Source organism: Helicobacter burdigaliensis, assembly GCF_003670295.1.
Lineage (GTDB): Bacteria > Campylobacterota > Campylobacteria > Campylobacterales > Helicobacteraceae > Helicobacter_D > Helicobacter_D burdigaliensis.
Genome location: NZ_QXJG01000008.1, coordinates 1 through 57,671, shown reverse-complemented (window position 1 = coordinate 57,671; position 57,671 = coordinate 1). Strand labels below are relative to the sequence as shown.

The 57,671-nt window shown below is 33.0% G+C and carries 55 protein-coding genes and 1 pseudogene (1 of these 56 running past the window's edge); 22 read left to right on the top strand and 34 right to left on the bottom strand.

The window, feature by feature from the left end; translation table 11 throughout:
- The 3 genes from ftsA to nusA all read right to left on the bottom strand — a co-directional run.
- Positions 1-1,279, bottom strand: the 5' portion of a protein-coding gene (gene ftsA, locus EBF09_RS04680; RefSeq protein ID WP_232817657.1) for a cell division protein FtsA. The gene continues 119 nt to the left of window position 1, outside the view; 1,279 of the gene's 1,398 nt are visible here — the first part of the coding sequence; its start codon is at positions 1,277-1,279; its stop codon lies beyond the left edge, outside the window.
- A 33-nt stretch (positions 1,280-1,312) separates the two neighbouring features.
- Entirely contained in the window at positions 1,313-2,785 is a 1,473-nt protein-coding gene (locus tag EBF09_RS04675) for a peptidylprolyl isomerase (protein ID WP_121763976.1), read from the bottom strand.
- 69 nt (positions 2,786-2,854) lie between these two features.
- On the bottom strand, positions 2,855-3,988 hold the full coding sequence (gene nusA, locus EBF09_RS04670) for a transcription termination factor NusA (protein WP_121763975.1): 1,134 nt from the start codon (positions 3,986-3,988) through the stop codon (positions 2,855-2,857).
- Positions 3,989-4,170: 182 nt separating this feature from the next.
- Between nusA and EBF09_RS04665 the strand changes: the two genes are divergently transcribed.
- Genes EBF09_RS04665 through EBF09_RS04650 form a run of 4 tightly spaced genes read left to right on the top strand, consistent with a single transcriptional unit; the run spans position 4,171 to position 6,839 of the window.
- Complete coding sequence (locus tag EBF09_RS04665; protein ID WP_121763974.1) at positions 4,171-4,413, top strand: HP0268 family nuclease; 243 nt, start codon at positions 4,171-4,173, stop codon at positions 4,411-4,413.
- A 15-nt stretch (positions 4,414-4,428) separates the two neighbouring features.
- Complete coding sequence (gene miaB, locus EBF09_RS04660; protein ID WP_121763973.1) at positions 4,429-5,751, top strand: tRNA (N6-isopentenyl adenosine(37)-C2)-methylthiotransferase MiaB; 1,323 nt, start codon at positions 4,429-4,431, stop codon at positions 5,749-5,751.
- Complete coding sequence (locus EBF09_RS04655; protein ID WP_121763972.1) at positions 5,748-6,380, top strand: lysophospholipid acyltransferase family protein; 633 nt, start codon at positions 5,748-5,750, stop codon at positions 6,378-6,380. The genes miaB and EBF09_RS04655 overlap by 4 nt, the downstream gene beginning before the upstream one ends.
- A gap of 3 nt (positions 6,381-6,383) precedes the next feature.
- Positions 6,384-6,839 carry a hypothetical protein gene (locus tag EBF09_RS04650; protein ID WP_121763971.1) on the top strand — a complete coding sequence of 152 codons (456 nt, stop codon included), beginning with the start codon at positions 6,384-6,386 and terminating at the stop codon, positions 6,837-6,839.
- Here EBF09_RS04650 and EBF09_RS09340 read toward each other — a convergent pair.
- The 14 genes from EBF09_RS09340 to trxA all read right to left on the bottom strand — a co-directional run bounded on the left by EBF09_RS09340 (position 6,836) and on the right by trxA (position 19,114).
- Positions 6,836-7,369, bottom strand: coding sequence for a hypothetical protein (locus EBF09_RS09340; protein WP_232817656.1), 534 nt, complete (start codon positions 7,367-7,369; stop codon positions 6,836-6,838). The two genes, EBF09_RS04650 and EBF09_RS09340, sit on opposite strands and share 4 nt — an antisense overlap.
- Positions 7,359-8,288: a 16S rRNA (cytosine(1402)-N(4))-methyltransferase RsmH gene (gene rsmH, locus EBF09_RS04640; RefSeq protein ID WP_121763970.1), complete on the bottom strand. Its 930-nt coding sequence runs from the start codon at positions 8,286-8,288 to the stop codon at positions 7,359-7,361. Before rsmH ends, EBF09_RS09340 begins: the two co-directional genes overlap by 11 nt.
- Positions 8,285-9,553, bottom strand: coding sequence for a UDP-N-acetylglucosamine 1-carboxyvinyltransferase (gene murA / locus EBF09_RS04635; RefSeq protein ID WP_121763969.1), 1,269 nt, complete (start codon positions 9,551-9,553; stop codon positions 8,285-8,287). Before murA ends, rsmH begins: the two co-directional genes overlap by 4 nt.
- A gap of 15 nt (positions 9,554-9,568) precedes the next feature.
- Positions 9,569-10,018: a hypothetical protein gene (locus EBF09_RS04630; RefSeq protein ID WP_121763968.1), complete on the bottom strand. Its 450-nt coding sequence runs from the start codon at positions 10,016-10,018 to the stop codon at positions 9,569-9,571.
- Between the two features lie 2 nt (positions 10,019-10,020).
- A complete protein-coding gene (gene galU / locus EBF09_RS04625) occupies positions 10,021-10,866 on the bottom strand; it encodes a UTP--glucose-1-phosphate uridylyltransferase GalU (RefSeq protein ID WP_121763967.1) in 846 nt (281 codons plus the stop codon).
- 9 nt (positions 10,867-10,875) lie between these two features.
- Entirely contained in the window at positions 10,876-11,652 is a 777-nt protein-coding gene (locus EBF09_RS04620) for a DUF815 domain-containing protein (RefSeq protein ID WP_121763966.1), read from the bottom strand.
- On the bottom strand, positions 11,652-13,820 hold the full coding sequence (locus tag EBF09_RS04615; protein ID WP_121763965.1) for an AAA family ATPase: 2,169 nt from the start codon (positions 13,818-13,820) through the stop codon (positions 11,652-11,654). The genes EBF09_RS04620 and EBF09_RS04615 overlap by 1 nt, the downstream gene beginning before the upstream one ends.
- A gap of 3 nt (positions 13,821-13,823) precedes the next feature.
- Complete coding sequence (clpS, locus tag EBF09_RS04610; RefSeq protein ID WP_121763996.1) at positions 13,824-14,126, bottom strand: ATP-dependent Clp protease adapter ClpS; 303 nt, start codon at positions 14,124-14,126, stop codon at positions 13,824-13,826.
- A gap of 68 nt (positions 14,127-14,194) precedes the next feature.
- Entirely contained in the window at positions 14,195-15,148 is a 954-nt protein-coding gene (locus EBF09_RS04605; RefSeq protein WP_198672537.1) for a TIGR01212 family radical SAM protein, read from the bottom strand.
- Between the two features lie 11 nt (positions 15,149-15,159).
- Positions 15,160-16,539, bottom strand: coding sequence for an amidophosphoribosyltransferase (purF, locus tag EBF09_RS04600; protein ID WP_121763963.1), 1,380 nt, complete (start codon positions 16,537-16,539; stop codon positions 15,160-15,162).
- 8 nt (positions 16,540-16,547) lie between these two features.
- Positions 16,548-17,318 (bottom strand): 4-hydroxy-tetrahydrodipicolinate reductase, encoded by a 771-nt coding sequence (gene dapB, locus EBF09_RS04595; protein ID WP_121763962.1) that lies wholly within the window; start codon positions 17,316-17,318, stop codon positions 16,548-16,550.
- 14 nt (positions 17,319-17,332) lie between these two features.
- On the bottom strand, positions 17,333-18,274 hold the full coding sequence (gene trxB / locus EBF09_RS04590; protein WP_121763961.1) for a thioredoxin-disulfide reductase: 942 nt from the start codon (positions 18,272-18,274) through the stop codon (positions 17,333-17,335).
- 21 nt (positions 18,275-18,295) lie between these two features.
- Complete coding sequence (locus EBF09_RS04585) at positions 18,296-18,766, bottom strand: hypothetical protein (RefSeq protein ID WP_121763960.1); 471 nt, start codon at positions 18,764-18,766, stop codon at positions 18,296-18,298.
- Positions 18,767-18,796: 30 nt separating this feature from the next.
- Positions 18,797-19,114, bottom strand: coding sequence for a thioredoxin (gene trxA, locus EBF09_RS04580; RefSeq protein ID WP_121763959.1), 318 nt, complete (start codon positions 19,112-19,114; stop codon positions 18,797-18,799).
- 255 nt (positions 19,115-19,369) lie between these two features.
- On the opposite strand from trxA, the gene EBF09_RS04575 reads away from it, so the two are divergent.
- The 13 genes from EBF09_RS04575 (at position 19,370) to EBF09_RS04515 (ending at position 29,344) form a co-directional block, all read left to right on the top strand.
- Complete coding sequence (locus EBF09_RS04575; RefSeq protein ID WP_121763958.1) at positions 19,370-20,446, top strand: lytic transglycosylase domain-containing protein; 1,077 nt, start codon at positions 19,370-19,372, stop codon at positions 20,444-20,446.
- Positions 20,443-21,255 (top strand): septal ring lytic transglycosylase RlpA family protein, encoded by an 813-nt coding sequence (locus tag EBF09_RS04570; RefSeq protein WP_121763957.1) that lies wholly within the window; start codon positions 20,443-20,445, stop codon positions 21,253-21,255. Before EBF09_RS04575 ends, EBF09_RS04570 begins: the two co-directional genes overlap by 4 nt.
- Positions 21,256-21,264: 9 nt before the next feature.
- Positions 21,265-21,840 carry an imidazoleglycerol-phosphate dehydratase HisB gene (gene hisB / locus EBF09_RS04565; protein WP_121763956.1) on the top strand — a complete coding sequence of 192 codons (576 nt, stop codon included), beginning with the start codon at positions 21,265-21,267 and terminating at the stop codon, positions 21,838-21,840.
- A complete protein-coding gene (locus EBF09_RS04560) occupies positions 21,837-22,328 on the top strand; it encodes a KdsC family phosphatase (RefSeq protein ID WP_121763955.1) in 492 nt (163 codons plus the stop codon). The genes hisB and EBF09_RS04560 overlap by 4 nt, the downstream gene beginning before the upstream one ends.
- 67 nt (positions 22,329-22,395) lie before the next feature.
- Positions 22,396-22,869 carry a hypothetical protein gene (locus tag EBF09_RS04555; protein ID WP_198672535.1) on the top strand — a complete coding sequence of 158 codons (474 nt, stop codon included), beginning with the start codon at positions 22,396-22,398 and terminating at the stop codon, positions 22,867-22,869.
- Positions 22,866-23,330, top strand: a complete 465-nt coding sequence (lptA, locus tag EBF09_RS04550) for a lipopolysaccharide transport periplasmic protein LptA (RefSeq protein ID WP_121763953.1) — start codon at positions 22,866-22,868, stop codon at positions 23,328-23,330. The genes EBF09_RS04555 and lptA overlap by 4 nt, the downstream gene beginning before the upstream one ends.
- A complete protein-coding gene (gene yihA, locus EBF09_RS04545; protein ID WP_121763952.1) occupies positions 23,330-23,941 on the top strand; it encodes a ribosome biogenesis GTP-binding protein YihA/YsxC in 612 nt (203 codons plus the stop codon). Before lptA ends, yihA begins: the two co-directional genes overlap by 1 nt.
- On the top strand, positions 23,938-24,459 hold the full coding sequence (locus EBF09_RS04540; RefSeq protein ID WP_121763951.1) for a GNAT family N-acetyltransferase: 522 nt from the start codon (positions 23,938-23,940) through the stop codon (positions 24,457-24,459). The genes yihA and EBF09_RS04540 overlap by 4 nt, the downstream gene beginning before the upstream one ends.
- Positions 24,426-24,890, top strand: coding sequence for a hypothetical protein (locus EBF09_RS04535; RefSeq protein WP_121763950.1), 465 nt, complete (start codon positions 24,426-24,428; stop codon positions 24,888-24,890). The genes EBF09_RS04540 and EBF09_RS04535 overlap by 34 nt, the downstream gene beginning before the upstream one ends.
- Complete coding sequence (gene mrdA, locus EBF09_RS04530) at positions 24,891-26,717, top strand: penicillin-binding protein 2 (protein ID WP_198672534.1); 1,827 nt, start codon at positions 24,891-24,893, stop codon at positions 26,715-26,717.
- Positions 26,714-27,925, top strand: coding sequence for a bifunctional phosphopantothenoylcysteine decarboxylase/phosphopantothenate--cysteine ligase CoaBC (gene coaBC, locus EBF09_RS04525; protein WP_121763949.1), 1,212 nt, complete (start codon positions 26,714-26,716; stop codon positions 27,923-27,925). Before mrdA ends, coaBC begins: the two co-directional genes overlap by 4 nt.
- On the top strand, positions 27,922-28,677 hold the full coding sequence (locus EBF09_RS04520; RefSeq protein ID WP_121763948.1) for a hypothetical protein: 756 nt from the start codon (positions 27,922-27,924) through the stop codon (positions 28,675-28,677). Before coaBC ends, EBF09_RS04520 begins: the two co-directional genes overlap by 4 nt.
- Position 28,678: 1 nt before the next feature.
- Complete coding sequence (locus EBF09_RS04515; RefSeq protein ID WP_121763947.1) at positions 28,679-29,344, top strand: di-trans,poly-cis-decaprenylcistransferase; 666 nt, start codon at positions 28,679-28,681, stop codon at positions 29,342-29,344.
- Positions 29,345-29,532: 188 nt separating this feature from the next.
- On the opposite strand, the gene EBF09_RS04510 is transcribed toward EBF09_RS04515, so the two are convergent.
- The 8 genes from EBF09_RS04510 to EBF09_RS04480 all read right to left on the bottom strand — a co-directional run bounded on the left by EBF09_RS04510 (position 29,533) and on the right by EBF09_RS04480 (position 36,447).
- Positions 29,533-30,648 (bottom strand): major outer membrane protein, encoded by a 1,116-nt coding sequence (locus EBF09_RS04510; RefSeq protein WP_121763946.1) that lies wholly within the window; start codon positions 30,646-30,648, stop codon positions 29,533-29,535.
- A gap of 47 nt (positions 30,649-30,695) precedes the next feature.
- Complete coding sequence (locus tag EBF09_RS09445) at positions 30,696-30,854, bottom strand: major outer membrane protein (protein WP_121763945.1); 159 nt, start codon at positions 30,852-30,854, stop codon at positions 30,696-30,698.
- 305 nt (positions 30,855-31,159) lie between these two features.
- Positions 31,160-31,312: a hypothetical protein gene (locus tag EBF09_RS09075; protein ID WP_157978164.1), complete on the bottom strand. Its 153-nt coding sequence runs from the start codon at positions 31,310-31,312 to the stop codon at positions 31,160-31,162.
- A gap of 51 nt (positions 31,313-31,363) precedes the next feature.
- Entirely contained in the window at positions 31,364-32,482 is a 1,119-nt protein-coding gene (locus EBF09_RS04500) for an AAA family ATPase (RefSeq protein WP_121763944.1), read from the bottom strand.
- A gap of 65 nt (positions 32,483-32,547) precedes the next feature.
- Positions 32,548-33,564, bottom strand: a complete 1,017-nt coding sequence (galE, locus tag EBF09_RS04495) for a UDP-glucose 4-epimerase GalE (RefSeq protein WP_121763943.1) — start codon at positions 33,562-33,564, stop codon at positions 32,548-32,550.
- A 23-nt stretch (positions 33,565-33,587) separates the two neighbouring features.
- A complete protein-coding gene (locus tag EBF09_RS04490; RefSeq protein WP_121763942.1) occupies positions 33,588-33,941 on the bottom strand; it encodes a hypothetical protein in 354 nt (117 codons plus the stop codon).
- A 5-nt stretch (positions 33,942-33,946) separates the two neighbouring features.
- Positions 33,947-35,317: a cytochrome P450 gene (locus EBF09_RS04485; protein ID WP_121763941.1), complete on the bottom strand. Its 1,371-nt coding sequence runs from the start codon at positions 35,315-35,317 to the stop codon at positions 33,947-33,949.
- A gap of 2 nt (positions 35,318-35,319) precedes the next feature.
- A complete protein-coding gene (locus EBF09_RS04480; RefSeq protein WP_121763940.1) occupies positions 35,320-36,447 on the bottom strand; it encodes a hypothetical protein in 1,128 nt (375 codons plus the stop codon).
- Positions 36,448-36,617: 170 nt separating this feature from the next.
- On the opposite strand from EBF09_RS04480, the gene glmS reads away from it, so the two are divergent.
- Complete coding sequence (gene glmS, locus EBF09_RS04475; RefSeq protein ID WP_121763939.1) at positions 36,618-38,408, top strand: glutamine--fructose-6-phosphate transaminase (isomerizing); 1,791 nt, start codon at positions 36,618-36,620, stop codon at positions 38,406-38,408.
- 15 nt (positions 38,409-38,423) lie between these two features.
- On the opposite strand, the pseudogene EBF09_RS04470 reads toward glmS, so the two are convergent.
- The 9 genes and pseudogenes from EBF09_RS04470 to EBF09_RS04430 all read right to left on the bottom strand — a co-directional run bounded on the left by EBF09_RS04470 (position 38,424) and on the right by EBF09_RS04430 (position 51,947).
- Positions 38,424-41,368: pseudogene (locus EBF09_RS04470) on the bottom strand (type I restriction endonuclease subunit R).
- The gene (locus EBF09_RS04465) at positions 41,361-43,559 is read right to left on the bottom strand and encodes an AAA family ATPase (RefSeq protein WP_121763938.1); all 2,199 of its coding nucleotides are present in this window, start codon (positions 43,557-43,559) and stop codon (positions 41,361-41,363) included. Before EBF09_RS04465 ends, EBF09_RS04470 begins: the two are co-directional and overlap by 8 nt.
- Before the next feature lie 12 nt (positions 43,560-43,571).
- Positions 43,572-44,873: a restriction endonuclease subunit S gene (locus EBF09_RS04460; RefSeq protein ID WP_121763937.1), complete on the bottom strand. Its 1,302-nt coding sequence runs from the start codon at positions 44,871-44,873 to the stop codon at positions 43,572-43,574.
- Positions 44,870-46,780, bottom strand: a complete 1,911-nt coding sequence (locus EBF09_RS04455; protein ID WP_121763936.1) for a type I restriction-modification system subunit M — start codon at positions 46,778-46,780, stop codon at positions 44,870-44,872. The genes EBF09_RS04460 and EBF09_RS04455 overlap by 4 nt, the downstream gene beginning before the upstream one ends.
- Before the next feature lie 143 nt (positions 46,781-46,923).
- Positions 46,924-47,091 carry a YgaP family membrane protein gene (locus tag EBF09_RS04450; RefSeq protein WP_111228975.1) on the bottom strand — a complete coding sequence of 56 codons (168 nt, stop codon included), beginning with the start codon at positions 47,089-47,091 and terminating at the stop codon, positions 46,924-46,926.
- A gap of 21 nt (positions 47,092-47,112) precedes the next feature.
- A complete protein-coding gene (locus tag EBF09_RS04445) occupies positions 47,113-48,474 on the bottom strand; it encodes an FAD-dependent oxidoreductase (RefSeq protein ID WP_121763935.1) in 1,362 nt (453 codons plus the stop codon).
- 173 nt (positions 48,475-48,647) lie between these two features.
- The gene (locus tag EBF09_RS04440; protein ID WP_121763934.1) at positions 48,648-50,063 is read right to left on the bottom strand and encodes a DegQ family serine endoprotease; all 1,416 of its coding nucleotides are present in this window, start codon (positions 50,061-50,063) and stop codon (positions 48,648-48,650) included.
- Between the two features lie 76 nt (positions 50,064-50,139).
- Positions 50,140-51,321, bottom strand: a complete 1,182-nt coding sequence (locus EBF09_RS04435; RefSeq protein WP_121763933.1) for a cation:proton antiporter — start codon at positions 51,319-51,321, stop codon at positions 50,140-50,142.
- A 122-nt stretch (positions 51,322-51,443) separates the two neighbouring features.
- Complete coding sequence (locus tag EBF09_RS04430; RefSeq protein ID WP_121763932.1) at positions 51,444-51,947, bottom strand: hypothetical protein; 504 nt, start codon at positions 51,945-51,947, stop codon at positions 51,444-51,446.
- A 153-nt stretch (positions 51,948-52,100) separates the two neighbouring features.
- On the opposite strand from EBF09_RS04430, the gene EBF09_RS04425 reads away from it, so the two are divergent.
- The 4 genes from EBF09_RS04425 to lpxD all read left to right on the top strand — a co-directional run bounded on the left by EBF09_RS04425 (position 52,101) and on the right by lpxD (position 56,638).
- A complete protein-coding gene (locus EBF09_RS04425) occupies positions 52,101-53,402 on the top strand; it encodes an aminotransferase class V-fold PLP-dependent enzyme (RefSeq protein WP_121763931.1) in 1,302 nt (433 codons plus the stop codon).
- A gap of 67 nt (positions 53,403-53,469) precedes the next feature.
- Positions 53,470-55,161 (top strand): acetolactate synthase large subunit, encoded by a 1,692-nt coding sequence (locus EBF09_RS04420; RefSeq protein ID WP_121763930.1) that lies wholly within the window; start codon positions 53,470-53,472, stop codon positions 55,159-55,161.
- A gap of 2 nt (positions 55,162-55,163) precedes the next feature.
- Positions 55,164-55,634: an acetolactate synthase small subunit gene (gene ilvN, locus EBF09_RS04415; protein ID WP_121763929.1), complete on the top strand. Its 471-nt coding sequence runs from the start codon at positions 55,164-55,166 to the stop codon at positions 55,632-55,634.
- Between the two features lie 8 nt (positions 55,635-55,642).
- Positions 55,643-56,638: a UDP-3-O-(3-hydroxymyristoyl)glucosamine N-acyltransferase gene (gene lpxD, locus EBF09_RS04410; protein ID WP_121763928.1), complete on the top strand. Its 996-nt coding sequence runs from the start codon at positions 55,643-55,645 to the stop codon at positions 56,636-56,638.
- The last annotated feature ends 1,033 nt before the right edge of the window (positions 56,639-57,671 follow it).

The following is a 57,671-nucleotide window of genomic DNA, read 5'->3' as shown; positions in this document are numbered from 1 at the left end:
TGTTAGCAACATTACGCTTCTCTTGCAATGGATTTAAGTTTGGAAGAGGATTTTTAGCAAAATTCACTTGATCTTCTCCCATTTTTCCATTTTTAGTGCGTATTTTCTTTTCAGAATCAATCTCATAATTTGTATATCTACCCGATGCATAAAGCACTAAGCCAATTGCAGTAGCATATTCTGGTTTTTTTAGATTGTCAAATAAACCATCAATTTCACAAGGCTTAGCAATACGCACCGGAATACCAAAAATAGCAGAAGCCAAATCTCTTAAACCCTCTAAATGCGTCATTCCACCCGTTAGCACAATTCCGCCACCAATTTGCTCTTTTAATCCACTATGATCCAAAGATCTTGAAAGTATCATTAAGGTTTCTTCCACTCTTGCATACACCACATCATAGACTAATTCTAAAGATACTTGGTGTTTAGAGCCTTCTTCTCCACCTATCATAGGAATCTCAATCAAACTTTCCATATCTTCTTGCTGTTTATAAAGCTTGCTATATTCTACTTTTACTTTTTCAGCAATCGCATAAGGAGTATGCAATGCCATTGAAAGATCATTAGTAATATTATTAGAACCCACTCCTAAAAAATCATTATAACGCATAGAATTTCCAAGGTGCATCATAAGCTCACAAGTGCTTCCACCCATATCAATACAAGCAACACCTAGTTCTTTTTCATCATCACTTAAAACTGCAATGGAGGAGGCATAGGAAGAAAGAACGATATTTTCTACATCTACCCCTGCAGCTTTGACTGCTTTTCTTAAATTTCCAAGACTAGATTTTTGTGCTGTAACAATTCTCACAAAAACTTCCAATCTATTTCCATTCATACCCATAGGATCATCAATAAAATCCCGCTCATCTAATTTAAAATTATAGGGCAAAATATGCACTACTTCATATTCACTAGGAATAGTTGCATTATATAATGCTGTTTGGATTACTCTATTAATTTCCTTAATTCCAATCTCATTATTAGGGATATTCACAATCCCTGAGCTATTTACACTCTTTGTATAAGAACCTGAAATTGAAATCACTGCCTTATCTATGTTAGTTCCTGCTACTCTTTTTGCATCATTAACTGCATTTCTAATAGCACGACTTGCTTGTTCAATATTTGTAATTGTGCCTTTCTTTAATCCTTGAGATTTATGGATTCCCGTCCCAATAACATGTAGTTCTTCATCCTTGCAACTTGCAATAATTGCACATATTTTGGTAGAACCAATATCAATTCCCAAAATGTTTCGGTTAGTGTCCATTCCTTTGTAATTTACTTCCATATATGAAAAACCCTATTGATACTTTGTGATTTTATAAATTTTTGATAACTCATTTAAAAGCTCTCCTTCAACCAATTGTTGCTTGATTTTTGTCCCGCTTTGAATAAGAAAATCTAAATTTTTGCTAATTATATCAGAATTTTTGCTTCTTTGCTCTTTTATCGCATATAAAATTGCTTTATTTTCTAAAAGAATATAATCTTCTTTTTTAGAAGCCATAAATAATTTAGAAATAAATTCTTGTGTTTCATCCAGGCTTAAACCCGCAATTTCTTTAGAATAATCCCTGCCCACAAAACCAATATCCTTACTTTGGATATTTGCAAAATTTGCTATTTGCTCTTGAGCCATTTTTTCTAACATCTTATTTTTTTGCATTTTTATATAATCCATACTTGCATCTTTTTTGGCTTCTTCATAAGCTTTAGGTACACTTGGAATTATCTTTTTAATCTTAGCACTCACATAACCTTGCGGAGTTAAAGTAGGCTTTAGCGTATCTCCTTCTTTAGCTTGACTTAAAAGATTGATAAGATTATCATATTTTTTATAATCTTCTTCTTTTTCATAGATTTTTACAACCTCCCCCATAGGCTCTTTGGCTTTACGCAATGCAATATATTGTTTTAATGCTTCTTTTTGAGCTTGAGAATCTTGATAAGCTTTTTGCACTTGCTCTTTTGCGTCTTTGAAAGGTATGATTTGTCCTTGTGCATCTAAAAACTGATTTTTAAAATCATTATAATATTTTTCCAACGCTTCTTGTGTATATTTCACATCTTGTGGCATAAGAGTGATAATCTCTAGCTCATAGCCTCTTTGTGTCTGATAAATATCCTTATTTTCTTCCCAATATTTTTTAATCTCTTCTTCTTTGGGGTTAAATTCAATTTGTTTTTCATCTAAAATCTTTATACTTACTCTATCTTCTGTGAAATAAGCATTTCTTAGCATATCAATTTCTAAAGGAGTTAGAGGAATATCCAAAAGCACTCCCAATTTTTGCAAAAGCAAACTCTCATAAATGCTTTCTTCAAAATCTTTTGCTTTAAGATTGTTTTCTTCTAATGTCTTTAAATAAACTTCTTTGCTAAATTTTCCATTCACATAGAAATCTTGCATTTTAGAAAGTTCTTGTATAATCTCTTCTTTTTGCACCAAAAGCCCTAAATCTCTAGCATAATTCAACATAAGGGTTTTATAAATAAGGTTATTAATAGCTTGTTCTTGTATGCCTAATTTTTGTGCTTGTTCTTCATCTAATCCCCCGCCAGTAATTTGGTTATAGAGATTATAAAGCCTAGAATATTCTTGTTGCATTTTTTGAATACTAATTTTTGTATCTCCAACTTTTGCAACCGAATTTGACGCACTTGAAAAACTATACACACCCCACCCAACAACAGATGCTCCAACAAGTGCAATGGTGCTAACCCAAATTGTAATTACCAAATATTTTCTATGCTTCTGCATCCAACCAATCATACATTTTCCTAAAAATTAAAATTTCAAAATTATAAAGACAAAATAATAAAAGAAGGGTAAATTTCTTACCTATCCTTTAAAAAGAGAGGAAAGAATATCAAGATTTGTCTTTTGATTTCCTTCATTTTGCAGATTCTGCCTTTCTTTTTCCTCTTGTTTCTCTCCCTCTATTTCTTTAAGCTCTATCTCATATCCCGTAAGCATCGAAGCTAAGCGTATATTGATTCCACTCCTTCCAATAGCCTTAGGTTTTTGATCTTTTGAGATAGTTACTACTGCTTTTTTATCTTCTTCATTTAACACAACACTCACAACAAGTGCAGGAGAAAGGGCTCTTGCTACATAAAGTTCCATTTGTGGAGAATATTCCACACAATCAATATTTTCATTTTTTAGCTCTTTGGAAACTGCATTAATCCGCACTCCCTTAACCCCAACAGTCGCTCCCACAGGATCAATCTTAGCTAAATCACTTTTTAGGGCAACTTTTGCCCTCTCACCTGGGATTCTAGCACAACTTACTATTTCTACATCGCCATCTTTAATTTCTGGAACCTCTAATCTTAAAAGCTCTTCTAGCATTTTAGGAGTGGTGCGACTAAGTTCAATTTCTATCCCATTTTGTCTATCAATACCCACATGCTTTAAAATAGCTCCTACGACGCTACCTACTGCAAACTCCTCGCCCTTAATACGATTTTTCTTAGGTAAAATTGCACGTATTTCATCAATCTCTACATAAGTATTTCCTAAATCATCTACCCTAACCACACTTCCGCTTACAATCTTTCCAACTTGTGCTTTGTATTTATCAAAAAGCTGTGTTTCTACAAGACGCTGAATCTTATATTCTAACTCTCTAAAAAGTGAATTTACAGCACTTCTACTCATATTTTCTAAGCTAATTTCATAGCGTAACTCATCACCTATCTTAATCTCACTATCATGCTTTCTAGCTTCTTGTAGAGTAATATAATTGCTATTAGCTTTCTTAGCTTCATCATTATTATCGCATACGCTAATCACTTGATAAAGATGTAAAGTTTTATTTTTTTTATCAATTTCTGCAATATAGTTAAAATTAGGATCAAATGTCTCCTTAGCTACCTTTATCACAGCTTCTTTAACAGCTTGCGCTACATTATCTATGGGTATGCCTTTTTCATAAGAGATCCCTTCAATAATATCTAATATCTTCTCCAAAATTTTATCCTTTTTGTTTTAAGTGAGATTTTTTCAATTTAATAATTTGCGGATTCTAACTTAAAAATTCTTTATAAGGGCTTTATTGATTTTATACAACACAAAAACAAAATACAATATTATTTTTTAAGAAAATTTCGTGTATAATCAGCCATTTTTCTATAAAATTTAAGGGCAAGATGATGGATATTAAATTAGCACGCGAACACATTAATGAAAAACCAACAAAGGTTAGCATTAAAAAACTAGAAGAAATGCTACAAGAAAAGAAAGCAAATATTTTTTATTGTGATAAAGAAAACTCACATAAAGATATGATGGCTTTATTAGAGTATTTTGAAAAAAAAGGTAAACACGCTTATTTTAGAGAGGTAAAATATGGTCTTGATGAGGGAGATTATATGTATGAGATGCATATCCTCTAATAAAGGGTTTAAATTTTGAGTAAAAAACTCTATATCCAAACTCTAGGCTGTGCGATGAATGAACGCGATAGCGAGCATATCATCGCAGAACTAGAAGAAAAAGAAAACTACTCTCTTACAGACAACCCAAAAGAAGCTGACCTTATCTTAATCAACACTTGTAGCGTCCGCGAAAAACCAGAAAAAAAGCTTTTTTCAGAAATAGGACAATACTCTAAAATCAAAAAACAAGATGCAAAAATCGGCGTATGTGGATGCACTGCTAGCCATTTAGGAGATAAAATTTTAAAGCGTTCTAAAAATGTGAATTTTGTGCTAGGCGCTAGAAATGTTTCTAAAATCTCGCAAATTATTCACAAAGATAGAGTAGCTTGGGTAGATATTGATTATGATGATAGCTCCTATGTCTTTAGTCAAAAACAAAACTCTAATCTAAAAGGAATGATTAATATCTCTATAGGTTGTGATAAAAAATGCACCTATTGTATTGTCCCCCACACAAGAGGTAATGAGATTTCTATCCCAAGTGAGCTTATTTTAAATGAAGCTAAAAGATTAGTAGATAATGGCACAAAAGAGATTTTGCTTTTAGGGCAAAATGTCAATAATTATGGAAGACGCTTTAGTGGAGATCATAAAAAAATCAATTTCACACAACTTTTGCATGAGATCTCGCAAATCAATGGATTAGAAAGAATCCGCTTCACCTCTCCTCACCCTTTGCATATGGACGATGAGTTTATAGAAGAGTTTGCAACCAATAGAAAAATTTGCAAAGCTATTCATATGCCACTGCAGAGCGGTTCTAGTGCAATTTTACAAAAAATGAAACGCGGATACACTAAAGAATGGTTTTTAAATCGTGTAGAAAAAATGCGCTCTTTAGTGCCTAACTTAAGCATAGGGACAGATATTATTGTAGGCTTTCCCACTGAAAGTGAAGCAGACTTTTTAGACACTTTAGATGTGTTAGAAAAAGTGCGTTTTGATACACTTTATAGCTTCATCTACTCTTCACGCCCTCACACAGAAGCAGCCACTTGGTGTGAAGATGAAAACTTTCAAGGCTTAGTGGATGAAGAAATAGCCAAAGAACGCCTTGCTACTTTAAAAGACAGGCATAAAGCTATTTTACAAGAAGATAATGCAAAACTTCTCCACCAAATTCATTCTGTTTTAATTGAAAGCTATGATGAGGAGAATAAACTACTTGAAGGCAGAAGCGATAATAACAAACTTTTAAGAATCCATTCTCCTAACAATCTTGTAGGTAAAATACTCCCTGTGCGTATTTGTAAAATCAATGGAGCGCAACTTATAGGTGAATTGATCGAATGAATCTAAAACAGCTTAGTAGAAAGATTTTTGCCACTCTTGCTCCTCCCTTTTTATATTGTTTAATAAGGCTATTGCATTTTACCTATCGCCATTCCTATGAGATTCCAAGTAGTTTAAAAGAACACAACCAAAAAGATACTTTTATTATTGCATTTTGGCATGGGGAGCTTTTATTGCAACCCTTTTTATTTAAACATTTTTGTAAAAATAGAACCGCTTATGTTTTAATTTCCAATCATTTTGATGGGGATATTATTAGCAATATTATGAAGTTTTTTGGCATAGAATCTCTGCGTGGTTCTTCTTCTAAAGGAGGGATTAAGGTGCTTTTAAGCGGTATTAAAAAGCTTCAAGAAGGGGAAGTTGTAGTCGTAACTCCTGATGGCCCTAGAGGCCCTTATCATAGTATCGCAAATGGTATCTTAATGCTTTCGCAAAAATCCAATAAGCCCATAGTGGTTTTTCGCACTCTTGCACAAAATTGCTGGAATCTAAAAAGCTGGGACAAATTTCAAATCCCAAAACCATTTAGCAAAATTAAGCATATTGCCTTAGAACCTTTTTATATCAAGGGTTTAAATGAAGAGGAAGCTAAAAAACTCATACTCTCCAAAATGGAAGAATTTTAATCCATGTATTTTAAAGCCTTTATTCTGCTTCTTTTTTGCGGACTTGTTTATTATTTTTTCTTCTCACCCTCTTATAAACTTGCAAATGATGCAAAAGAAGCCTATACAAAGCAAAATTATGAACTTGCTTATACACTTGCAAATGATGCGCTAAAAGAGGATTTATATAATAAAAAAGCTTTTTCTATCTCTAGCCAAGCCAAACAAAGAATACAAATCCAAAAATTTTTAGAATCCTCAGAAAATCTTTATAAAAATGCACTAGCACTCTTAAATCAAACAAGCCTAACCGAGCAAGAATTTTTACAACTTAAATGGATTTGCGAAGAATTTAACGCCAAAAGAGAAGAGCTAACTTTTTTTAACAATCCCACACAAGAAGAAGCAAAAAATATCCAAGCCTATACAAATTGGTTTAAAGATTTAGAAAGCAAACTCCAAAAAACTAAACAACCTTAAAAATCTAGCTCATGCGTGAGATTTTTAAATTTAATATCCTCTAATTGTGATTTTATAAATTTATTTTCTTCACTTAAAGAAGACATTTGTGCTTGCAGTTGAATAATATTTCTACTAGAATAATAGATATTATTGCGGATATAAATCTTTGGCACAAAGATTAAAAACGCTAAGAAAATAGCAATAAGTGCAAAAACCACGAACCCAAAAGATAAATTTTGCTCCTCTGTTTCTTCTAAGATTTCTTCCTTTTCAGCCACACTTAGCGAAGTGCCCTCTTCTTGTTGCTCTAAAGTTTCTTGTTGTTCTTTATAAGTAGGCAATATCAAATCTTCATCAAAAGATTCTATACTCTCTTCTTGATTCTCTTCCCAAACTTCCTTACCATAGCGTTCTTCTAAAAACTCTAAATTTTCCCCTTCTCCTTTAGAATCTTTTCCAAAGATTCGTGCAAAAAAGCCTACCTTTTGTATTCTATCTGCTTCTTTTAGACGCAACTCTTCATAAAAGTTATTCTCTCTATTTTCCAAATTCAAAAGTCCTTAGCTTTGCACTTCTTGCTCTAGGATTTTTCATATTTTCCTCACTTGTAGCAATAAGAGGTTTTTTATATATGCTTTTGCCGAGTGCATGATTGTTTCCACACTCACAACGCATTACATTCATAGGGCAAATACAAGATTTCTCCCACCTTTTAAAATGCTCCTTAACAATTCTATCTTCTAAAGAATGAAAAGAAATAATACTTACTCTAGCGCCCTTCTGTAAAGGATTTTCAAAGATTCCTCGCAATAATCTCTCAAGTTCTCCTAACTCATCATTGACTTCAATCCTTAAAGCCTGAAAAGCTAAAGTAGCAGGGTGAATTTTACTAGCTTTAAAATGCATAGCTATTTTAGAACTTAGCTCTTGTGCACTTATAATCTTTGCTTCTTTTCTCCACTCTACAATTAATCTTGCTAATTTTTTATATTCCCTAATCTCGCCATAATCTCTAAAAATCCTCTCTAGCTCTACAAGAGAATAAGAATTTATAATATCTTTTGCACTCAAAGACTTATTTTTATCCATACGCATATCAAGCGTATTAGATTTAAAACTAAAACCCCTATCTTCTTTATCAAATTGCAAGGAAGACACCCCAATATCCGCCAAAACTCCCACTAACTTTTCTTTTTTTAAAATCTCCAACGCCTTTATACTAAAATCTCCATAAAGTGGAGTAAAGCGATCTTTAAAAGGAGCTAAAAATTCATTGCAAAATTCTAATGCTTCCCTATCCTTATCAATGCCAATAATTTGCAATTTTGGATAAGCTTTTAAAAGCATAGAAGTATGCCCACCAAAACCTAGTGTGCAATCTAGTAAAATTCCTCCTTTATGCACCAAAGGAGTATCAAAACTTTGCAAAACTTCACAAGGCAAAACAGAAATATGAGGACTATTCATTCACTTTCTCGCACGATTTTTGCACCTAGTTTGCTAAGCTTTGTTTCTAATGCTTCATAGCCCCTATCTAAATGATAGATTCTATGAATCTTTGTTTGTCCTTTTGCAACTAATGCTGCTAAAACTAATGCACTAGAAGCACGCAAATCTGTCGCCATTACATCTGCACCATAAAGCTCACTTTCTCCATGAATACTAGCACTATTACCATGCAAGTTAATATTTGCTCCCATTCTTTGAAGCTCACTCACATGCATAAAACGATTTTCAAAAAGCCTTTCTTGAATGATACTTGTCCCCTCGCATTGTGTAGCTAAAGCCATAAATTGTGCTTGCATATCTGTAGGGAATCCTGGATATTCTGCGGTAGAAATCTCAAAAGCACTCCTTTTGTTAGCAGGATAAATGTTAATACTCTCTTCATCTGCTACAATTTTAAAACCAATCTCTTCTAGCTTTGAAATTACTGCACCTAAATGATGAGGATTTACTTTGTGCAATGTAATAGAAGAATTACAAATTGCCCCTACACATAGATAAGTTCCTGCCTCTATTCTATCAGGGATTACATGAATTGTCTTTTTAAAATCCAATCCTTGCATTTGTGTGCCATATACAACCAATTCATCGCTTCCAATTCCGCTAATCTCCACCCCTGCTTCTTGTAATACCTCACAAAGCTGCACTACTTCGGGCTCTTTTGCTGCATTTAAAATCTTTGTCTTGCCCTCTGCCATTGCTGCAGCCATTAAGATATTTTCTGTCCCTGTAACTGTGATTTTATCAAAATTAATCGTTGTACCTTTTAGCCCATGCTTTGCTTCAGCAACAATATATCCCCCTTCAATTCTAATATTTGCTCCCATTTTCTCCAAAGCTTTAATGTGTAAATCCACAGGTCTTGCACCAATCGCACAACCCCCTGGCAAACTCACTTCACAAAGTCCAAACCTGCCCAAAAGAGGTCCCAAAACCAAGATAGAAGCCCTCATCTTACGCACAATATCATAAACTGCTTTGGTGCTATGAAGCTCTAAAGTATGGATTCTTGCTAAATGTTCTCCCTCTTTTTCTACTTTACAACCCAATATCTCTAAAAGCGAAAGAAAAGTTTTTACATCCACAACATTAGGTAAATTATCCAATACAATGCTATCTTTTGCTAACAATCCCATTGCAATTAAAGGCAAAGCGGAATTTTTAGCACCTGAAACATTAATAGAACCTTGCAATCTCTTTCCACCCTCACAACTTAAAAAATCCATACTTCTCCTTTTAATTTATTTCTTCTTTTTTTCATTAGATTCACGATTTTTCAATGCAGAACCAATCGTTGTTTCAATTTCTTTTTTATAGCTTGGATTAAGCTTTACAAGCTCTTCTCTATATCTTACAATGCTATCAATATCCACACTAGCACACCATGCAAGAGCAGAGATAAAATCCATTCTTTCTTGGTATTCTTTACTCTCTTTTTTATAATTTGTAAAAGGATTAAAATAATTTTTAAATGCTTCTAAAACTTCTTGCACTGCATCCTCGCTAGGCGTGCCTTTTAAAACAGAGGTTAAATGCACGATATTTTTTAATAGATTTTCTTTTTTCCTTTGTTCTTCAAGATAAGCTTGAATATTTTGCATTACAATCACAATGCCTACAAGCAACACAAAAGGCATTAATGCAACAATCATCAACACCCAAACAAAAAAATAAAAATCTAAGTTATACAAATTTAGGCCTTATTCTTTTTATATTTTTCATAAAATATATTTGTAGCTTCCACAAACCCTTCTACACTTCCACAATCATAACGCTTACCTTTAAATTTATAGGCTAAAACCATTCCGCTTTGACACTGACTTAAAAGTGCATCAGTGATTTGAATCTCACCATTTTTGCCCGGTTTTGTCTTCTTTAAAATCTCAAAAATATCAGGAGTTAAAATATAGCGTCCAATAATAGCAAGATTGCTTGGTGCTTCTTCAATGCTAGGTTTTTCTATCATATTATCCACCACAAACACATCTTTATCAATCTCTCTACCTGCAATCACACCATATTTACTCACCTCTTTTGCTTCCACTTCTTCCACTGCGACAATAGAGCATTTATATTTTTCATAAATTTTACACATCTGTGCTAATACACCCTCTCCCTCATTATCGCACAAATCATCACTTAAAATTACACAAAAAGGCTCATTTCCTATTAAATTTTCTCCCATCAAAATTGCATGCCCTAAGCCTTTCATTTCCATTTGTCTTGTATAAGAAAAAGTGCAAACTTCTAAAATCCTCCTAATTTCTTGCAAATAGCTTTCTTTACTTGTGCCTTTTATTTGATGTTCTAACTCATAGCTAATATCAAAATGATCTTCTAAAGCTCTCTTTCCACGCCCTGTGATGATAGCCATATTAAAAATCCCTGCCTCAATAGCTTCTTCCACTCCATATTGAATTAAGGGCTTATTTACAATGGGTAACATCTCTTTTGGCATAGACTTCGTAGCAGGTAAAAACCGCGTCCCATAACCCGCTGCTGGAAATAAACATTTTTTAATATTGCTATTTTTATTCATTTTTCCTCCTTAGATAAATTTTAATAAATCACTTTTATAAAGGCTAAGAAAATGCTTTGCGATACGAGGATTCTTAGAGCCTCTTTTGGTAGCATAATTTAGAGCAATCTTAGAAATCTCTTCCCACTTATATCCACCAAAACTACCCTTTTTAAACTCGTCTTGCAAAATCTCTAAATACTCTTTAGCCCCATAAGTATAAAATCCAATGCTTATAGGGAATCTATCGCTTAATGAAAGTTTATCATCATTTCCCATAAAACCAAAAAGATCGTTTTCTTCATTGCTTTCTTTTAAAAGATGTTTTTTATTAGAAGTTGCATAAATCAAAACATTTTTAGGAAAACTTTCAATACTCCCCTCTAATACACTTTTTAAAGCCTTATAGTCTTCCCCTTCTTCAAAGCTTAAATCATCACAAAAAATAATAAATTTTGCCCTCTCTTGACGCAAAAAATCCATAATTTTAGGCAATGCTTTTAAATCTTCTTTAAATACTTGCAAAACCCTCAAGCCCTCTTTAATAAATTTTGTAAAAATCGCTTTTGCTAAAGAAGATTTTCCACAACCTCTAGCACCCCACAAAAGAACATTTACCCCTACTCCTTTTTGTAAAAATGTCCTTGTGTTTTGCTCTAAAATCTCCCTTTCTTTCTCAAGATTTTTTAATTCATTTAAATCTATTTCTTCTAATTCTATCACATAATGAAAATAATCTTCTTTTAATAAAGAATCATAGCGGTAAATTGCAGCATTATACTTTTCTAAATCCCAAACTAATGCCATTATTTTGCACTCTTTTTGGAGATTTTTAGGCTATTTTCTATGCAATCTACAAAAATTTCTGTATCTTTTTTCAAATTCTCAAACAATAAAAAATCACTCAATGGATTTTTAATCTCTTTTTGTATTAACCCATAAAGTGGCCTTGCACCAAGCTCTTCATTAAAGCCATTTTTTGCTAAATATTCCTTTGCACTTTTACTTAAAACCACTTTAATACCTTTTTGGCTAATTTGAGTATTTAAGTCCAAAATATTTTTATCTACGATTTTTAGAATCTCTTTTAAACCCAATGCATTAAAAGGGATAATCGCATCAAGACGATTTCTAAATTCTGGACTAAAACTCTCTTTTATAGCTCTTTCAAATTTTAAAGTGGCATCTTGATTAAATCCAAGAGTAGGTGCTTCTTTAGAACCCACATTAGAAGTCATAATAATAATCACTGATGAAAAATCACTACTTACTCCATTATTGTCTGTTAACTTTGCATAATCCATCACTTGTAAAAACAGATTAAGCACATCAGGATGTGCTTTTTCAATCTCATCTAAAAGCAAAAGTGTATGGGGATTTTTCTTTATCATTTCCGTTAAAATCCCTCCTTTATCATATCCTACATATCCTGCTGGAGCGCCAATTAGCTGTGAAATACTATGCCTTTCCATATATTCACTCATATCTAGCCTAAAAAAACTAATTCCTAAAAGTTTTGCAAGATCCTTTGCAAGCTCCGTTTTACCAACGCCACTAGGCCCACTAAATAAAAATGAGCCAATGGGTTTATTAGGTGCTCCTAAGCCTGCTTTATTACGCTTTAATGCTTTGACAACTTCACAAATTGCTTGATCTTGCCCATAGATTCTTGCTTTTAGCTTACTCTCTAAAGTTTTTAGCAAACTTTTATCATCTTTTGTGGCTTCAATTTGTGGTAATTTTGCCATTTTTGCTACCATTTGTTTGATGCTTTGCAAGCTTACTTTTCCATTTTTTCCTGCTAACTTATAACTTGCACCCACTTCATCCATAATATCAATGGCCTTATCTGGCAAAAAACGCTCATGCAAAAACTGACTAGATAGCTCTACAATTCCCCTAATGACTTCTTTTGGATAGATTACACCATGATGTTTTTCATAATGCTTCTTAAGTCCCATTAAAATCAAAATACTCTCTTCAATACTAGGCTCATCTACTTCTACTTTGGCAAAACGCCTAGAAAAAGCCTTATCTTTTTCTATGAGATTCCTATATTCTACATAAGTGCTAGCACCCATACAACGCATTTTTCCATTGCCCAAAACGGGTTTTAAAAGATTACTAGCATCCATACTTCCGCCATTTGTTGCACCCGCACCCATTAGAGTATGTATTTCATCAATAAACAAAATAATATTTTTTTTCTTTAGAATCTCTTCACTTAATCCCTTTAATCTCTTTTCAAAATCTCCCCTATATTTTGTCCCTGCTACTAATGCACCAAGATTGAGTGCATAAATTTCATTTCCTTTTAAAGGACTATTTTCTAAATTAAGCGCCAAGCCTTCAGCCACTGCTGTTTTTCCAACTCCGGGTTCTCCTATTAAAAGAGGATTGTTTTTCTTGCGTCTTAATAAAATCTCCATACAACGCTTCACCTCTTCATCTCTACCTATTAGAGGATCAATTCTCCCCTCCCTTGCTTCCTTGCTTAAGTTAATACAATATTTTTCTAAAAAGCTTTCTTCTTCTGTATTTGCTTCTTTGGAATTACCTTTATCTGTAATGTATTCCAAAACCGCTAAACGCGTAATCCCAAAAGATTTTAAAACTTGTGTGCTATATGCTTTATCCTCTTCTAAAATAGCCACTAGCAAATCTTCCACGCTCGCTTCTTTTCTTTGCGAACCTCTAACATGGCTTATCATCATTTCAATAATACGCGAGAGCGCTAAAGTTTCAATGGGTTCTGCTTCTTTTGCTACTTGAATATTTTTTACTAAATACTGATAAATTTTTTCTCTAATTTGATGAATATTTCCTCCACAGGTTTCTAAAACTTTTACCATTCTAGCATTAAAAAGTAACTCATAAAAAATATGCTCTGTGGTTAAATACTCATGCTTAAAGGCCTTTGCATTTTTTTGCGCACTCTGCAAAATAAGATTTAATTCTTTGCTAATTTCAATCATTGCTTAGGCTTTTTCTAAAATTACACGCAAAGGATATTGCTTTTCTTTAGACATTCTTCTAACTTGTGCCACTTTTGTTTCTGCAATATCATAAGGATAGATTCCGCATACACCTTTACCATTGTGGTGAATTTGAAGCATTAAATTAAGCGAATCTTCAAAATTTTTGCCAAAAATCTTCTGCAAAACTTCAATCACAAAATCCTGCGTTGTGTAGTCATCGTTTAATAAAATTACCTTGTAGTAGAAAGGCTCTTCTATCTGTGTAGAAACTTGCTCTAGTGTAGAGCTTTCATTTTGTGTCATTTTTGGCAACTTACTTCCTTTTACTGCTTTTTATTGAAAATAAATTTTAACAAAAACCTTAATTTAAATCAATATTCAATCCCAGCTTCCCTCAAAGCATCACGAATAGAACGCATTTGAATATTTTTATCAAAACACCATTTAGGGGCAATGAGAGTATCGTTTCTAACCCCCGCACTCACGCGATGAATCACGACATTTTGCGGTATCATTTTTAAAGACTGCACGATTAAATCAATATAATCCACTAAAGTAATAGGATTATATTCGCCCTTTTGGTGCAATGAAGCCAAAATCGTTTTTTCAATAATGTAAAGCGGGTGTATTTTAATCCCATCACTCCCCCAATCAATTACTTGTTTTAAGGAGTTTAACATCATTTCTTTACTTTCTTTTGGAAGTCCATAGATGATATGAGAGCATACCTTTAAACCTCTTTTTTTAGTTTCATTAATCCAATATTCCATTCCCTCTGTGGTATGTCCGCGATTAATAAATTTTAAAGTTTCATCATAAATAGATTGTATTCCATACTCCACCCAAATTTCTTGTCCTCTCTCTTCTTGCAATCTTGCAAGCAAATCCAAAATCTCCAAACTCACACTATCGGTTCTAGTGCCAATGGACATACCCACAACATTAGGCAACTTCAAAGCTTCTGTATAAAGCGTTTGTAATGTAGCAAAAGGTGCATAGGTATTTGTAAAAGATTGAAAATAAATCATATATTTACCTACACCAAATTTATTTTTATGAAAATCACTTTGCCATTCATATTGTGAGTGTAACTGCTTTAACTGCATAGGCAAAAGCGGATTTTCGCTCATTCTAGGATTAATTTTTAAAGGAGCTTTTGGCTCATGCTCTAAAGTAGGGGAAAAACTTTCATTTTTACAAAAAATACAACCCCCCTTAGCCACACTTCCATCAATATTAGGACAAGTAAAACCAGCAAGTGCAATAGGCACCTTACGCACTCTTTGCCCAAAACGACGCTTACAATAGCGTCCAAAGGTTAGCATTTGTTTCAAATCTATTCCTTTAATTTTACAATGTAATTTCCATCAAAACAGGCTTGACAAAATTTATAATCCTCTGCTCCTATGCTTCTTTTTAATCCCTCTAAAGAGAGAAAAGAAAGTGTATCAGCACCTATAAATTTACACACCTCTTCATCACTCATTCTAGCACTAATTAATTCGCTTGTGCTTGGGGTATCTACTCCATAATAACAAGGAGAAATCGTAGGAGGAGAAGATATTTTCATATGAATCTCTTTTGCCCCACAATCTCTTAAAATTTTCACAATTTGTTTGCTTGTAGTTCCTCTCACAACTGAATCATCAATTACGATTATGCGTTTGTTTTCAATAAGCTCTCTAATAGGATTTAGTTTTAATTTAACTTTTAATTCTCTAATTTGCTGTGTAGGCTCAATAAAAGTCCTTCCCACATAATGGTTTCTAATAATCCCAAGCTCAAAAGGTATTCCACTCTCTTGGGAATAACCCAAAGCTGCAGCCACGCCACTATCTGGCACAGGAATAACTAAATCTGCTTCAATAGGATTTTCTTTAGCAAGTTCCCTTCCCATAGCTTTTCTAATGCTATACACAAGCCTGCCAAAAACATGACTATCAGGACGCGCAAAATATACATACTCAAACACACAAGGATAAGGGTTTTTTGGCATAATATCATAGCTTTGCATTCCCTCTTTAGAAAACACAAGCATTTCACCTGCATTCACATCACGCACATATTTTGCGCCCACTAAATCAAATGCACAAGTTTCACTTGCAACAATATAACCTACACTTCCATCAGGATTTTTAACTTCTCCCAAACTCAAAGGCCTAAAGCCATGTCTATCGCGGATTACAAACATTTTTTTGCGACTTAAAATCACAAAACAAAATGCACCTTCCACGCGCAACACTGCTTCTTTAATCCTATCAATCAAAGCCTCTTTTTTAGATCTTGCAATTAAATGGATAAGATTTTCTGTATCCATATGACTTTGAAAAATAGAACCCTCTGCGATAAGTTCATCGCGTATTTGCTTTGCATTTGTAAGATTTCCATTATGCACAATTGCAATTTCACCTAAATCATATCTAGCAAAAACAGGCTGTGCATCTGCTATGGAATCTTCCCCAGCAGTAGAATAGCGGTTATGTCCTATTGCGCTAAAACCTTTTAGCTTGTTTAAGGTTTCATCACAAAATACACTTGTAACCAATCCATGCTTTTTAATACAGGTTAATCTCTCTCCATTGCTTGCTGCAATCCCGGTAGCCTCTTGCCCTCTGTGTTGCATAGAAAAAAGTGAATAATATGCACTAATAGCTGCATTTTGCACATTATAAACCCCTACAACAGCACATTCCTCATTCCAATCTCTAGTTTCCACAAAACTCCTTATAAATTTAGAGAATCTTCAATACTATAAAGTCCATGGGGTTGATTTTTTAGCCATAAAGCTGCCTTTAATGCACCTTTAGCAAAAGTAGCTCTTGAAGTTGCAGTATGGCAAAACTCCAAATACTCTCCCTCTCCATAAAAGCCCACATTATGAATACCAGCTACATCGCCTCCCCTTAAAGACATCACGCCAATTTCATCTGCTTTGCGTTCGCCTATATTTCCATTTCTACCACTAATTCTAACTTTATCCAAATCAAGCCCTCTTGCATCCGCACAAGTTCTTGCTAGACTTAGAGCCGTCCCACTTGGAGAATCCTTTTTTAAATGATGGTGTGTTTCTACAATCTCAATATCAAAATCCCTCAAAGTAGAAGCCACCATAGAAATTGCCTTATTTAACACAGCCACTCCTAAAGACATATTAGAAGCATATAAAATAGGCATCTTCTTAGAAGCTTCCTTGATTAGATTTTCATGATGTGTTTCTAGCCCTGTTGTCCCAATAACAATCGGTTTAGGATGCCCTGCTATTGCTACTTCCAAAAGATTTTCTGTTCCTTTTGGAGTAGTAAAATCAACCACCACATCACAAGATTGCAATAAGACTTTTAGATCGCTTGTAATCAGCACTCCAGGATCAATAGAGAAATCTAACTCTCTTCTTGCATAAACACTCTCTAATTTAAATTCTTTGCTATCCCTTGCTAAATCTACTACAAGCTTACCTACACGCCCACTAGCACCAAACACACCAATTTTTAACATAAAGTTCCCCTTAATTATTTATGATGTTCTACATATTCAATTGCACTTAAAGCCGCTGTTGCTCCATCTGAAGCTGCACACACTACTTGCTTTGGAGCATCTTTGCGTAAATCTCCAGCCACAAATAATCCAGGAATATTTGTTTCCATTTTTAGATTTACAACAGCTTGTCCATACTCATCTAAAGCACAAATTGAATTACCATTTTCGTCCATTAGCACTTTATTATTAACATTATAGCCAATTAAAACAAAAATTCCATCAATTTTTAAATCCATAGTGCTTTCATCTTCTAAATTTTTAAGTTTTAATCCTGTTACACCCGCTTCAGTGCTTCCGCAAATTTCTTCAATCACATAAGGTGTTAAAAAGTTAATTTTAGGTTCATTTTTGGCACGCTCTAAAGTAATAGGAGAAGCCCTAAATTCATTTCTTCTATGGATGAGTGTAACTTTTGAACAAATTTTTGCTAGATAGATAGATTCTTCTACTGCAGTATCTCCACCCCCTAAAACAACAACTTCTTTATTTTTATAGAAAAATCCATCACAAGTTGCACATGAGCTAACACCTTTACCCCAATAAGTATCTTCTCCCTTAACTCCTGAACGCTTCGGACTTCCGCCTGTTGCTACAATTACCGCTTTAGATTCCACTTCTTTTCCATCGCTTAAAACTAACACAAAATGGCTATCTTTTCTTTTAATATATTTTACTTCTGCCATTTCATGCTTTAATCCAAATCTAAAACACTGCTCTTGCCAAGGCTGCATAAAATCAAATCCACTTTTAACCTCTGCAACACCTGGATAATTTTCCATTTCACTACTTGAAGTGATTTGCCCACCAGGCATTCCCTTTTCAAACATTACCACTTCTTTTAAACCACCTCTAGTAGCATACAAACCAGCACTTAATCCTGCAGGACCTCCACCAATAATAGCTAATTCTAACATTTTAACTCCTTTAGATAGAATTTATTTTTTAAAATTTAACAGCTTATAAATGCCATTTTCTTTTAACTTTTCATAAGAATATGGATTCTCTTTATTTTGCTTTAATGCAAAGCAAAGAGGAACTTGCTTAATCTCAAAACCATTAATAAGATTTAGCAAACCACGACTACTCACTTTTAAATTCACAATTTTATTATCTTGTATATTTCCATTTTGATATAAATCTATTGCTAAAATTTTATTTTGATATTTTTTACTTTGTTGGATTAAAAATTCTTTCCAATTTTCTTGATGAGAACTATAAAAACATAAATGATATTCCAATTCTTTAGGTTCAAAAAACTCTATTTCTTTTTCTTTTTGTATAAAAAATCCATTCTCTTTGAAATTGATTTTCAATACAGATGAAAAAGAATACTGATAATACAAAAAAGCCCCTATTGCAAAAATAACAATAAATGCAATAGGAAAGCTAGGGCAACATTTTTTCAAATTCTGCCCCTTTTTTCATCTAAATTTTTCTTACAATAAACTATCAATTTTATTTCTAAAATCTTGCTCACTTGCAGCACCAATCATTTCATCTACTTTTTGTCCATCTTTATAGAAGAAAATTGTAGGGATTGAGCGGATTCCAAATTTCATTGCCAACTCTTGTTGATCATCTGTATTTACTTTACAAATTTTTGCTTTTCCTGCATATTCTGCTGCAAGCTTATCAATCACTGGGGAAATCATCTTGCATGGATTACACCAAGGTGCCCAAAAATCAACCATTACAACACCATCTTTAATTGTTTCTTCAAAATTTTGCTCTGTTAGTTCAATATAACCAGCCATAACTCTGTCTCCTTGTAAATAATAATTTTTATCCTTACAATTATACTCTTCTTAGCTTAAAAGTTTCAAATCTTATTTAATTTCTTAAAACTTTTTCTAATTTTGTTTAATTTTCAACACAAAAACTCTAGCAATCCTCTTATTTGAAACCTAACCTATTTTTAGATATAATGTTGCGTTTTTTCTCAAAAAACACAAAAGATTCATATTCAATTAAACTATATTCTATACATTATATAAAAAGGATTTTATCTAATGAAAATATTTTTAGCATTATTTTTAAGTTTTACATTTTGTTTTGCAGAATTTGGGCAAATTGCCTATGACAACAGAAGCGAAGAGGTTTTAAATACCTTTGATATTGAACCAAACTTCCTTAATAATCCCTATTTTATAGATGTAAAAAATTCTTTCTTTAAAGAGGGTAAAAAGGATTATATTCTTAATAAATTTGAAAAAGGTTACGAATTTATCCCTACTCTTAAAGAAATGTTTTTAAAAGAAGGGATTCCTCAAGAGTTTTTATATCTTGCAATGGTTGAATCAGAATTCTCCCTTCTTGCAAAATCTAACAAAAAAGCAGTAGGAATGTGGCAGTTTATGCCAAAAACCGCTCAATCTATGGGTTTAGAAATCAATTCTCAAATTGATGAGAGAAGAGATCCTATTAAATCCACACAAGCCGCCATTGCTTATTTAAAATATTTAAAAAATACTTTTGGTAAATGGTATCTTGCTGCTATTGCTTATAATTGTGGTGATGGTAGGCTAAAGCGTGCCATAAAAGAAGCAGGTAGCGATTCTTTAGCGGTGCTTTTAGATCCAGAGGCAAAATATATTCCTTTAGAAAGTAGAATGTATATTAGAAAAATTCTCTCTGTTTCTCTTTTGTTTCACAATATAGATTTATTAAAATCTAGCGATTATGATTACTTTTTAAATCGTGGGGCAAACTCGCTTTTAGCCACTATTGAAGCACATCCTTCCACACCCCTTAGCCTCATTGCCTCACAAGCAAATCTAAGCTTAAAGGAATTAAAACGCTACAATCCACATTTTAAGCAAAATTTCACTCCTAAAAAAGCAAAAATTTATAATGTTTATTTGCCCTATCATTTACTAGCTTCCTACAAAGAAGCTAATATTAAACGAGGAAATAAAATCACAAATTACCTCGTGCATAAAGTAAATAAAGGCGATACAATTTACTCGATTGCAAAACGCTATGGAATCTCATCTAAAAAACTTACAAATTTCAATGCAATTAAAAATTCTAATAGCCTTTCTATTAACCAAGAAATTATTATTCCCCTTGATGGAGGCAATGTATGAAAAAAGCTTTACTCTTTGTTGGCGCACTTTTATTTTTAGGAGGATGTGGCTATAAAAGTAGCTCTTACAATCCTTCTTCTTACGCTTCTTCTAACGCCAAAAATTATGGCTCTATGAATAATAATGAACGCGTGCATAAAGCCACTATGCGTCCCTATCAAATCAATGGAAAATGGTATTACCCTACTTCTGTTGCATTAGGAGAAAGAAGTGATGGGGTTGCAAGCTGGTATGGCCCAAAGTTTCATGGTAAAAAAACAAGCAATGGGGAAACTTATAGCATGTATGCACACACAGCAGCCCACAAAACTTTACCTATGAATACTATCGTGCGTGTAACAAGTAAAGAAAATGGGAAAAGCACCATCGTAAGAATCAACGATAGAGGCCCTTTTATTAGCGGGAGAATCATTGATCTTTCAAATTCTGCTGCAAAAGACATAGATATGATAGGCAAAGGCACTGCAAGAGTTAGCTTAGAAGTTATTGGATTTAATGGACAAATTTCTAATACTATCCCTTTAAATACCACTACACTTGCAAACACAGAATACAAAGTGGCAAATACACAAACAAGTGTGGAAATCTCAGGTTTTATGGTGCAAATTGGAGCTTTTAGAAACAAAGAAGGAGCATATAGATTCCAAAAAATGCACTCAAATTATGGTTATAATGCTTTTGTAAAAGAGTATAGCTTAAATAATGCACCTATTTATCGCGTTATGTTAAGTGGATTTAAAAGTGAAGCAGAAGCTAGAGATGTTATCGCTTCTAAAAAATTAGTAGGCTCATTTATTATCACACAATAAGGAGAAATCATGGCAACACTCACAAGAGAAACTAAAGAAACCCATATCAAAGCAACGCTAGAGATTTATGGCAATGGAGTAAGTAAGATTAATACAGGCATTGGTTTTTTTGATCATATGCTAAGCTCTCTTAGCAAACACGCCTTGTGGGATTTAGAACTAGAATGCAAAGGGGATTTGCATATTGATTCACACCATAGCGTTGAAGATTGTGGGATTGTACTTGGAAAACTATTAAAAGAGATTCTCTATCCTATTTCTTGTGTAGAACGCTTTGGAAATGCTTCTGTTGTAATGGATGAGGCTTGTGTGGAATGTGATTTAGATCTTAGTAATCGTCCTTTTTTGGTTTATGAAATTCCAAACCTAGAAGGAAAACTTGGAGAATTTGATTGTGAATTAGCCGAAGAGTTTTTTAGAGCGCTTATTTTTAATGCAGGTATTTCTGCGCACATTGTCCTAAAAAGAGGTAAAAACCGCCATCATATTATTGAAGCGATCTTTAAAGCATTTGCAGTGGCTTTGCGTAGAGCTTGTGTGAAAAATAGTGCTTTAAGTATTCCTAGCACAAAGGGTGTGTTGTGATAAAGCTAATCGTCTTAGATGTAGATGGAACTCTAACAGATGGCGGGATTACCTACAATGAAAAAGGAGTTGAAAGCAAAACTTTCAATGTAAAAGATGGATTAGGAATTGCAGGCTGGATTAAACTTGGGAAAAAAGTGGCTATTATTACTGGAAGAAAATCTAAAATCTTAGAATTAAGAGCTAAAGAATTAGGCATTACCTACTTAAAACAAGGCATTAGCAACAAAGCACTTGCCCTAAAAGAAATCTTAGAAAAAGAAAATATAAAAACTGATGAATTTGCAGTAATTGGTGATGATTTAAACGATCTTTCCATGCTAAATTTAACAAAATTCTCCTTTGCCCCTAAAGATTGTGCTAAAATTTTACGCAAAAAAGTCTATAAAGTCCTAAAATCAAAAGGCGGAAAAGGAGCAGTTAGAGAAATGATTGATTTTCTTATCAAAAAAGAAAAGCTAGAAGAGGAATTTTATGCTCTCTTTTAAAAAAAATTTCCATAGAGGCTCTCTTGTGATTTATTTTTTTATTTTTTTATGCCTAGCTTGTGTCTTAATGACTTTCACATTAAGTATCCAAAATCGTAAAATTGCAGAAGCTACCCAACAAATTGAAAAATTTGAAATCTCTTCTTTTTTGTATCATAAAATCACTCCACAAGGAGTAGAAGTAATAGCAAAAGGAACTAAGGCAAAACAAAATAAAGATGGACAAGAAGAACTAGAAGATTTTATCATTGATCATTATCTCTTTGAAGAAGGAAAAATAGAAACTTTACAATCTAATTTTGCAATCCATAAAAATGATAATATCTATATGCCAAAGGGTGCAACCTACCAAAAAGAAGCATTAAATTTTTGGAGTGAGATTGTCATCTATGAAACCAAAACCAAAAACTTATTAAGTCAAGGTAATTTCAAAATTATAGAAGAAAGCTATCAATTTAATGGTAAAAATGCAGAATACAAAAAAGGTAAAATTTATGCCAAAGACATTAATGGAATCTTGCAAACAGGAAAAGAATTATGAAAAATTTTATCCTTTTATTTTTTTTATTTTTAACTCCCATCTTAAGTGATGAAATACATGTAAGTGCTCAAGAACTTAGTGCAGATGAAGCTAGCAAACTCACACATTTAAAAGGCGATGTGAAAATCAAACGACTAGATGATAGGCTTTATGCCGATGAAATGTTTATTTATTTTAACAAGCAAAATCGCCCCACAAAAATGGAAGCAAAAAATAATGTAAAATTTTGGCTCACCCTAAAAGATTCCCGTAAAGTTGAAGGTAGTGCAGATACGCTTATCTATCTCCCACAAAAAGAAGAATATCAACTTATAGGCAATGCTTTTGTCAAAGAACCTGCCAAAAAAAATGAAGCAAAAGGAGATAAAATAATCATTGAACAAAAAAGAGGCGCTATTAATGTTTTGGGTGATGCTAAAAAACCTGCTGTATTAATTTTTGAATTAGAAAAAGAGAAATAATGCAAACTTATAAACTCTTAAACTCAAAATTTATTACTTCAGCGCAAAATATCTCACAATGCCCCCCTCCTTTACTGAGTGAAATAGCGTTTTTAGGAAGAAGCAATGTAGGTAAAAGCACGCTTATCAATCTTCTTTGTAACAATAAAAACTTAGCCAAAAGCTCCTCCACACCTGGAAAAACACAACTCATCAATTTCTTTTTAACAGAATGGAGCAATGAAGATGAAAAACTCCAGCTTTATTTTGTAGATTTGCCCGGATTTGGCTATGCAAAAGTTTCTAAAAGCCAAAAAGAACTATGGAATAAAAACTTGGTAGAATTCTTGCAAAAACGCGATAACATTAGGCTTTTTATTCATTTAGTGGATAGCAGGCATCCTAATTTAGAAAATGATGCTAATCTTGTTTCTTTTGTAAGTGGATTTTTAAGAGGCGATCAAAAAATCTTAAGAATCTTCACCAAAATTGACAAGTTAAATTCCTCCCAAAAACAAAAACTAAAAAATGCCTTCCCACAAGCCCTTTTTAGTGGAAATAAAGAAAATATCGATTCTCTTAGACAAAGAATCGTGCAAGAAACTTTAGGAATTTATAAGGAAAATTTATGATTATCATACAACCCACTTTAGATCTTATCCCTAAAATGCAAGAGCTTTTAAAGCCAGAAATTGAAAAAGGTGTAATATTAGAGCGAACTTCAGAAGTTATGGCGAATATGATTCGTTCCTACCATGTAGCCTTTGAATCACAAGAAGTTTTAGAGCAAAATTCTCCCTTACTTTTAGAAAAAAAATCCCTAGATACGCTCAAAAATCCTATTATGCTTGGCTTTTGTGCTTTGCATATCCATTCAAATACACTCGCTGAAATTAGAAGCCTTATTGTTAGCCCAAACTATCAAAGAAAAGGAGTTGCAAAAAATCTCATTCAAGACTGCATTTATGAAGCAAGCATTCTTAAAATTCAAGAAGTTTTAGTTTTAACCTACAAAAGAGAACTTTTCTCTAAACTTGGTTTTGTAGAAATTAGTAAAGAAAAAATCCCCAACCAAAAAATTTGGGCGGATTGTATTTTATGTAAGCACTTTCCCGTATGCGACGAAGTAGCCCTCATAAAAAAAATTTAAGATTTATTTTCTTAATTCTTGGCATTATTATCTACTTGCCTTTAAGCGATATGTCTTATTATATGCCACCTCTTTTAGGTGTGCTTTATGTCCTCTCTCAAGATGCGTATGAAAGGGCAAATTATAATGCTTTTTATATCTTAGTGCCTCTTTTGCTAATTTTTGAAACAACAAAAAATCTTCCCTTAGGAAGCACATTATTATTTTTAGCATTTTCTTTTGCGATTTTATTGCCAAAGGTGCGTAAATTCTTAGGCTTTAGCAAAATTCTCATTCCATTTTTTATCGCTTATAGCTACTTTGGATATTTCCTATTTTTAAAGCTTTTTGGCATAATTTTAGATGAAGAATTTTTGAAATTTAATTGGATATTTGCTTGGTATGTATTGTGTGAAATTTTTCTTATTTGGATTTTCTTGTGGATTTTATAGATGATTAATAGACAATTTTATCTTTTCATTTTTATTTTTATTGTTTTTTGGGGAATTTTATTTTTCCGCATTTTTCATATAGGTATCATTTCTCATAAAGACTATGAAAAACAAGCACTCAACAACACTCTAAGAACTGAACCCATTATCCCTTTTAGAGGGCAAATTTTAGATAGGTTAGGTAGGCCACTTGCTACAAATATGGTAAATTTTAATATAGCGCTTCCCCCTCGTCTTTCTTTGAAAAGCAATTTGCCTATTTTAGAAAAGGAGATAGATACGATTTTAGAGTTTTTTCCAGAATATTCTAAAGAAGAGTTGATTGCAAAATACAAAAAAAACGATTCTCCTTATAGCCATGATTTAATCAATGTTATTGAATCTGTAGAGCATGAGTTTATTTTAAAACACCATACACATATTTCACAAAGCGATAATATAAGAATAGTCCCAACTTCAAAGCGTCTTTATCCCTATAATTCAAGTGCTTCGCATGTGATTGGCTATATTAGTAAAGCCAATCAAAAAGATATAGAAAAAGAACCCATAGCACACTACACAAAAATCATAGGCAAAGAAGGGCTAGAGCGACAATACGATAATTTCTTGCAAGGAGAAGTTGGAAAACGCGTGATTAAAGTAACTGCTTTTAACAAAGAAATAGAAACACTTTCTTACAAAGAAGCAAGCGACAATCAAGATTTAGTTACCACACTAGATATTACAATCCAAAAGGAAATGGATAAAATTTTTAGCGGACACAATGGTGCAGCTATTATTATGGATGCTACAAATGGAGAGATTCTAGCAGCAGGTAGCTATCCTGAATACAATCTTAATCATTTTGTAGGAGGTATCTCTTATGAGAATTGGAATGCCCTCCGTGATAGCCCCTATAAACCGCTTATTAATAAATTTATTAATGGACTTTATCCCCCGGGCTCTGTAATTAAAATGGGAATGGGATTAGCCTTTTTAGAAAATAGCGATATTGATGAGTTTAGCGAGATAAAAACTCCTCCCTTTGTGGAAGTTGGAGGCAGAAAGTTCCGCGATTGGAAAGAGGGAGGGCATGGAAGTGCTGATCTTTTTAAAGCATTAAAACGCAGTGTAGATGTGTATTTTTATCTACTCGCACAAAAAAGCGATTTTGAAAAAATTGCAAATGTGATTAAACGAATGGGCTTTGGACAAAAAAGTGGGGTAGATTTAGCTAATGAATCCATTGGGATTGTCCCCTCCCCCTCTTATAAAAAATCAAAATATAAACAAGATTGGTATATGGGCGATAGCATTGTAAGCTCTATTGGACAAGGTTTGTTTTTGGTTACTCCTATGCAAGTAGCAAACTACACCGCATTAATCGCAAGTGGCAAACTCCCCACCCCTCATTTTGTAAAAGATGTCGGGGGAGAGGCTATTATTAGAGAGAGTAAAGATGTTTTAAACGACTTTCAAAAAAGCAAATTAAAAGTTTTAAGAGAAGGAATGTATCAAGTATGCAGTGAAGTGGGTGGGACTGCATTTTATGCTACAAGAGAATCTAAAGCCTTGCTTGCTTGCAAAACAGGAACCGCACAAGTAGTAGGTATCTCACAAACCGATAAAGAGCGTATTAAAGAATCTGAAATGGATTATTTCCACCGCTCACAAGCATGGATTACTGGATTCTTACCTGCGGATAACCCACGCTATGTAATTACTATCATGGTAGAACATGGCGGAAGTGGTTCAGGGACTGCAGGCCCCATTCTTGCTAAGCTTGCAAATGTGCTTGTAGATCTTGGCTATGTAAAGCCAAAAACTGCCAAAAAGGATAAAAAATGACTAGCTTTCTCCCTCCTCTTTTAAAGAATAAGAAAATCATTTTAGGCGTGAGCGGAAGTGTGTCTATTTATAAATCTTTAGAAGTTTTAAGAGGTTTGCAAAAGCTTGGCGCTAGTGTGCGAGTGGTGATGAGTAATGCAGCACAAAACTTCATACAACCTTTGCTTTTTGAAGCACTAAGCCACCATCAAGTCTTACACACAAACAATCAATCTTGGGGTGAAAACCCTTGCAATCATATTGAACTAGCCACTTTTGGAGATGTTTTTTTAATCACTCCTGCAAGTGCAAATACAATTAACAAACTAGCCTCTGGAATAGCAGATAATCCACTTTTAGAAACCTTTTTAGCTTATAAAGGGATTAGACTTATAGCTCCTAGCGCAAATACTAAAATGCTAGAAAACAAAATCACACAAGATTCTCTAAAAAAGCTCGAATCTCTAGGGATTTGCATTATTCCACCCCTTTGCAAAGAACTTGCTTGCAAAGCCATAGGCAAGGGTGCATTAGCAGAACCTTTAGAAATTATTTTTAGAGTTTTAAAAGAGTGCTTCAAACAAGATTTTTGGCTAGATAAAGAAGTGTGTATTAGTGGCGGAGGAAGCATAGAAGCACTAGATAGCGTGCGTTATCTCTCTAATCATTCTAGTGGTAAAATGGCTCAATTCTTAAGCATTGCTTCTTATCTACTAGGTGCAAAAACTACCTACATAGGCTCTAAATTCCCCCTTACTCTACCCAAAGAAATCACAAGCATTCAAGTCCAAAATACAAAAGATTATCTTAATGCACTTAGCTCTTGGCAAAAAATTGCTAAAAATCGCTTCTTAATTATGGCAGCAGCCATAAGTGATTATATCCCAAAGCACACCCACTCCCATAAGTTAAAAAAGGAAGATTTAGGAGAAACTTGGGAACTAGAACTCATAAAAAATCAAGACATTCTAAGCACAATCAAAAAAGAAAATCAAATCACAATCGGCTTTAAACTAGAAAGCAAAGAAGGAGTGGAATCTGCTAAAAATGCCTTAAAAAATAAAAATCTTAATGCAATCTGCCTTAATATGATTAGTGAAAACTCTAGCCCTTTTAATGCAGATACTAACAATATCACTTTTATTAGCAATAAAATCTGTGAAAATCTAGGAGAAGGACATAAACTAGATTTAGCTTTTCAAATTCTAAACAAGGCAAAAGGCTTATGATTAAACAAATGGCACAAGTGGCAAACCTGCATAACAAAGTGCAAAACTCCACCACCCCCACGCAGTTTAATGCTTCACTGCCCATTAGGCTTGAAGTGCTAGAAAAATATCAAGGTATCCGCTATATGATAAAAGTAGGCAATGTAGCAATGGAAACCAAAAGCATAAAAGAACTTGAAGTAGGCAAAAACTACTGGGCTTTGATGGGAAAATCTAATGGCTCTATCACACTTTCAAACCTCATAAAACAACCTAATCTCCTAAAAGAAACCAACACTCCTTTAAAGTTAAATCCCGAACTTTTAGAAAAGTTTTTACAAGAGGGGGCAAACCCATTTGAAGCTATGAAGCAGTTTGTGGGCGAACGAATGGCAAGCGCTGAATCTAAATGGGAATTTGCCTTTCTTAGCCATATGTTGATGTCCCTAAAACAAAAGGTTTTGACACTGCCTCTCCATTATGATGATGAAAAGAAAGATGGATTTTTACAACTCAAAAAAAGAAAAGTTCAAGAATTAGATGCGTTAGAATTTTATTCTGTGTTTGCAAATCTTGGTGCTACTTGGGGAGTTTTAAGAAATTCTAATGAGGGCGTGAGGCTAGATATTAGCGTGATGTATGAAAGTGTAGCAAGATTGCTTCAACACAATTTAGAAGAGCTTTCCTTTATTCAAAAGGTAAATATTAATGTGGATTCTTCTATTACGCCATTGTATGATTTTAGCGATCAACTTTTAGACTTGGAGGGCTAAAATGTTGCATTTAGCGATTATAATGGATGGCAATGGCAGATGGGCAAATGCACAAAATAAACCCCGCCACTATGGACACAAAGAGGGCGCTAAAAAGATTAAAGAGATTTTACAAGGTTGCCTAGAACTTGGGGTTACACACCTAAGCTTGTATGCCTTTTCTACTGAAAACTGGAAGCGTCCTAAAAGCGAAGTGGATTTTTTAATGAAGCTTTTAGAAAGATACTTAAAAAGCGAAAAAGCAACCTATATAGAAAACAAAATTGCCTTTAAAAGCATAGGGGATTTAAGCATGTTTTCTAACAAACTTCAAAGATTAATTTATGAACTAGAAGAAGAAACCAAAGAAGGAGCAAAGCTTACACAATACCTAGCACTTAATTATGGAGCCAAAGATGAAATTATCCGCACCTTTAACAAGCTAAATGCAAATGCACTTTCCTTTAGCGAGGAGAATATCAAAAGCCATCTTGATAATCCCCAAGATGTGGATATTTTAATAAGAACGGGAGGGGATTATCGGCTATCTAACTTTCTTTTATGGCAATGTGCCTATGCAGAATTGTTTTTCACCAAAACACTTTGGCCTGACTTTAGCAAAGAGGAGTTAGAAAAAATCATTCAAGAATTTCACAATAGAGAAAGGAGATTTGGGGGATTGAATTAGCTATTTTGCTAACCCCCTATTTATAAAAGAGTAAGCAAGTTTATCTAAAAACTATATTTTGCCTCAAGTTGTGCTTTGGTTCTTTTTTGATCAAAGGGGTATCCCCATTTGAGCGGAGGTTCCTCTACTCTAATTTTTTTGGTCGTTAAAAATGCATAATATGCAGTGAGTTTAAGCTGTTTGCTATATTACCAACTTATTATAGGCGTGATTTCTATAAAATTTGTTTTAAAATTTTGAAATTCACTTGGACTTGGATAATCATCATATATTTTAAAAGTAGCATCTTGTCTACCATAGACAAAATCTAGCCCCACATTTAACCTCTCATCTAAAAAGCCATAATTCACATTTGCATAAAATACATCTAAATTAAATCTATTGTTTTTATCATTTACAAAATACAATGGACTCATATCTGCTTCAATCGAATAAGAATTCCACCAGATTTTCCCAGCACGCGCTAAGCCTGTTCCTTCATTTTCTAGTGCTACCAAAGTCCCATCTGCAAAGTTTGTAATGTAGCCCAACTTCATATCCAAAGGAAGAGAATAATCGTTTTTAAAATTAGCTCCTAGCTCTAAAGCCAGTAAATCATTTTTTCTTGTATGACTTCCTCGATTGCCTTTTTCATCTTTATAAATTGCCAAAAACGAATCTTTTGAATTATCGATTAAGTTATAGTGGTATTGCGCTTTAGCTCTAAATAAGCTGCCTTTCCAAGAAAGCTCACTAAAGATTAAAGCATCAGAAAAATCTTTAATGTAAAATCCCCACAATTGTGCTCCAAAATTCCCATAAGCAGTGTCTTTGTTATAAATTCCTGCTAGAGAATAAAGGGGTTTTGTGATTGTAAGCTCTGCTATTTTAGCATAGCGTTGCGTGTTTATAAGTTCTCCAGTATTTGAGCTATTAATCGCCCAAGAATCAAAGGCACTTGCCATCAAGGTTAGCCCATCAATATCATTATTTTGGATAAATATCCCTGTCCCTCTATCTCCTTCATAGGCATTTGTTATAGGACTATCTAGCTCTTGCTTACCAATTTTGATTGTAGTGGCTGTGCTTTGTGGAGTGAAGGTAGCATAGAAGCTTCTTACTCCAAACTCTCCATCAGCACCAGAGCCTAACCCCTCTCCTAAGCCTTGTGAGCCTGGAACCAAAATACCACCTTGAGGTATCTGCGATCCACCAACATAATTAGGCTCATACACTCCATTTCCATGATTTACATTATTAGAATTTTCATACATAATCCCAAAATTTAATGCCACATTTTCACTAAGAGAAGTTTTAAAATCTATAACACTGCGCCATTGATGCCTAGCAGCACTTTCTTCCTTTCCTTCTTCTAAATAAGCATATCATATCTATCATCAATATAGCGATAACGCAAATATCCGCTCACCTCTATATCTTTAATCGCCTCTTCTAAAGGTTGCGAGAACGCTAAAGTAGAAAAACAACTTGCCAAAACACTATATGCTAAACTTTTTTGGAGTAATTTCATCAATGAATCCTAATTTTAGATTTTTGGACATAAAATTATATAAAAAATCATCAAAAATTCATAAATTATTAAATATTTTTTTATACCTTATTTTATAATATTTTTATTTTTGATACACAATTACACAAATATATAAACTTGATATTTTAAAACAATACTTCATCTCTTATCCTTAAAAATCTTCTTTTATCATTATGAGGTTTGCTTAAAATAGGCATTTTCTTACTTTATACAAGATTATTACCCTTAAAAATCAAAGTAATAAAAAATATTTAAAAATGTGATATTAAAGGAGTTTGTTTGATTTACGCCTTTATCTCCTTATCCCCACTCTTTAACACTTCTTTTAAAATGCTATCGCTTTTAGTTTCTACATAGGGATTATTTACTAGATTTAATCCCTTTTTGTTTTGTAATTCTTGATTTTCTTTTTCTAGCTTCTCTCTTTGTTCTAGCATATCAAAAAAGCTTTGTGTGCTATCAAAGATTAGAAGTTAGTTTTTTTGCTTTTATATTCCTAATCCCCTGCATTCTTTTAGCCAATATTCAAACACAGGATCTACTAGATAATAAACCTGCCCCCTTTTATCCAAAATATCTTTTACCTTTAAGCCATTAAGTGCAGTCTGCAAAGAAGAGTTTTTAAGCAGTGCATTATCATAGAGTTTAGCGCCCTTTTGCTCTAGGACGATTTTTAAAGCGATGCGTTGATTTTTAGTAAGATTCTCCCACTCTAGTGCAAAATAGTCATTTTCACGCTCCAAAATAAGCTTTAAAGTTGTTTGAAAACATTTTTCATCTACTGCATTTTGTGTAAAATTCCATAATTCATATGCAAATTGCTGTGTGTAATAAGGAAAACCCTTAGTGATTTTAAAAATCTCTTCAATAAAATGCGTTTCTATTTGCTTACCCTTAGCGCTAAATCGCTTTTGTATAAACTCACTCCAATCTTCTAGGCTAATTGTATCGATGATAAAATGCTTCACGCTTTTATAAAAGGCTCTTTTCTTATCCATAAACATAGAATCTAGCAAGGATTTTTTGCTCCCCATAAAAATATAAGAAACCTCCTTGCCATGCATTTGTAAACAAGAACGAAAAAGCGATTCATAACCAAAATTTTCAATCTCTTGAAACTCATCAAACACCACGACAAATTTTTTGCCCTTTTTTGCAAGTAAAAATGGGAGATTAAGCACATCTTCTAGCGTCTGCCTTACTTCATTTGCACTAAAATTTAAAGAAAAATTAGCCTCTCCATTACTTCCAAAATTCACGCTAATATTTGGCTTTATTTTTAAAATATTTTTGCAAAAATCTATCACTTTCTCCATAGGTTCTTTGAGATTTTTTGCAATTGCATTAAAATATTTATTGATAAAATCTTCTATGCTTAAAATACTCATAAAATCAATAAAGACAAATTTACATTCTAGCTCTTCTAGGGTTTGCAATACAAATGAAGTCTTGCCAAAACGGCGTGGTGCGTAAATTAAAAGATTTAGCCCATTATGAATATCTCTTTTTAGCTCTTGCTTTTCTAAAATACGATTGCAAAAAAATTCATTCCTTACAATTCCACCATAAAAAAAGGGATTGTCTTGCTCTTCTAAGCCTTTATTCATCGAAATTTCCTTTTATTATGTTTTTTACATAATGTTTTTTGCGTAATTATAACATATTCTAAAAATTACTTGCTATTTAGCTGTTTTTCCCATTCATATGCACTCTTACAAATAAGCTCTAAATCATTATATTTTGGCTTCCAATTTGTATGGGTTAGAATCTTTTGATTATCACTCATTAAAGTTGCTGAATCCCCTGCTCTCCTTTTTAACTCTTTAACTATAAAATCCACCCCACTTACTTTTTTAACGCAATTAATTACTTCTTTTACACTAAATCCAACCCCATAGCCCACATTATAAACTTGTGATTGCCCCTCTTTTTCTAAAGTTTTTAAGCTCTCTAAATGCGCACTTGCTAAATCATCTACATGGATATAATCCCTAATGCATGTGCCATCTTTTGTAGGATAATCCACCCCAAAAATCCCCATTTCTTGTCTTTTACCCACCGCAACCTCACAAGCTACTTTGATTAAATGTGTAGCATTAAGCGATCTTTGCCCTAAGTTTTTAGATTCATTTAAAGCACCCGCTACATTAAAATAACGCAAAATCACGCTTTTAAAATCCTTATTTGCCACTTCTAGGCTTTTTAGTATCTTTTCAATCATCAGCTTAGATTCCCCATAAGGATTGATAGGATTAGGTATTGCATTTTCTTTAATAGGTTTTGCATCTTGTACCTCTCCATAAACCGCCGCTGTGGAGCTAAAGAGCATTTTATTTACACCAAATTTTTGCGCTACCTCTAAAAGTGTAATCGTTTTTGCTGTGTTATTATGAAAATATAATAAAGGCTTAATAACTGATTCGCTTACAATCAAACTCCCCGCAAAATGCACAATCGCATCTATTTTAAATGCACTAAAAAGCTTCTCTAAAACCAAAATATCCCCAAAATCCCCGCAAACAAATTCCACTCTTCCTTTAAAGCTTTCTTGCAAAAATGCTAAGTTTTCCTTAAATCCTGTGCTAAGATTATCTAAAATCACAATCTTACAATCGGTATTTTTTAAAAAACAATAAGCTGTATGTGAGCCAATATATCCACAAGCCCCTGTAAATAGATAAGTTTGCATAATTTTCCTTTGTAGAATCTAAATTATAATTGTTTGCCGATAGTTTGATCATTAAGGCGTTTTCTAAGCATTAAATCAATAATGGGTTGCTCTCTTGAATTTGCCCTTTTGCAATGATCTTTTTGAAAATAATTTGTGATTTTTATCACAATTTTTGCCCACCTTTTATCCCGCTCCCTCCAAGCATGTGAAGAAATAGATTCCCAAGCATAGCCATTAAAAAGTGTTGCATTTACAAAATGATCTAGCGCTCTAACCCCTTGTCTTACACGACTAACTTTACCAAAAGTCCCCACAATAACAATAAATAAATATCCTATTATCATTAAAGGCACAAGTGCGCAAAGTAGGATTGTCCCTGCTAGTTTTTCTTTCATCTTTCCTATCTTTTAGTAAATTTAATCCTCATTCCATTTGCAGAACGGATAGTAAGCCTCCCCACCACATCTGGAACAAAACCATCTTGTAATTCTAACTTATAAGTCCTTAAAATATTTGCTAAAATCAACATCGCCTCTTGAATAGCAAACCCTTGCCCTATGCAAATACGCTCTCCCATACCAAAGGGCATATAAGTATCTTTTATAATTCTCTCTTTTTCTTCAAAGCGAGAGGGGTTAAAGCTATGCGGATTACTCCAATAACTCTCATGCCTATGGATAAGCCAAGGTGCTACAACCACACCACTCCCCTCTTTTAGCTCATTTCTTTGAATATTTGTATCTTTTGTAGCAGTTCTTGCAAAAAATCCAACCGGCGGATATAATCTAAGCGATTCTTTAAAAACATTATTTAAATACTTTAAAGCCCTTAAATTCAAAATATCAAAATCTCCACTAGGATTAATAGAAATTATCTCTTTATAAGCTAACTCTTGCTCTTTTTGGTTTAAGCTTAGGAGATAAAGCGCCCATGTAAGCGAGCTTGCTGAAGTTTCATGCCCTGCTAAAAAAAGCATCGCCACTTGATCTAAAATCTCTTCAAAGCCAAATCGCTTCTTTGTATCCACATCTACAACCGCTAAAAGTGAGGAGAGAATATCACTATATGTGCTATCCCCTTCTTTATAGGCTTCATAGCGAGGCTTTATAATATCTGCTAACACCTTTCTAATGGTATTTCCAGCCCTTATTCTTTTATATTCTCCTAAAAGCATAGATACCCATTTTGGCAAACAAAACATCTTATGGATTGCCCTATGCACCGTTTGTTCTTGAAAGGTTACAAACGCATCTAGCACTGCCTTGCCCCTTAATTCATCCAATTTTTCTGACATAATGGTTCTAAAAATCACATCTGCAGTTACAAAAGTCATAATTTCATCTACTTCTAAGATATTATTTTTAGCACTTAAGTTCTCTATTTTTTGCATCATATCAAAAACCGCTTCATGCATAAGCGAAAAAACTTTAGTGATTCTTGCTTGTTCAAATGAAGGGCGTAAAAGCTCCCTTTGCCTCTTCCATACTTCTCCATTTGTGGTAAAAATACTCTCTCCCAAAAGTGGGCTTAAAAGCTCGTGCAAAAGCTGACTTTTAGGAAACTCCTTTACCTCATCTACCATAATCCTTCGCACATCTTTTGGGTGATTTGCGATCACTAAATCAAATCCGGGCATTTTTACCCTACCTGATTTCATTTTATAGCTTCGCTCATACAAACCATCAAGCCATGATCTGCGTTTTAATAAAAAGGTTACAAGCAAACTTGCTTTATTTTTATGAGGGGCTGGGAAAAAGGGACATTCACCCATCTTCACTCCTTAAATTTATTTTCTAAAAAATCTTTAGAACCAATAAGAGAAAAATAATCATATTCGCCCAAAATTTCATTAGCATATAAATACAAAAAATGTGCTAAATAGCGATTCTTTCGTATGTTTTTATAAGTTTCTTTACTAAAAAGTGTAAAAAATCGTGCATTTTTAAAATACGGAAATTTATCTTTTTTAATTCCTGCTATTGTAACAAAATCTAGCAAAGGAAAACAAGCCCCATCAATAGGAGAGGTAATATCAATCCACACCAATTTTGCTTCTATAATACCTCTTAACTGCCCTATAAAAGCCTCATTATCTTTTTGAAAACTTGCAAGTGGAATACACTCTCCTAAGGTTACAAGTTTTAAATTTGCAAGATTTAAATTTCTCTTTTTGGCAAGTTCTATCACTCTAAAAACCACCCCAATGCTTAAAATCGTCCCCACACTATGCGAGATGATAAGCATTTCATAATTTTTATTTTGATGGTTTAGCTCTAAAATCTCCACAATCTCTTGTGCAAATTCACTCTCTTTAGCATTTAAGTCTTTAATTTTACCTTTTGCAAACTTAGCACAAAATACATAAATGTTAGAAAGCCAAAAAACGGCTAATTTTTTACCACAAAAAATCACAAAATCATTCCAAAATTTTAAAAAAATAATTCCAAAAACTACCCCCAAACCCAAAAATAAACTGCCAAAATCTGCTAAAATTATTAAACTTAACAAAACCAAAAAGATTCCAAAAATCTGCATAAAAGTAAAATAAAGCACAGGATAAAGCCCTGCAATAAGCTGCGTTTTAGAAGCTTTGGCAAATTTCATAAAAAGACTAGAAAATACATAAACTTTCAAAAAATACAAAAACTCTTTTAAATACTGCAAACTATTTCTAGCCCAATGCGCCCTTATAATGCTATCCCATTCTAAAAAATAATAATGCGTTTTTGCTTCTTTTTGATAAATTTCACAATAAGGTAATTTGCTTTTTTTTAAAGGAGAAATTTCTAAATTTAATCCATTGATTTTATTTTGCTTTTGTAAATTTTCTTTTAAAAGCGAGTAATAATGTCTGCGTCCTCTAGGATCATAACCGGGGATATAAAAAACATCTCTTTGCAATTCTTTCCTTAAAATTTAATTTTATATCTTTTTTAGATTCTATCCTTATAATTTTTATAGGATAATTTTGCCTAAATTATAAGATAATTATTCAAAAACCCTGCTAATTTACTTTTTATTTATAGAATTTATGCAAGAATACAAAAATTTTAATTCTAGGAGTGTTTGCAATGTGTGGAATTATCGGCTATATCGGCACAAAAGAGAAAAAATCTATTCTTTTAAATGGGTTAAAAGAGTTAGAATATAGAGGTTATGATTCTGCTGGAATCTGTGTGCTAAAAGAGGATAAAATTGATACTTTTAAATCCGTTGGCAAACTAGAAAATTTAGAGAGAAAATGCCAAGATTTTAGCTCTAGCGGTTTTGGAGTGGGTATAGGACACACAAGATGGGCAACGCATGGAAAGCCCACTGAAGTGAATGCACACCCCCATTTTGGACAATTTAGCAATGTCGTGCATAATGGGATTATTGAAAACTATCAAAGTTTAAAAGAAGACTTGCAAAAAAAGGGAATCTCTTTTATCTCACAAACCGATACAGAAGTCATCGTGCATCTTTTTGAAGACTTTTTGCAAAACTCTAAAAACCCTCTAGAAGCATTTAGTAAAACCATTTCTTCTTTAAAAGGTGCATATGCAATCTTACTCATCACTCACCTTGCAAAAGATACGATTTTCTATGCCAAAAATGGCTCTCCACTCATCATAGGAAAAGGCGAAAATGATGAAATCTATTTTGCCTCTTCAGATGCTCCCCTTATAGGACTTGCTAAAGAAGTTTGCTACCTTGAAGATGGGGCATTTGGAGCGATGAATAAAGAAAACTTTGCCACTCTTACTAACCTAAAGGAGTTAAAGGGTGATAAGCTTTCAGCTCAAAAAGATGGCTTTACCTTTTTTATGGAAAAAGAAATTTATGAGCAACACAAAGTTTTATTAGAAACTATGATGGGAAGAGTTAGTGAAACTTCATTTAATTTAGGAGAACTAGAGAACTTAAATTTAGATAACATTAGCTCCATTACTCTTTGTGCTTGTGGGACAAGCTACCATGCTGCCCTTGCTGGAAGCTATCTATTAGAACGCTATGCAAAAATAAAAACCAAAGTAGAAATTGCAAGCGAATTCCGCTACAAAGAGCCTATTTTACATAAAGATGAGCTATTTATCGTAATTTCGCAAAGTGGCGAAACTGCTGATACACTAGAAGCCCTAAAGCTTGTCAAAAAACAAGGCTTGAAAACGCTTAGCATTTGTAATGTAGATAATAGTAGTATCGTAAGAGAAAGTGATGCCTCACTTCTTACCCGTGCTGGAATAGAAAAAGGGGTTGCAAGCACTAAAGCCTTTGCCACACAAGTGATGGTGTTATGGATTTTTGCTAGTTTTCTAGCCCAAAAACGCAACCTTTTAAGCAAAGAAGAGATAAAAACTCTCTCGCAGACTATGCTAAATGTCACCAAACTCACACAAGTAAATAAAAAAACCCACGAACACATCAAAAGACTTGCTAGACGCTATTTGCACGGACATGGATTCTTCTTTATAGGGAGGGATATTTTCTATCCTCTTGCATTAGAGGGCGCATTAAAGCTAAAAGAGATTAGCTACCTACATGCAGAGGGCTATCCTAGTGGAGAGATGAAGCATGGACCTATCGCACTTGCAGATAGTGGGCTATTTTGTGTAGCACTTATGCCTAAAAACCTTTTATACGAGAAAATTAAAAGCAATGTAGAAGAACTAAGTGCTAGAGATGCGATGATTTGTGCTATTAGTGCGGAAAACTATGAAGGTAGTGATGATTTTATACAAATCTCACAAACAAAAAGCTATATGGAAGAATTCTTTGAAATGATGGTAGCTTTACAGCTTTTTGCCCTAGAAGTTTCCTTGCGTTTAGGCAATGATGTAGATATGCCAAGAAACCTAGCAAAAAGCGTAACGGTAGAATAATCTTTTCTACCTTATTTATCCTACTTCTGCTAACACCACATCAAACATCTTTTGTGTAACCCTTTGTTTAAACACTTCATCATCATTAAAATTTCTATAAAAAGCAAAATTTACATCTATAATCTCTTGCATTTTTGCTTGTAGTAATTTTTCAAATTCAATACGCAAATTTTGCTTATCAGAATACTTAGAAGATTGAATAAAACTTTCATCTTTTAGCACATCATCTTTAATATTTTGCAATGTCCTTGCGATTTTATCTCCCTCTCCCCATTCTATATTGCCATATCTCTCATTGAATTCCTTTACAATGCTTAAAAGCTCTTTTAGCTCTACTTCTTGTGCTTTACTTGTGCCATCTGCATTAAGTGGTAAAAGCTCACCATTGCCCTCTAGCTTTATATCTTCACTTTTTATAAGTTGCACACGATAGCTATCAAAGCTCACATTATCTAAAATCCCCTTTGCCAAGTCTTCTCCTTTTGGAGGAAAAATCTTTGCAATAAGTTTTTTAAGCAAAATATAATGCTTTTCTAGGTTTATATCCTCATAGGGTAGAATTTGAGCCAAAAACGCATAATTATTTAAATAAGTTTTTACTTTAGCATAAAATTCTGTTTTTTTATCATCGTTTTTTTGATTAAACCGCTCTACCATTCTATCTAGCTGCGTGTGAATAATATTTTCTTTTTCTTTATTCAAAATAGATTCTACAAATTTATCAATTTCTTCTTGTGTATAGACTTCATATTCTAAAAGATTGCTTTTAAGATCAAAAATCTTTTCAATATCACTTTTTTCACCTAGATAAGTTTGCTCATAAAATGTACTAAAAGACTTTGCTATGTCTTCATGTGAATTAACAAAATCTAGCACACAAGTATCTTCTTTATCCTTGCATACTCTATTTAATCGCGATAGCGTTTGCACCGCACTTACACCACTTAGGGCTTTATCCACATACATTGTATGCAGTAGTGGCTCATCAAATCCGGTTTGATATTTCTCTGCTACGATTAAAAACTTATACTTATCCTTTTTAAACTCATCTTTTAATACACTCTCACTAAATCCATTAAGAACACTCTCGCTATAAGTTTCACCATTAAAATCTAACTCACTAGAAAATGCAACAATCGCTTCAAAGTTTGGATAGTTTTTCTTTAGATATTCTCTAAAAGCAAAATAATAGTTAATAGCACTCTTTCTGCTTCTAGTTACCACCATAGCCTTTGCCCTAGCTCCTATTTTCTTATAACTATGGCTAAAAAAATGCTCACACATAATTTCACTCTTTTTAGCAATAGAATCTTCATGGTTTTCTACATAGGCTTTTAGCTTTTTATTGGCTTTGCTTTTATCATATAAAGGATTATCTTTAATAGAAGAAAGAATTTTATAATAACTCTTATAAGTTGTATAGCCTTTTAACACATCAAGGATAAACCCCTCTTCAATGGCTTGTTTCATAGAATAAAGATGAAAGGGAATAAACTTCTCCTCTCCATTTACATTGCAAGGCGTCCCAAACATCTCTAAAGTTTTTGGCTTTGGAGTAGCGGTAAATGCAAAATAGGAGGCATTTTTTTGTAATTTTTTACTTTTTATAATCTCTATAATTTGCTCATCTATATCTTTTTCCTTATCTTCGCTTTTATCTCTAATAGCCTCACCCATTTTTTGCGCACTTATACCACTTTGACTAGAGTGTGCTTCATCAATGATAATTGCAAAAGTTTGCTTTTTAAGGTTGTGATTTCATCTAAAATATAGGGGAATTTTTGAATGGTTGTGATGATGATTTTCTTGCCCTCTTCTAGTGCCTCTTTTAGCTGTCTGCTTCCATGTGTGATAGCTTCTACTAGATTTTTTGTATTTGAAAAGGATTTTACATTTTCTCTAATTTGAGAATCTAGCACCTTTCTATCTGTAACCACAATAATGCTATCAAAGATAAGTTTTTCTTCTGTCATGTTGAGCGGTAGCGAAACATCTCCATGCAAACTTACAAGATTATGTGCAAGCCAAGCAATAGAATTACTCTTGCCGCTTCCTGCACTATGCTGTATCAAATAGCATTTACCCACGCCATTAACCTTTGCGTCATTTAGAAGTTTTTCTACCACATCAAACTGATGATAACGCGGAAAAATAACCTTTTCTTGATCTTTGTCTTTTACCACTCTTACAAAATCAAAAATAAGCGTAAGCAAAATATCTTTTTTAAGTATCTTCTCCCAAAGATACGCACTCTTTAGCCCATCACTTAGGGGATTTCCTGCACCGCTTTTTAAACCTATCTCGCCACTACCATTATTTAGCCCACGATTAAAGGGGAGAAATCTTGTCTTTTCTTTTTCTAGCTTTGTAGCCATAAAGGCTAAATCACAATCAAGTGCAAAATGCACGATACAATTTTGCAAAAGCTTCTCTTTTGGATCTCTATCTTTTTTGTATTGTTCTATTGCGTTATAGACATTTTGCCCACTTAAAGGATTTTTGAGTTCTATGCTTAAAAGTGGCACACCATTTAGAAAAACCACTATATCAATAGAATTTTGATTTTCCTCACTATAATAAAGTTGGCGAATGATTGAAAGGGTGTTTTTATTATAATTTTCTATACTATCACTATTTAGAGCATTGCTTGGTTTTCTATAAGCTAGACTTAGCTTTATTCCGCGTATTTCTATGCCATTTTGCAGGGATTTTACAATGTCTTGCTTTGTGATTTTAGAGGCAATTTGCTTTAAAATCTCAATTCTATAACCCTCCCCCAAACGCTTTTTTAGCTCATCTAAATCTTTACTTTGCGTAGATTGCAAAAAGCTTATAAGTAATTCTGTATCAAGACATAAAGTCTTATCATAGTTTTGGCTCACTCTTTTTATATATCCATTATTTTCTAGCAGATAAGATTCTATAAAGTTTTCTAAATCTCTTTCTTGGTAGTTAGTCATTGTTTTCCCCCATCATCTTTTCATAATGTTCTTCATGTTTTAATTTATTAAAAAAATTCTCAAATGCTTCAAAAAACATATTTATATCAATGTCTTTTACATCTGATATATTTTCTCTATCAGAATGAGATTCTCTACTTATATATCTATAGAAAGCTTTATATTGTATATCATTTGCAAAATACTCATTAACAATATCAATCAATTTTTTTGCATACACAAAGCCTATAAAATTTTCTAAAATATTTCTCATTGTATTAGGTATTATCGCTTTATGTGTTTTTTCCTGCTTATACTCTTTTAATATTTGCCAATAAGCTTGATAATCATTTAAAATTTCATCTCTTTTTAAGCTACTAATACAAGAAAAATTATTTTGATTTTTAAATATTCTAAACGAAGTAATATTATTCTTTTTATCTTCTTTGTTGATAATTTTAAAAAATTCATGATAAAAATACAAATTATGTGTAAAAATAAAAATTTGTTTATATAAAGCATTTTCAAAAAAAGTGTGTTTTATAAGTTGGGCTATCTCATAAATATAATTAAAAGAAAGGCTAGAAATAGGATCATCAATCACGATAATTTTATCTAAAATTGCTTCATCTTTTTCTTTTTTGCCTTGACAGAGCTGTAAAAAATACAAAAATGAAATTAAAGTTTTTTCACCCTCACTTAAGGTTTTAAAACTAGGTTTATTTTCTCCTTCTCTTACGATAACATATTCTTGCTTTTCATCATCTTGGACTTTGATGTAAAAATTCAAAATTCCTAAATCTTTTAAATATTTATTGATTTTATCAACTGATTCTTGGATATTAATTACCCCTTTTTGTTTTTCTTTTATGGTATTTTCTATATTTTTTATTTCCTCTTTAATGGTTTCATCTTTTTTGACTAAGTCTTTTTTTAAATCCTCTTTTTCTTTCTTATCTTTTTTATATTTTTCTATAATCTCTTTTTTCTCAAAAATCGCAAATTCCCAAAATTGTTTTTTTAGTTTTTCTCGTTCATCTTCTGGATTTTCTAACTTACTATTAAATTCTATGATTTTTTTCTGTATTTGTTTGATGCAATTGTTTAAATTCTGAAATACTTCTTCGGTTTTTTCTAATTCTATTTTTTTGCTAGGCTCTTTAATTTTTTCTTGAATTTTTCTAATATTTTCTTCAAGTTTTAATTTTACTTGAGAATATAATTTTTCAAATTCTAAATTTTTACTATCTAAAATATCTCCTCTATAAAAAGTCTCTATACTTGGTATATTTGAAAGCAAATTTTTATAATCATCATTTAATTTTTCCACTTCTTTTATTTTACTTTCATATGTTTTATCAAAATAATTCTCTAAATAGCTTTTAAATTCTTGAGTGATTGTATCTTTTTGACAAAAAGGACAAGTTTGAGAATCCTCCAAAACATACTTATCAAAACCATCTTTTACCCAATCTTCATTTCCTAGCTTTTTGATTAAATTTGCAATAACACTATCTTGATTGCCTATTATTATTTCATTAAATATTGAGTTATTTTCTATATTTTTAAATTCTATATTTGAAATTTCATTAATATTTTCCAATTTAACTTGTGTTGCGTCAGTAAGAATCTTATATTGTTCTTTTAATTCTTCTAAATTTATATTTTGATTGATTGCACCAAGAGATAAAACTTCTTCTATTTTTGGATTTATAAATTCAAGAAAACTCTCTTTGCTTCCCATTCTTCCTTCAAAAAAATCCTTGAAATCGTTACTGTGATTTTGCTTGATTTTCCAAATACTTTCCTTAAAATCATTTTCTATTTTTGCTATTTCTTTTTGCTTTTCTTCTAATTTTTCTTGATTTTTTTCTTGGATAGATTCTAATCTCTTCGATTCTTTTTGTAAATTTTCAATTTCTTGTTTTATAGTTATATTTTCTTCAGAAAGTGTAAAAATACCTTTTTGTCTATCTGTATCATAGAAATTTTCATCAATAAAATCTTGATTATAAACTAAAATTTTTTCATTGCTTAAGCCTTCTATTTTACAATCTTTAAATTTTTCGCTACTTGGATTGGCTAAAAATTTGGAAATTTGTGTTTTTCCTGTTCCATTTAAACCATAAATCAAATTAATGCGTTTATTTGTTTCTAGAGTTGTTTCATCTTTATAACTTGCTACATTTTTCATAGAAATTTTAGTAATCATCTTCCCTCCTTTTTATAAACTAATTCTACTACATACGGCTTGGTTTATGAGTGTAGTTTTGTATTCTTTTATGAGTTTTATTTGTTTTTTTGTTTTTTCTATGATTTTATCTATCTTAGAAATTTCAGAATCTAAAAATTGTGCGATTTGCTCTTGTTCTTTTAGGGGTGGAAGTGGTATTTTAAGATTACCTATAAACTCCCAACTTGCTCGCGGCATTTTTGTTCCATAAGTTGAACTATCTACAATATCTATAAATGAAGGCGAAAGCATTAAAAACTTTAGAAAATTATTATCAGCTCTGCTTGTTCTTAAAACCAAAAATTCACTAACACAAATCCCACTTCTATCAGCTAAAAATACTTTTGCTAGATATGGGCGTAATTTTCCAAATAAAATATCCCCCTTTTCAAATATTATCCCATCTTCTTCAAACGCCACTTCATTTGTTGGAATGTATTTGCCTGTTTTACTCTCTATATTTTCAAGCCCAATTCTAAAACTCATATTATTCTTTTTAGATTCTTCACTACACATAGAATAACATAAGGGGAATTTAGTATAACAAGAATAATCTCCATTGCTCCCTTTTTGATTTTGCAAAGAAACAAGATATTTCAACTTTTTAATCTCCCAATGTTGCGGAATCTCTCCTAAATGCTCTATACCACTATCTTTGAAATTTACATTTTTATCAAGTCCTTTGGTAACGCATTCATTAATAAGGGATTGTTTTTTCTCATTTAGAAGTGTGATGAGCTTTTGCTTTTTCTCACAAAAAGTTTCTATTTGTTTGCATTTAGAATCTAAAAAATCCGCTATCCTTTTTTGCTCTTCTAGGGGTGGAAGTGGGATTTTGATAGAAAGTAGTTCGTCTGCATTAAGTGTTGAACGAACCCCTGTTCCAATATTATTAAATATTTGCTTAACATATAAACTATAATAAAAATAGTAAAAATATTTTGAATAACTTTTTTCTTTTGGGATTAATCGAATATATGCTGAACTCATAATGCCTTTTTTATATACATATCCAACACGGCTTGTATTAACATTATCCAAGTCTATTAGCTTAAATACCAAATCATCACAATTAAAAATTTGATATGTGCGAAAATCCAAAGGGTTTAAACCAAAATTTTGCTCTATGTCTTTTTCTATTACTCCACTTAATGTTAATGCCAATCTAGTTTTGCACTGAAAATTTGAATTCAGTTCTTTTTTATTACTAAACAGAAAAGAACCTTTCACCATCTCCCAATGCTCTGGAATCTCCCCAAGCCAATCTATGCCACTATCTTTAAAAGCTCTCATTGCATAATCTCTCTTAAGAGATCTTGCACTTCTTTTTCCAAGTCTTGCAACTGCTTATTTATCTCTTCTAGCTTTCTTGGTGGTATGTAGGCATAAAAATATTTGTTAAAAAGTATTTCATAACCCACACTTGCACTCTCCCATGCTATCCAAGAGTTTGCTACATAGGGCTTTACTTCTTCATCATAGTAGCTTTGTATATCTGTTTTGAGGGGGATTTTCTCTGTGTTGTTGGTCTTATCAGAATCTAGCAGGAGATTTTCTTCACTCTTTTTTAGCTTTACTCCAAGATAGGAGAAGAATTCTTTTCTATCTTTGAAATCTCTTTGGCTAGATTCTAGCTCTTTTAATTTTCCTAAGATTTTTTCTTTGTCTTTGAGCTTTTCAAATTTTTCATCATCTTTTAAAACTTCTATGCTTTTTGGCTTTTCTATGAGGATTTTAGTATAGCCAAAGTCGCTATTATCTAGCACTTTGCAATCTTCATTTTCACTAAAGTTTAAAAATAAATCCGTGATTTTTTCTATATGCTCTTTTGTCATTTCATTTTGCTTTTGCCCCAAGGACTTTTTCATCTTAGAAAAATACCTCTCACTTGTAGCATTGATTAGCTGGACTTTGCCCTTTTTATGCTCTAGCTTGTTGTTTGTGATAATCCATATAAAAGTGGGAATGCCGGTGTTATAAAACATATTGGTAGGAAGTGCGACTATGGCTTCAAGATAGTCATTTTCTATGATGTGTTTTCTAATGGCTACCATTCCATTATCAGAGTTAAAAAGTGAGCTTCCATTATGCACGCTTGCGATGCGTGAGCCAAGCGGGGAATCTTTGGCTACTAGCTTCATCTTGCTTAGCATGTTTAATAAAAACATCATTTGCCCATCACTTTTGCTTGTGATTCCTACTTGGAATCTTAAATCTTTGCAATTCTTTTTGCTATCTATACCTAAATCTTTTTGATCTTTTTCCCATGACTTTCCATAAGGAGGATTTGTAAGCATAAAATCAAATTTTAAATTTCCTAGTTTGTCATCACTTAGGGTTGATCCATATTTGATATTGTCTGGATTTTCGCCCTTGATTAGCATATCTGCTTTACATATAGCGTAAGTTTCTGGGTTTATCTCTTGCCCATAGAGATGTATCTTTGCATTAGATTGCATTAAACTATCTGTAATAAACTCTTTAGATTCTGTTAGCATTCCACCGCTCCCACAAGCATTATCATAGATAGTGTAAATCCCCTCTTTTATCTGCTCTCTAACTGGTAAAAATACAAGATGAGTCATAAGCTCGATAATCTCTCTTGGGGTAAAGTGCTCTCCTGCTTCTTCGTTGTTTTCTTCATTAAACTTTCTTATAAGCTCTTCAAAGACATAGCCCATACCAAGATTACTTAAGCCTTTATGGATAATCTCTCCTTTATCATCTAAAATAGGATTGATAGAAAGGTTTATCTTAGGGGAGCAAAATCGCTCTATCACACCATAAAGTATATTTGCCTCTTCTAAAGTATCAAGCTGATTTTTGAATTTAAATTTAGAAATAATATCTTTGATATTTTCACTAAAGCCATCTAGGTAGTTTTCAAAGTTTATTCTAATATTTTTAGGATCATTTAGAAGTGTCTGCAAGGTAAAGTTTGAATGATTGTGAAATCCTAAATCACTCCCTTTATCTCTGCCCCCAAGCATATCATCAAAATTTTCTAATTTATCTTTATAGGCATTGTAGGTTTTTAATACCCGCTCTTTTGTAGGCTCTAAGAGGACATCAATGCGTCTTAGAATAGTCATAGGCAAAATTACATCGCGATATTTACCCTTTACATACACATCGCGAAGCAAATCATCTGCTACACTCCAAATAAAATTAATAATGGGTTGAAACTCTTTTACTTCCAAAATTATACATCCTTGCATTTAATGGTAAATTGCACATAAATTCTACCAAAAAGCATTTAAAAATATTCTATTTTGTTAGAAAAGTAGCTTCAAAATAGAGAGTTTAAACAAATTTTGCTAAATAGGGAGGAACTCTCCTCCTTTTAGCTTTGCTTTTTCTTTAATAGCTTATACAAAGGACAATAGCCATACACTGCACTGAGCAAAGGCAATAAAGAAATTAACCACCACCAACTTTGGCACACAAACCCAAACACAAAATATAACGCCATTGCAACTAAAAGGCGTATTGTTTTATCTAAATTACTCATCTTTTATCCTTTTTTATATTTTTATGCTTTTGCAAACACCATGCCTTTCATTACCATAGTTTTCATCAAATACACTTTGACAAACCAATTAAGCCAGCTCTCTCTTGTCGCTCCAAAACAAGGCATGCTAGGATCAACACCCTCATAATTAAACTCTACCATTACCGCCTTGCCATAGCGAGTAAGAAGCGGACAAGCTGTATAGCCATAGAATTTCGCACTTAAAGGCTTACCCTCTAAATGATCTAGGATATTTTGTGCAATTACTGGATATTGCTTTCTAATGCTTGCTCCTGTCTTACCCTTTGGCACACCTGCACAATCCCCAATAGCAAAAATCGTAGGATATTTTTTATGTTGTAAAGTAAATTTATCCACATCTACCCAATTCCCTGCTACATGTCCGCTAGTTACTGCAAGTCCTGCTTTAGCGATAAAAGGAGAAGTAATCATCTTAGGAATAACAAATAAATAATCATAAGGCACACTTACTTGCTCTATTGCAGTTTTTTGCACACCATTTTCAGTGTATGGCATAAGCTTATCAAAATAAGCGATTTTATTTTCTTTATCCACTTTTCTTAGCAAATGTTGCATAGAATAAGGCATTTTTCGCTCTAAGAAAAATTGCTCAATCATTTTTGCATGCACTGGAGATGAGAGCATACTATTCCCACCTACATAAAGATGCATTTGAACCTTAGAGCGCATATTTTTACTCGTAGCTAAATCCTCTAAAAGAAAATTTACCTTTTTATTTGCACCCCCACATTTTATAGGAGTGTTTGGCTCTGCAAAGACTGCCTTGCCTCCATTTTTGACAAGCTCTTGAATCATCGTATGTGCTTTTACCGAGCCATCAGCTGTATAAATGCTTGCAACATTAGCATATTTTGGATCATTTATAATCTCTTCGCTTAGTCCCTCATACTCTTCAAATTTATAAGTTGTCCCTGTGGCGATAACCAAATAATCATAAGGATAGCTTGTCCCACTTGTTGTAGTTAAGCTTTTACCTTCAGGATCAATGGATTCTACATTTTCTTTAATCCAATTTACCTTTTCATTAATCAAATCTTGTTTAGCAAATTCAGTATCCTTTTTAGTATAAATCCCTCCTGCAATGAGTGTAAATCCCGGCTGATAATAAAGAATGGGATCTGCATCAAAAAGATTAATTTTTGCATTAGGCAAATCATCAATAAGCTTTGCAGAAAGTGAAATCCCTCCAAGTCCTGCACCAATAATGGCGATATTTGGAGCTAGATTTGACTTTGCTTCTGCCTTAGTTGTCGCCACCATACCTGCTGCACCTAAAGCAACGCCACCTACGCCCATAATTTTTAATAAGTCTCTACGACTAATATTTTCTGTCTTTTTCATAGGAACTCCCTAATTTTTTTAAAGCAAAAAGATTATAACAAAGGCTTTTAAGACTTTTTTGTAACAAAGTTACCAAAAATTTAACTTTTTATCTTTAAAAATTTATAGAGAGTCTTTAAATAAGCTCACAAAAGAAGGAGAATCTTTTGTGATTTCAAGGAGAGTAAATGAAATTATTTTGCTACGATAGTAAGGATTCTACCACCACGATTAACAAGCATTCTCTTAGTTTGCCCTTTGTAGCGACTTAATGCTTCATTAAAAGTTTTAAGGTTTTTAATATAAAAGCTTTCAATTTGCACGATAATATCGCCCCTTGCAAATCCTAGTTCTTCTGCTTTGCTATCTGGTTTTACATCTGTTACAAACACACCTTGAATACTACTTGGTATGCCAAGTTGTGCTTTTAGCTCTGCGCTTAGATTATCCACAGATAGCCCACTAATGCCACCCACTTTAGCCCCTAAAGCCTGTGTTTGCTCTTCTTTAGCTTTTGCTAAAGTGAGGGAAATATTTTGCTCTTTTTTATCACGGATAATTGTGAGAGTAATTTTCTCATTTGGATTGAAAGTTCCGATGATATTTTTAAGCTCTGAGGGGCTTTTTACTGCTCTATTATTTACTTTGGTTACAAGATCCCATACTTTTAGTCCTGCTTTTTGTGCTGGAGAATCTTCTTCAATCGCAATAATCACTGCGCCTTTTTGATTGTTATAAATATCTTTTAAATCCTCACTCACTTCTTGAATACTAACGCCTAAGAATCCTCGCTCAATCACACCTTTTTCAATTAAGTCTTTAGAAATCTTTTTTACCATTTCTGAAGGAATAGCAAAGCCAATCCCGTGATTTCCTCCTGTGCGTGAGAGAATAGCTGTATTAATCCCAATCAATCCCCCACGACTATCTACAAGCGCACCACCACTATTCCCAGGGTTTATAGAAGCATCGGTTTGGATAAAGTTTTCATAATCATTAATCCCTATTCCACTTTTATTAAGCGCTGAAATAATCCCTTGTGTGATACTCTCGCCCACTCCAAAAGGATTCCCAATCGCAAAAACAACATCACCTACTTTTAAATCACTACTAGAAGCAAACTTTAAAAAAGGAAGATCTTTTGCATTAATCTTAATCACTGCTAAATCACTCTTAGCATCTTTACCGATAAGCTTTGCGGTGTATTCTTTGTTGCTCTCTGGCAGGGAAACAAGGATTTTATCCGCTCCATCAATCACATGATTGTTAGTAACAATATATCCATCACTAGAAATAATCACTCCACTTCCTAAACTGCGTTCAATCCTATCTTTTGGCACAATAGCTCCAAAAGAATCTCCAAAAAATTGTCTAAAAAAGGGATCTCGCATCAGAGGATGGTTTTGCATATTAGGGGCTTTTACTTTCTTTTGGGTAGAGATATTTACCACTCCATTTTTAGCCTCTTTTATAGAATCATAATAAGAATAAATTTTGTTAGAAGAAAGATTAGGACTCTCTCGCTCTGTAATGCTTGGTAATTCTTGCACCTCAAAGGCAAAAACATTACTAGCAATCAAAGCACTCAAAAAAAGCATTTTTGCTTTCATTTGCCACTCCTTTTTTGAAATTGAAATTATTTTTATTACAAGTTATTATTTCAAAAGAATGTAAATCAATAGTCAATCATTCTTCAACCAACGAACAATCTACACTCTTTTTAGAATAATTTGCGATAAATTTAATACAAATTGTAAGCAAAATCCCCTCTAAAATAGCCGCTAAAATAAAGGCATAATATTCTTGTGTGCTAATAGCATTAAACTGCTTCCCAAGCTGTGCTGTGGCTACCAAAAAGGTTAAAGGCATAGAATGCGAGAGCGCAAAAAGCAAGATTTTTTGATAATCTTTAAAATAGCTTTTATACGCAATAAATGCACTCACCAATCGCAAGCTTAACATCACTAAAATAATGCTAAAGGTTTGCCCGATTAGATGAAGATTGTTAAAAATTAAATTTAAATCTAGCGTAGAACCCACATAAATAAAAAATAATGGGATAAAAAACCCAAAGCCAAAATCATTTAGTTTTTCTGCTAAGCCCTTTTGATAATGAAAATAAGTCGCTAAAATCATACCCGCCAAAAACGCACCCAAAACCTTCTCTAGCCCTAAAAGCTGTGCGATTCCTATCATACTTAAAAAAAGCATTGCTGAAAATCTAATATCTTGATTTTTGCTAGAATCTTTTGGAATAAGTAAAAATTTTAACGCAGGAAACCACCAAAACAAAATATCTGCTATTTTAAAAATCCCCACAATCACGCTTAAAAACACAAATAAAACAATCAAAGTCTTATAAAGCTCAAAAGTATGCCCATAAGAATAAGCACCATTTAGCACTACAAGCACTACAATACTAATAAGCTCCCCTAAGATTCCCACATTTAAAGAAAGTGTAAGCCAATCTGTGTTTTTGGGATATTCTTTTAAAAGTGCCATAATCATTCCAAGACTCATTACAGGCAATGCAACAATATAAAATTCTGAAGCACCCGAATAAAACACATACAAAAACGCTAATCCATAAAGAACGATAAAATAAACCCCTGCCCTTTTTAAAAACGCAATTCCAAGCTTATTAAAAGTCTTTAAATCCACTTCTAGCCCCGCTAAAAACATCAAAAACAAAAACCCAATTTGTGCGATAAATTCTAATGAAGTAGAATGCGTAAAAATCCCAAAATGAAAGGCAAATGCACCCAAAATAATCTCTGTAACCACAAGGGGTATTTTAGTAATTTTACTCACAAAGGGCGCTATTACAATAAGTAAAGAAATAATACCAAAGGTAATGATAACTTCCATAATCTTCCTACAATAAGTCTTTTAAAAAATTTTTGCAGTATAACAAAAGAAGTTTTAAAAAATGTTGGCACACCAAAAACTTAAGCCTTAAATGCAACTTTTATCAACTTCTATAAATGAATTTATGAAAAATTTGTTTGCAAAAGATTGAGTAAGTAATCTATCGCCTTATCCTTTCTTGCTTGAAAATGCTCCTCTGTTTCTATTTGTTCCATATAATAGCCTTTTTGTATAGAATAAGGCTCTTTTAGAACTTTTAAATCTTGCTCCAACATTTCTTTAACCTTTTGTGGATCTCTCTCTTCATTGCGTCTTTGCCTTACTTGCCCTAAAATCGCAGAATCTATTTTTTGAGGATCATTAATCCCTTGAATCTCCATTGCTTCCCTAAAAGCACTAATAAAAGAAGCCGCACCTAACATCCCTACTTCCATCAGATCGCGCCCTATAAACTCCCCATAAGACATATTTTCTTCTTTTGTTACATCTATCTTATTTGTTTGATTTACTTCTAAATTTTGTTCTTGTTGTGTGTTTTGCAATAATATTCCAAAGGCTTTATTTTCTTTGTTTAGAGGGGCTATATTGTTATAACTACTATAATTTAAATGATTGCTAATTTGCATATTTCCTCCTTTGCTTTTTAAAAACTACAAGCAAATTTTATACCAAAAATAAATTTTTCATAAATATTTTCAAATTTTACATAGAAAGTTTCTTTAAAGCATTCTATGGGGTAGAATAAGGTAAAATTCCATATTTATTTTAAAGGCAAATATTTGAAAAATGATTTTTTTAGTCCATTTTTAGAAAATCTCACTCCCAAACAAAAAATCAATTCTCTTAAAAAAAATTGCATTTTAGCCAAAAATGCACTCTATTTTGATTGGACTGCAAGCGGGCTTGGACTAAAATTAGTAGAAAAAAGAATTTCTAAACTTTTACCCTTTTATGCAAATACACATTCTGATAACTCCCCCCATTCTAAACTCATAAGCGACATTTATGAGGGCAGTAGAGAAAATCTTAAGCAAATTTTTGGTTTAGATGAAAATTATTCTCTTATTTCTTGTGGTTTTGGCTCTAGTGCTGCTATTAAAAAATTTCAAGAAATCATGGGAATTTATATCCCTCCAAAAGCTAAGCAATATCTTACAATCAAAAAAGAAAATCTGCCTTTAGTGATTATAGGGCCTTATGAACACCATAGCAATGAGCTAAGTTTTAAAGAGGGGTTATGCGAGGTTAAAAGAATCCCACTTACTAAAGATGGGCTTATAGATTTAGAAGTTTTAAAACAAGTCTTAGAAGAAAACAAAGGGCGTAAAATCATCGCTTCTTTTTCTTTATGTTCTAATGTAAGCGGTATTTTAGCACCCTTTTGGGAGATTTCTTATTTAGTTAGAAAATATGGCGGAATTGTATGCTTTGATATGGCAAGTAGCTCTAGTTATTTTAATATCCCAGCAGAATTTTATGATGTAGCCTTTCTCTCACCTCACAAACTACTTGGTGGAATCGGTAGTAGCGGGATTTTGATTATTAGAAAAGAGCTGATTGATAAAACTCTCCCACCTACATTTTGCGGAGGAGGTGTGGTGGGCTATGTCTCTCGCACCTCACAAATCTACCATTCTAATGAAGAAATTAGAGAAGAGGCAGGAACTCCTGGGATTTTGCAGTTTTTGCGCGCTAATTTAGCTTATAGGATTAAAGAAGAAGTAGGAGAAGGCTTGATTTTAGAAAAAAAATCAAAATTAGCCAAACCTTTAAGAGAATTTTTACAAAATGAGCCAAAAATCACTCTTTATGGCAACCAAGCCCACAATGCCTTAGAAATTTTTTCTTTTAATATCCAAAACCACTCTCCTTATGATGTGGCAAAATTCTTAGGAGAAAAAGGAATTTTAGTGCGTGCAGGCTGTGCTTGTGCAGGTCCTTATGGACATGATTTACTAGGCTTAGAAGATAATGCAGTTTTTAAAGAAAAGCCCGGCTGGATTAGAGTAAGTGTGCATTATACACACACAAAAGAAGAAATTACTCATCTTTGTGAATGTTTAAAGGCTTTTTTAGTCTAGCTTTCATTTTGAATAAAGCATTTTGTAGTAGAATACAAATTTTTACAAGTAAAATTGGGGTAGCATAATGCAATTAAATGGTTCTGAAATGGTAATACACGCCTTGAAAAATGAGGGCGTAAAAGTAGTATTTGGTTATCCAGGTGGTGCTGCGTTAAATATTTATGATGAAATTTATAAGCAAAATTATTTTACGCATATTTTAACAAGGCACGAACAAGCAGCAGTGCATGCAGCTGATGGCTATGCAAGGGCAAGTGGAGAAGTTGGAGTGGCTATTGTTACAAGTGGTCCGGGTTTTACAAACGCAGTTACAGGGATTGCAACGGCATATATGGATTCTATTCCTCTTGTTATTATTAGCGGACAAGTGCCTACAAGCCTTATAGGCACCGATGCTTTTCAAGAAATTGATGCGGTGGGGATTTCACGCCCTTGCACCAAGCACAACTATCTTGTAAAAAGCATTGAAGAATTACCTAGAATCTTAAAAGAAGCTTTTTATATTGCAAAAAGTGGTCGTCCAGGTCCTGTGCATATTGACTTGCCAAAAGATATTAGTGCAACCATAGGGGAATTTAACTATCCTAGTGAGATTAAATTACAAACCTATAAACCTACTTATAAAGGCAATGTAAGGCAGATTAAAAAGATAGCAGAAGCTATAAAAGAAGCCAAAAAGCCTATTTTGTATTTAGGGGGAGGCTGTATCGCTTCAAAAAGTGCAGATCTTATTAGGGAGCTTTGCACTCTCACTCAAATTCCAGCAGTAGAAACACTTATGGCAAGAGGAATCTTATCCTACGATTGTCCAAACCTTTTAGGAATGGTAGGAATGCATGGAAGCTATTGTGCGAATATGGCGATGAGTGAAGCAGATTTAATCATCTCTCTTGGGGCTAGATTTGATGATAGAGTTACAGGAAAGCTAAGCGAATTTGCAAAATATGCAGAAATTATCCATATAGATATTGATCCTAGTAGCATTTCTAAGATTGTCAATGCTACCTATCCTATTGTAGGCAATATTAGCGATGTTTTAGAAGAGCTTTTGCCACTTTTAAGGGAATGCTATGATAGCAACACCACAGTCCTTTGGAGAGAAACGCTTATGCGTTATGATAAATTGCACCCTTTAAGCTATCAAGATAGTGATACTCCTTTAAAACCGCAATGGATTTTACAAAATATAGGAGAATCTCTAGGGGAAAATGCCATAATTAGCACCGATGTGGGACAGCATCAAATGTGGGCAGCACAATTTTACCCCTTTTCTTTTCCTAGACAATTTATCTCTAGTGGTGGGCTTGGCACTATGGGCTTTGGGCTTCCTGCTGCTATGGGGGCTAAATGTGCAAATCCTAATAAAATCTCTATCAACATTAGTGGCGATGGTTCAATTTTGATGAATATTCAAGAGCTAATGACTTGCATAGTTTATAATATTCCTGTAATTAATATCGTGCTAAATAATAATTATCTTGGAATGGTGCGTCAATGGCAAACTTTCTTTTATGATAAACGCTATTCTGAAACGAATTTAGAACAACAACCTGATTTTGTAAAACTCGTAGAATCTTTTGGAGGTTTTGGAAAAGTTTGCCACACAAAAGAAGAATTTATCAATGCTTTGCAAGAAGCAAAAGAGAGCAATAAAGTCGCACTTTTAGATGTGAGGATTGATAGAATGGAAAATGTTTTACCTATGGTGCCAACAGGTGGGGCATTGTTTAATATGATGCTAGATTACAAGGAGTAACTATGGAAACAAAAAGAACCATTATTGTAAATGTTCTCAATGAACATGGAGTTCTCTCGCGTATTAGTGGCTTATTTGCTGGACGAGGTTATAATATCGAATCGCTAACCGTTGCTCCCCTGCTAGATGGCAATCTCTCACGCATTAGCATTGTTACAAAAGGCGATGAAAGAGTGCTAGAACAGATTTTAAAGCAACTACACAAGCTCATTCCTGTGTTAAAGGTATCTGAAGAAGAGCAAATTAGCGAATTAGAATCTTTGCTTGTAAAATTTAACAATGGAGAAAATATGGCAGATTTAAATGCTATATTTGGTGCATATAATGGTAAAATACTAGAAATCAATGATAAAAATATGATTTTTATGGCTTGTGATACGCCTAGTCGCATCGAATCTTTGCTAAAAGCAATTAAAGCTTATAAGCCAAAAGACATCACTAGAAGCGGAACTTTAGCTATTGAAACAAACTAGGAGGGCAAATGCTATTAATAGAACTTATTAACGATTTAAAAGCAAAAGGACTTATACAAAAGGTTATTGCCTATGAGGACACAGAAGATAAATGGGTAGAAACTAAAGATACCCACAAAGAAATTACAAGCATTGAGTCCCCGCTTGTTGCAGAGCATTCTCACATCACTTTTTTAGAAAAAGACAAATACAAAAAAGATATTCAAAAAAGTAAAGCAGGTGCAGTTTTATTACGCCCTAGCGATATAGAAGCACTTAGTAAAGATACTATTGGGCTAATCAGCCCTGCTCCCTATCTTGCTATGGCTTATCTTAGTAGATTTTTTCAAAAACCCCTTTTTCACAAAAAAGAAGAAGCGATAATCTCAAGTAGTGCGCAAATTGCTAAAAATGTAGTGATTGGCAATGGAAGTAGCATAGGTGCTGGAACAATCCTTATGGCGGGGGTAGTGATTGGAGAAAATGTAACCATAGGAAGAAACTGCATTCTCTATCCTAATGTATGTATTTATAACGATACTTTAATAGGAGATGATGTGATAATCCACGCAAATAGCGTAATTGGGAGTGATGGCTTTGGCTATGCACACACGCAAAGTGGAGAACATATCAAAATCTATCACAATGGTAGAGTGGTGCTAGAAGATTGTGTAGAGATTGGCTCAAATACTTCTATTGATAGGGCTGTTTTTGGAGAAACGCTCATCAAAAAAGGAACAAAGATTGATAATCTTGTGCAAATTGGACATAATTGTATCATTGGAGAACACAGCATTATCGTTTCTCAAGCAGGAATTTCGGGCTCTACCACCACAGGACGCAATGTAGTGCTTGGCGGACAATCTGGAAGTGCTGGACATCTACATATAGGTGAATTTACACAAGTAGGAGCAAGAGGAGCTATCTCAAAAAGCCTTCCTCCTTTTGGCAAATTTTCAGGACACCCCCTTTTGCCTATCAATGATTGGCTAAAGCTACAAGCAAAGCTTAAAAAGCTTCTCTAGCACCCTTAAAACCTCACAAGATTTCACTCTAAAGAGAGAAACCTTGTTTGAGGACAGCAGAAATCTTCACAAAGCAATCTTACACCAACGCTAAACCCTATATATTCCTTGAAAACTTTTATATAAATAAATCACAACAAATAGATTGCATATCTAAAAAACTTACATTGTGATTTGAAAGTTATTTTGATATTTTACACTCAATCTAAAACTAAATCATAATTAATTTTAAAGCAATGTTAAAGAATAAAAGGTAAAATTCTATTTAGTTTTAAGCAGTATTTTTATTGTCTTTTAAAGACTTTAAGGAGGCTTAATGGTAGAAATAAATATCTTTATGATACTGTTAATCACTCTAGTTATAGTCTTAAAACAACTATAACTAAAGTTATAATTTAAAAGATACAAGAAATATTCTAAGTAAAACCCGCTTAACTTACGCTTAAAACTATTAAAACCAGTCTTTAAAAGATAAAGCGGGTAAGGAGGCTATTTTTTTAGCTTTTACATTATCTTATCTTTTTATGCAAAGCTGTTTTTGAGACTTTTTAAACCCTTAGATTTTAAGGGTTGTAAAGTTTATCTTACTTCTATTCTTAATTTATACCTTAGAAACTTTAATTTATAAACTTTATCTTTATTTTGAAAGAATTTATTAGAGATTTTACTAAAAAAAGAAAAGAAATTTTATTTACCCCTTACAAACTTATATCAATAACAAAACCAAAAGAAGCCAAATAACTTCTTGTGACTTTTTATGAATAAAACTCTTAAAACTAATAAACTACAAGAGGGTTCTAAATGGGAGAAAGAACCCTCATATAGTTTATTTATACTTTTTGTGATTAAAAATAAATCTAAACTATCTTTAAAAATAACCTTATACTTTTATATAAAGTTTTATTGCTCTACTTGTCATTGCAAGATTTGCAAAAGTAAATCGTGGCAATCTAATTATCTAATTGCTATCACAAACAAATACAAATCTAAAAGCAACCCCTAAAGGTTAATCTCTTAGATTACTATAATCGCT

Bases quoted from the DNA above. Each gene is read 5' to 3' on its own strand.
- galU (WP_121763967.1), bottom strand. From the start codon at position 10,866: ATGAATAAAAATAGCAATATTAAAAAATGTTTATTTCCAGCAGCGGGT.
- EBF09_RS04420 (WP_121763930.1), top strand. From the start codon at position 53,470: ATGCAATTAAATGGTTCTGAAATGGTAATACACGCCTTGAAAAATGAG.
- yihA (WP_121763952.1), top strand. From the start codon at position 23,330: ATGCAAACTTATAAACTCTTAAACTCAAAATTTATTACTTCAGCGCAA.
- EBF09_RS04490 (WP_121763942.1), bottom strand. From the start codon at position 33,941: ATGAAAGAAAAACTAGCAGGGACAATCCTACTTTGCGCACTTGTGCCT.
- EBF09_RS09445 (WP_121763945.1), bottom strand. From the start codon at position 30,854: ATGAAATTACTCCAAAAAAGTTTAGCATATAGTGTTTTGGCAAGTTGT.
- EBF09_RS04575 (WP_121763958.1), top strand. From the start codon at position 19,370: ATGAAAATATTTTTAGCATTATTTTTAAGTTTTACATTTTGTTTTGCA.
- clpS (WP_121763996.1), bottom strand. From the start codon at position 14,126: ATGACACAAAATGAAAGCTCTACACTAGAGCAAGTTTCTACACAGATA.
- coaBC (WP_121763949.1), top strand. From the start codon at position 26,714: ATGACTAGCTTTCTCCCTCCTCTTTTAAAGAATAAGAAAATCATTTTA.
- EBF09_RS04430 (WP_121763932.1), bottom strand. From the start codon at position 51,947: ATGCAAATTAGCAATCATTTAAATTATAGTAGTTATAACAATATAGCC.
- ilvN (WP_121763929.1), top strand. From the start codon at position 55,164: ATGGAAACAAAAAGAACCATTATTGTAAATGTTCTCAATGAACATGGA.
- EBF09_RS04675 (WP_121763976.1), bottom strand. From the start codon at position 2,785: ATGATTGGTTGGATGCAGAAGCATAGAAAATATTTGGTAATTACAATT.
- EBF09_RS09075 (WP_157978164.1), bottom strand. From the start codon at position 31,312: ATGCTAGAACAAAGAGAGAAGCTAGAAAAAGAAAATCAAGAATTACAA.
- lptA (WP_121763953.1), top strand. From the start codon at position 22,866: ATGAAAAATTTTATCCTTTTATTTTTTTTATTTTTAACTCCCATCTTA.
- galE (WP_121763943.1), bottom strand. From the start codon at position 33,564: ATGCAAACTTATCTATTTACAGGGGCTTGTGGATATATTGGCTCACAT.
- EBF09_RS04555 (WP_198672535.1), top strand. From the start codon at position 22,396: ATGACTTTCACATTAAGTATCCAAAATCGTAAAATTGCAGAAGCTACC.
- EBF09_RS04535 (WP_121763950.1), top strand. From the start codon at position 24,426: ATGCGACGAAGTAGCCCTCATAAAAAAAATTTAAGATTTATTTTCTTA.
- lpxD (WP_121763928.1), top strand. From the start codon at position 55,643: ATGCTATTAATAGAACTTATTAACGATTTAAAAGCAAAAGGACTTATA.
- trxB (WP_121763961.1), bottom strand. From the start codon at position 18,274: ATGTTAGAATTAGCTATTATTGGTGGAGGTCCTGCAGGATTAAGTGCT.
- EBF09_RS04650 (WP_121763971.1), top strand. From the start codon at position 6,384: ATGTATTTTAAAGCCTTTATTCTGCTTCTTTTTTGCGGACTTGTTTAT.
- EBF09_RS04445 (WP_121763935.1), bottom strand. From the start codon at position 48,474: ATGAAAAAGACAGAAAATATTAGTCGTAGAGACTTATTAAAAATTATG.
- EBF09_RS04465 (WP_121763938.1), bottom strand. From the start codon at position 43,559: ATGATTACTAAAATTTCTATGAAAAATGTAGCAAGTTATAAAGATGAA.
- EBF09_RS04520 (WP_121763948.1), top strand. From the start codon at position 27,922: ATGATTAAACAAATGGCACAAGTGGCAAACCTGCATAACAAAGTGCAA.
- EBF09_RS04620 (WP_121763966.1), bottom strand. From the start codon at position 11,652: ATGGCATTAGTTTGGGATTTAGAAAAGTATAATGCTGCAATTTACCGC.
- hisB (WP_121763956.1), top strand. From the start codon at position 21,265: ATGGCAACACTCACAAGAGAAACTAAAGAAACCCATATCAAAGCAACG.
- EBF09_RS04515 (WP_121763947.1), top strand. From the start codon at position 28,679: ATGTTGCATTTAGCGATTATAATGGATGGCAATGGCAGATGGGCAAAT.
- trxA (WP_121763959.1), bottom strand. From the start codon at position 19,114: ATGGCTGGTTATATTGAACTAACAGAGCAAAATTTTGAAGAAACAATT.
- EBF09_RS04450 (WP_111228975.1), bottom strand. From the start codon at position 47,091: ATGAGTAATTTAGATAAAACAATACGCCTTTTAGTTGCAATGGCGTTA.
- EBF09_RS04540 (WP_121763951.1), top strand. From the start codon at position 23,938: ATGATTATCATACAACCCACTTTAGATCTTATCCCTAAAATGCAAGAG.
- EBF09_RS04435 (WP_121763933.1), bottom strand. From the start codon at position 51,321: ATGGAAGTTATCATTACCTTTGGTATTATTTCTTTACTTATTGTAATA.
- EBF09_RS04500 (WP_121763944.1), bottom strand. From the start codon at position 32,482: ATGAATAAAGGCTTAGAAGAGCAAGACAATCCCTTTTTTTATGGTGGA.
- mrdA (WP_198672534.1), top strand. From the start codon at position 24,891: ATGATTAATAGACAATTTTATCTTTTCATTTTTATTTTTATTGTTTTT.
- EBF09_RS04655 (WP_121763972.1), top strand. From the start codon at position 5,748: ATGAATCTAAAACAGCTTAGTAGAAAGATTTTTGCCACTCTTGCTCCT.
- EBF09_RS04615 (WP_121763965.1), bottom strand. From the start codon at position 13,820: ATGATTGAAATTAGCAAAGAATTAAATCTTATTTTGCAGAGTGCGCAA.
- EBF09_RS04485 (WP_121763941.1), bottom strand. From the start codon at position 35,317: ATGGGTGAATGTCCCTTTTTCCCAGCCCCTCATAAAAATAAAGCAAGT.
- rsmH (WP_121763970.1), bottom strand. From the start codon at position 8,288: ATGAATAGTCCTCATATTTCTGTTTTGCCTTGTGAAGTTTTGCAAAGT.
- EBF09_RS04605 (WP_198672537.1), bottom strand. From the start codon at position 15,148: ATGCTAACCTTTGGACGCTATTGTAAGCGTCGTTTTGGGCAAAGAGTG.
- EBF09_RS04570 (WP_121763957.1), top strand. From the start codon at position 20,443: ATGAAAAAAGCTTTACTCTTTGTTGGCGCACTTTTATTTTTAGGAGGA.
- EBF09_RS04460 (WP_121763937.1), bottom strand. From the start codon at position 44,873: ATGAGAGCTTTTAAAGATAGTGGCATAGATTGGCTTGGGGAGATTCCA.
- EBF09_RS04440 (WP_121763934.1), bottom strand. From the start codon at position 50,063: ATGAAAGCAAAAATGCTTTTTTTGAGTGCTTTGATTGCTAGTAATGTT.
- dapB (WP_121763962.1), bottom strand. From the start codon at position 17,318: ATGTTAAAAATTGGTGTGTTTGGTGCTAGTGGGCGTGTAGGTAAGCTT.
- glmS (WP_121763939.1), top strand. From the start codon at position 36,618: ATGTGTGGAATTATCGGCTATATCGGCACAAAAGAGAAAAAATCTATT.
- EBF09_RS04665 (WP_121763974.1), top strand. From the start codon at position 4,171: ATGGATATTAAATTAGCACGCGAACACATTAATGAAAAACCAACAAAG.
- murA (WP_121763969.1), bottom strand. From the start codon at position 9,553: ATGGATTTTTTAAGTTGTGAGGGTGGAAAGAGATTGCAAGGTTCTATT.